The sequence below is a fragment of the Photorhabdus sp. S10-54 genome (assembly GCF_963878145.1).
Taxonomy (GTDB): Bacteria; Pseudomonadota; Gammaproteobacteria; order Enterobacterales; family Enterobacteriaceae; genus Photorhabdus; species Photorhabdus kayaii.
In genome coordinates this window covers 57,672-115,342 of sequence record NZ_CAWNXG010000001.1, presented here as the reverse complement: position 1 = coordinate 115,342, position 57,671 = coordinate 57,672, and the positions used below count along the sequence as shown (strand labels likewise).

52 protein-coding genes and 2 tRNA genes (2 of these 54 cut by a window edge) are annotated in these 57,671 nt (G+C 41.3%); 29 read left to right on the top strand and 25 right to left on the bottom strand.

Going from position 1 to position 57,671, the window contains the following annotated elements; translation table 11 throughout:
- Together AACQ83_RS00575 and gstA are read left to right on the top strand one after the other, a co-directional pair.
- On the top strand, window positions 1-518 hold the 3' portion of the coding sequence (locus AACQ83_RS00575) for a hypothetical protein (protein ID WP_112875789.1). It extends 241 nt beyond the left edge of the window; the window shows 518 of its 759 coding nt (coding positions 242-759); the start codon falls outside the window, past its left edge; the stop codon is at window positions 516-518.
- 511 nt (window positions 519-1,029) lie between these two features.
- Complete coding sequence (gstA, locus tag AACQ83_RS00570) at window positions 1,030-1,635, top strand: glutathione transferase GstA (protein ID WP_112875788.1); 606 nt, start codon at window positions 1,030-1,032, stop codon at window positions 1,633-1,635.
- A gap of 46 nt (window positions 1,636-1,681) precedes the next feature.
- Here gstA and pdxY read toward each other — a convergent pair whose 3' ends face one another.
- Window positions 1,682-2,545 (bottom strand): pyridoxal kinase PdxY, encoded by an 864-nt coding sequence (gene pdxY, locus AACQ83_RS00565; RefSeq protein ID WP_112875787.1) that lies wholly within the window; start codon window positions 2,543-2,545, stop codon window positions 1,682-1,684.
- A 1-nt stretch (window position 2,546) separates the two neighbouring features.
- On the opposite strand from pdxY, the gene AACQ83_RS00560 reads away from it, so the two are divergent.
- On the top strand, window positions 2,547-2,744 hold the full coding sequence (locus AACQ83_RS00560; RefSeq protein ID WP_112875786.1) for a hypothetical protein: 198 nt from the start codon (window positions 2,547-2,549) through the stop codon (window positions 2,742-2,744).
- A 26-nt stretch (window positions 2,745-2,770) separates the two neighbouring features.
- Here the strand turns inward: AACQ83_RS00560 and tyrS are convergent, their stop codons facing one another.
- The 3 genes from tyrS to anmK form a co-directional block, all read right to left on the bottom strand.
- Window positions 2,771-4,045 (bottom strand): tyrosine--tRNA ligase, encoded by a 1,275-nt coding sequence (tyrS, locus tag AACQ83_RS00555; protein WP_112875785.1) that lies wholly within the window; start codon window positions 4,043-4,045, stop codon window positions 2,771-2,773.
- Window positions 4,046-4,164: 119 nt separating this feature from the next.
- Entirely contained in the window at window positions 4,165-4,818 is a 654-nt protein-coding gene (gene pdxH, locus AACQ83_RS00550) for a pyridoxamine 5'-phosphate oxidase (protein ID WP_112875784.1), read from the bottom strand.
- Between the two features lie 49 nt (window positions 4,819-4,867).
- Complete coding sequence (gene anmK, locus AACQ83_RS00545; RefSeq protein WP_112875904.1) at window positions 4,868-5,980, bottom strand: anhydro-N-acetylmuramic acid kinase; 1,113 nt, start codon at window positions 5,978-5,980, stop codon at window positions 4,868-4,870.
- Between the two features lie 347 nt (window positions 5,981-6,327).
- Between anmK and AACQ83_RS00540 the strand changes: the two genes are divergently transcribed.
- Entirely contained in the window at window positions 6,328-6,798 is a 471-nt protein-coding gene (locus AACQ83_RS00540) for an outer membrane lipoprotein (RefSeq protein WP_112875783.1), read from the top strand.
- An 84-nt stretch (window positions 6,799-6,882) separates the two neighbouring features.
- Here the strand turns inward: AACQ83_RS00540 and slyA are convergent, their stop codons facing one another.
- Both slyA and AACQ83_RS00530 read right to left on the bottom strand, forming a co-directional pair.
- Complete coding sequence (slyA, locus tag AACQ83_RS00535; protein ID WP_112875782.1) at window positions 6,883-7,314, bottom strand: transcriptional regulator SlyA; 432 nt, start codon at window positions 7,312-7,314, stop codon at window positions 6,883-6,885.
- 556 nt (window positions 7,315-7,870) lie between these two features.
- The gene (locus tag AACQ83_RS00530; RefSeq protein ID WP_112875781.1) at window positions 7,871-8,110 is read right to left on the bottom strand and encodes a DUF1289 domain-containing protein; all 240 of its coding nucleotides are present in this window, start codon (window positions 8,108-8,110) and stop codon (window positions 7,871-7,873) included.
- Window positions 8,111-8,282: 172 nt separating this feature from the next.
- On the opposite strand from AACQ83_RS00530, the gene gloA reads away from it, so the two are divergent.
- Window positions 8,283-8,696: a lactoylglutathione lyase gene (gene gloA / locus AACQ83_RS00525; protein ID WP_112875780.1), complete on the top strand. Its 414-nt coding sequence runs from the start codon at window positions 8,283-8,285 to the stop codon at window positions 8,694-8,696.
- Window positions 8,696-9,349, top strand: coding sequence for a ribonuclease T (rnt, locus tag AACQ83_RS00520; protein ID WP_112875779.1), 654 nt, complete (start codon window positions 8,696-8,698; stop codon window positions 9,347-9,349). The genes gloA and rnt overlap by 1 nt, the downstream gene beginning before the upstream one ends.
- Window positions 9,350-9,576: 227 nt before the next feature.
- Here the strand turns inward: rnt and AACQ83_RS00515 are convergent, their stop codons facing one another.
- Window positions 9,577-9,927, bottom strand: a complete 351-nt coding sequence (locus AACQ83_RS00515) for a Grx4 family monothiol glutaredoxin (protein WP_112875778.1) — start codon at window positions 9,925-9,927, stop codon at window positions 9,577-9,579.
- Window positions 9,928-10,082: 155 nt separating this feature from the next.
- On the opposite strand from AACQ83_RS00515, the gene AACQ83_RS00510 reads away from it, so the two are divergent.
- Together AACQ83_RS00510 and purR are read left to right on the top strand one after the other, a co-directional pair.
- Window positions 10,083-10,358, top strand: coding sequence for a hypothetical protein (locus AACQ83_RS00510; RefSeq protein ID WP_112875777.1), 276 nt, complete (start codon window positions 10,083-10,085; stop codon window positions 10,356-10,358).
- A 185-nt stretch (window positions 10,359-10,543) separates the two neighbouring features.
- A complete protein-coding gene (gene purR / locus AACQ83_RS00505) occupies window positions 10,544-11,569 on the top strand; it encodes an HTH-type transcriptional repressor PurR (RefSeq protein ID WP_112875776.1) in 1,026 nt (341 codons plus the stop codon).
- 6 nt (window positions 11,570-11,575) lie between these two features.
- Here the strand turns inward: purR and punR are convergent, their stop codons facing one another.
- Window positions 11,576-12,484, bottom strand: a complete 909-nt coding sequence (gene punR / locus AACQ83_RS00500; RefSeq protein WP_112875775.1) for a DNA-binding transcriptional activator PunR — start codon at window positions 12,482-12,484, stop codon at window positions 11,576-11,578.
- A gap of 147 nt (window positions 12,485-12,631) precedes the next feature.
- Between punR and punC the strand changes: the two genes are divergently transcribed.
- Together punC and cfa are read left to right on the top strand one after the other, a co-directional pair.
- Window positions 12,632-13,828 carry a purine nucleoside transporter PunC gene (gene punC, locus AACQ83_RS00495; protein ID WP_112875774.1) on the top strand — a complete coding sequence of 399 codons (1,197 nt, stop codon included), beginning with the start codon at window positions 12,632-12,634 and terminating at the stop codon, window positions 13,826-13,828.
- A 296-nt stretch (window positions 13,829-14,124) separates the two neighbouring features.
- Window positions 14,125-15,276: a cyclopropane fatty acyl phospholipid synthase gene (gene cfa, locus AACQ83_RS00490; RefSeq protein WP_112875773.1), complete on the top strand. Its 1,152-nt coding sequence runs from the start codon at window positions 14,125-14,127 to the stop codon at window positions 15,274-15,276.
- Between the two features lie 249 nt (window positions 15,277-15,525).
- Here the strand turns inward: cfa and AACQ83_RS00485 are convergent, their stop codons facing one another.
- Both AACQ83_RS00485 and AACQ83_RS00480 read right to left on the bottom strand, forming a co-directional pair.
- The gene (locus AACQ83_RS00485) at window positions 15,526-16,503 is read right to left on the bottom strand and encodes a leucyl aminopeptidase (RefSeq protein WP_112875772.1); all 978 of its coding nucleotides are present in this window, start codon (window positions 16,501-16,503) and stop codon (window positions 15,526-15,528) included.
- Window positions 16,504-17,035: 532 nt separating this feature from the next.
- Window positions 17,036-17,713: a riboflavin synthase subunit alpha gene (locus AACQ83_RS00480; protein WP_112875771.1), complete on the bottom strand. Its 678-nt coding sequence runs from the start codon at window positions 17,711-17,713 to the stop codon at window positions 17,036-17,038.
- 225 nt (window positions 17,714-17,938) lie between these two features.
- On the opposite strand from AACQ83_RS00480, the gene AACQ83_RS00475 reads away from it, so the two are divergent.
- The 4 genes from AACQ83_RS00475 (at window position 17,939) to pykF (ending at window position 21,664) form a co-directional block, all read left to right on the top strand.
- Entirely contained in the window at window positions 17,939-19,312 is a 1,374-nt protein-coding gene (locus AACQ83_RS00475; RefSeq protein WP_112875770.1) for an MATE family efflux transporter, read from the top strand.
- Between the two features lie 171 nt (window positions 19,313-19,483).
- Window positions 19,484-19,560 (top strand) — tRNA-Val (locus AACQ83_RS00470).
- A gap of 29 nt (window positions 19,561-19,589) precedes the next feature.
- Window positions 19,590-19,666, top strand: a tRNA-Val gene (locus tag AACQ83_RS00465).
- 588 nt (window positions 19,667-20,254) lie between these two features.
- Window positions 20,255-21,664 (top strand): pyruvate kinase PykF, encoded by a 1,410-nt coding sequence (gene pykF / locus AACQ83_RS00460; RefSeq protein WP_112875769.1) that lies wholly within the window; start codon window positions 20,255-20,257, stop codon window positions 21,662-21,664.
- A 282-nt stretch (window positions 21,665-21,946) separates the two neighbouring features.
- Here the strand turns inward: pykF and AACQ83_RS00455 are convergent, their stop codons facing one another.
- Entirely contained in the window at window positions 21,947-22,798 is an 852-nt protein-coding gene (locus AACQ83_RS00455; RefSeq protein WP_112875768.1) for an enoyl-CoA hydratase-related protein, read from the bottom strand.
- Window positions 22,799-23,238: 440 nt separating this feature from the next.
- On the opposite strand from AACQ83_RS00455, the gene AACQ83_RS00450 reads away from it, so the two are divergent.
- Window positions 23,239-23,475: a major outer membrane lipoprotein gene (locus AACQ83_RS00450; protein WP_036805405.1), complete on the top strand. Its 237-nt coding sequence runs from the start codon at window positions 23,239-23,241 to the stop codon at window positions 23,473-23,475.
- Window positions 23,476-23,584: 109 nt separating this feature from the next.
- On the opposite strand, the gene AACQ83_RS00445 is transcribed toward AACQ83_RS00450, so the two are convergent.
- From AACQ83_RS00445 to sufA, 7 genes are all read right to left on the bottom strand, one after another.
- Window positions 23,585-24,661: a L,D-transpeptidase family protein gene (locus AACQ83_RS00445; protein WP_112875767.1), complete on the bottom strand. Its 1,077-nt coding sequence runs from the start codon at window positions 24,659-24,661 to the stop codon at window positions 23,585-23,587.
- Window positions 24,662-24,900: 239 nt separating this feature from the next.
- The gene (sufE, locus tag AACQ83_RS00440; protein WP_112875766.1) at window positions 24,901-25,317 is read right to left on the bottom strand and encodes a cysteine desulfuration protein SufE; all 417 of its coding nucleotides are present in this window, start codon (window positions 25,315-25,317) and stop codon (window positions 24,901-24,903) included.
- Between the two features lie 37 nt (window positions 25,318-25,354).
- The gene (gene sufS, locus AACQ83_RS00435; protein WP_112875765.1) at window positions 25,355-26,593 is read right to left on the bottom strand and encodes a cysteine desulfurase SufS; all 1,239 of its coding nucleotides are present in this window, start codon (window positions 26,591-26,593) and stop codon (window positions 25,355-25,357) included.
- Window positions 26,590-27,903, bottom strand: coding sequence for a Fe-S cluster assembly protein SufD (gene sufD, locus AACQ83_RS00430; protein WP_112875764.1), 1,314 nt, complete (start codon window positions 27,901-27,903; stop codon window positions 26,590-26,592). Before sufD ends, sufS begins: the two co-directional genes overlap by 4 nt.
- Complete coding sequence (gene sufC, locus AACQ83_RS00425) at window positions 27,878-28,624, bottom strand: Fe-S cluster assembly ATPase SufC (protein WP_112875763.1); 747 nt, start codon at window positions 28,622-28,624, stop codon at window positions 27,878-27,880. The genes sufD and sufC overlap by 26 nt, the downstream gene beginning before the upstream one ends.
- 57 nt (window positions 28,625-28,681) lie before the next feature.
- Window positions 28,682-30,178 (bottom strand): Fe-S cluster assembly protein SufB, encoded by a 1,497-nt coding sequence (sufB, locus tag AACQ83_RS00420; RefSeq protein WP_112875762.1) that lies wholly within the window; start codon window positions 30,176-30,178, stop codon window positions 28,682-28,684.
- Window positions 30,179-30,190: 12 nt separating this feature from the next.
- Window positions 30,191-30,559, bottom strand: a complete 369-nt coding sequence (gene sufA, locus AACQ83_RS00415) for a Fe-S cluster assembly scaffold SufA (protein ID WP_112875761.1) — start codon at window positions 30,557-30,559, stop codon at window positions 30,191-30,193.
- A gap of 884 nt (window positions 30,560-31,443) precedes the next feature.
- On the opposite strand from sufA, the gene AACQ83_RS00410 reads away from it, so the two are divergent.
- Window positions 31,444-31,602: a Hok/Gef family protein gene (locus AACQ83_RS00410; RefSeq protein ID WP_112875903.1), complete on the top strand. Its 159-nt coding sequence runs from the start codon at window positions 31,444-31,446 to the stop codon at window positions 31,600-31,602.
- Window positions 31,603-32,027: 425 nt separating this feature from the next.
- On the opposite strand, the gene AACQ83_RS00405 is transcribed toward AACQ83_RS00410, so the two are convergent.
- Both AACQ83_RS00405 and ydiJ read right to left on the bottom strand, forming a co-directional pair.
- The gene (locus tag AACQ83_RS00405) at window positions 32,028-32,444 is read right to left on the bottom strand and encodes a hotdog fold thioesterase (RefSeq protein ID WP_112875760.1); all 417 of its coding nucleotides are present in this window, start codon (window positions 32,442-32,444) and stop codon (window positions 32,028-32,030) included.
- Complete coding sequence (gene ydiJ / locus AACQ83_RS00400) at window positions 32,441-35,500, bottom strand: D-2-hydroxyglutarate dehydrogenase YdiJ (protein WP_112875759.1); 3,060 nt, start codon at window positions 35,498-35,500, stop codon at window positions 32,441-32,443. The genes AACQ83_RS00405 and ydiJ overlap by 4 nt, the downstream gene beginning before the upstream one ends.
- A gap of 223 nt (window positions 35,501-35,723) precedes the next feature.
- Between ydiJ and ydiK the strand changes: the two genes are divergently transcribed.
- The gene (ydiK, locus tag AACQ83_RS00395; protein WP_112875758.1) at window positions 35,724-36,833 is read left to right on the top strand and encodes an AI-2E family transporter YdiK; all 1,110 of its coding nucleotides are present in this window, start codon (window positions 35,724-35,726) and stop codon (window positions 36,831-36,833) included.
- Window positions 36,834-37,276: 443 nt separating this feature from the next.
- On the opposite strand, the gene ppsA is transcribed toward ydiK, so the two are convergent.
- Entirely contained in the window at window positions 37,277-39,655 is a 2,379-nt protein-coding gene (ppsA, locus tag AACQ83_RS00385) for a phosphoenolpyruvate synthase (RefSeq protein ID WP_112875757.1), read from the bottom strand.
- A gap of 340 nt (window positions 39,656-39,995) precedes the next feature.
- Between ppsA and ppsR the strand changes: the two genes are divergently transcribed.
- From ppsR to AACQ83_RS00345, 8 genes are all read left to right on the top strand, one after another.
- The gene (gene ppsR, locus AACQ83_RS00380; RefSeq protein ID WP_112875756.1) at window positions 39,996-40,877 is read left to right on the top strand and encodes a posphoenolpyruvate synthetase regulatory kinase/phosphorylase PpsR; all 882 of its coding nucleotides are present in this window, start codon (window positions 39,996-39,998) and stop codon (window positions 40,875-40,877) included.
- A gap of 141 nt (window positions 40,878-41,018) precedes the next feature.
- Window positions 41,019-42,065 (top strand): 3-deoxy-7-phosphoheptulonate synthase, encoded by a 1,047-nt coding sequence (locus AACQ83_RS00375; RefSeq protein WP_112875755.1) that lies wholly within the window; start codon window positions 41,019-41,021, stop codon window positions 42,063-42,065.
- 172 nt (window positions 42,066-42,237) lie between these two features.
- A complete protein-coding gene (gene hemP, locus AACQ83_RS00370; protein WP_112875754.1) occupies window positions 42,238-42,435 on the top strand; it encodes a hemin uptake protein HemP in 198 nt (65 codons plus the stop codon).
- An 89-nt stretch (window positions 42,436-42,524) separates the two neighbouring features.
- Window positions 42,525-44,546 (top strand): TonB-dependent hemoglobin/transferrin/lactoferrin family receptor, encoded by a 2,022-nt coding sequence (locus AACQ83_RS00365; protein ID WP_112875753.1) that lies wholly within the window; start codon window positions 42,525-42,527, stop codon window positions 44,544-44,546.
- Window positions 44,547-44,576: 30 nt separating this feature from the next.
- Entirely contained in the window at window positions 44,577-45,650 is a 1,074-nt protein-coding gene (locus AACQ83_RS00360) for a hemin-degrading factor (protein ID WP_112875752.1), read from the top strand.
- Entirely contained in the window at window positions 45,647-46,465 is an 819-nt protein-coding gene (locus AACQ83_RS00355; RefSeq protein WP_112875751.1) for a heme/hemin ABC transporter substrate-binding protein, read from the top strand. Before AACQ83_RS00360 ends, AACQ83_RS00355 begins: the two co-directional genes overlap by 4 nt.
- The gene (locus AACQ83_RS00350) at window positions 46,462-47,469 is read left to right on the top strand and encodes a FecCD family ABC transporter permease (RefSeq protein ID WP_112875750.1); all 1,008 of its coding nucleotides are present in this window, start codon (window positions 46,462-46,464) and stop codon (window positions 47,467-47,469) included. Before AACQ83_RS00355 ends, AACQ83_RS00350 begins: the two co-directional genes overlap by 4 nt.
- Window positions 47,469-48,263: a heme ABC transporter ATP-binding protein gene (locus tag AACQ83_RS00345; RefSeq protein ID WP_112875749.1), complete on the top strand. Its 795-nt coding sequence runs from the start codon at window positions 47,469-47,471 to the stop codon at window positions 48,261-48,263. The genes AACQ83_RS00350 and AACQ83_RS00345 overlap by 1 nt, the downstream gene beginning before the upstream one ends.
- A 49-nt stretch (window positions 48,264-48,312) precedes the next feature.
- On the opposite strand, the gene AACQ83_RS00340 is transcribed toward AACQ83_RS00345, so the two are convergent.
- Entirely contained in the window at window positions 48,313-48,927 is a 615-nt protein-coding gene (locus AACQ83_RS00340; RefSeq protein ID WP_112875748.1) for a hypothetical protein, read from the bottom strand.
- Window positions 48,928-49,190: 263 nt separating this feature from the next.
- On the opposite strand from AACQ83_RS00340, the gene AACQ83_RS00335 reads away from it, so the two are divergent.
- On the top strand, window positions 49,191-49,556 hold the full coding sequence (locus tag AACQ83_RS00335) for a helix-turn-helix domain-containing protein (RefSeq protein ID WP_112875747.1): 366 nt from the start codon (window positions 49,191-49,193) through the stop codon (window positions 49,554-49,556).
- 678 nt (window positions 49,557-50,234) lie between these two features.
- On the opposite strand, the gene AACQ83_RS00330 is transcribed toward AACQ83_RS00335, so the two are convergent.
- From AACQ83_RS00330 to AACQ83_RS00320, 3 genes are all read right to left on the bottom strand, one after another.
- Window positions 50,235-50,627 carry a hypothetical protein gene (locus tag AACQ83_RS00330; protein WP_112875746.1) on the bottom strand — a complete coding sequence of 131 codons (393 nt, stop codon included), beginning with the start codon at window positions 50,625-50,627 and terminating at the stop codon, window positions 50,235-50,237.
- A gap of 611 nt (window positions 50,628-51,238) precedes the next feature.
- Window positions 51,239-51,694, bottom strand: a complete 456-nt coding sequence (locus tag AACQ83_RS00325) for a hypothetical protein (RefSeq protein WP_112875745.1) — start codon at window positions 51,692-51,694, stop codon at window positions 51,239-51,241.
- A gap of 172 nt (window positions 51,695-51,866) precedes the next feature.
- Complete coding sequence (locus tag AACQ83_RS00320) at window positions 51,867-52,754, bottom strand: LysR family transcriptional regulator (protein ID WP_112875744.1); 888 nt, start codon at window positions 52,752-52,754, stop codon at window positions 51,867-51,869.
- 408 nt (window positions 52,755-53,162) lie between these two features.
- Between AACQ83_RS00320 and AACQ83_RS00315 the strand changes: the two genes are divergently transcribed.
- The 3 genes from AACQ83_RS00315 to AACQ83_RS00305 all read left to right on the top strand — a co-directional run.
- Window positions 53,163-55,913, top strand: a complete 2,751-nt coding sequence (locus AACQ83_RS00315; RefSeq protein WP_112875743.1) for an amino acid adenylation domain-containing protein — start codon at window positions 53,163-53,165, stop codon at window positions 55,911-55,913.
- A gap of 44 nt (window positions 55,914-55,957) precedes the next feature.
- On the top strand, window positions 55,958-57,157 hold the full coding sequence (locus AACQ83_RS00310; RefSeq protein ID WP_112875742.1) for an MFS transporter: 1,200 nt from the start codon (window positions 55,958-55,960) through the stop codon (window positions 57,155-57,157).
- 108 nt (window positions 57,158-57,265) lie between these two features.
- Window positions 57,266-57,671: the start of a formyltransferase family protein gene (locus AACQ83_RS00305; RefSeq protein WP_158537743.1), read on the top strand. 1,394 nt of this gene lie beyond the right edge of the window; 406 of the gene's 1,800 nt are visible here — the first part of the coding sequence; the start codon lies at window positions 57,266-57,268; its stop codon lies beyond the right edge, outside the window.

Below are 57,671 nucleotides of genomic sequence, written 5' to 3'. Positions count from 1 at the left end.
CACTTAGCAGTGGATATTTAGGTCATGGTTATATTGCCAGGGTCGATCATGCATTGAAAGAAATTGAATCAGATTTTAGTAAGCTAAACGATTTCATCTCAAAATTACCACAACTCTTTGAAATGTCTCAAATTAATTTTGAAAGCAAGAAAAACTTCGCAGAAAAAACACATATAAAAATACAACAATTATTAAAGAGTATTCCCGATGGAGAAGATAAAAAACAAATATATAAACTCTCTTTATTGATGGAAGAAATCACTTTAAATATATCAGATGTTTCATTTAGCCTTAGAAATATAAATAATTCAGTCAATAAACTTAATGGACAAATCAGAGCAATTAATAATATTTACAATGAGTTAGTCGAAAACTTTAATAAAGAGAATAAAAAAGATATTTTTACAAGAAACTATAGGCAATGCATGATCTATTTTAGTGATTTTACAAATAAATTCAATTTATTTTCCTATGATTACAAATCATTTAGAAAAAATAATATATTAATTATGTTATAATCAATATAAAATGAATTTTTGCAACTATCAATAATCTCTATTATTTATTCCGTATAATATCATCAGTTGTAAAATATGCTATATAACACAAAATACGGGGCAGTTTTGGACAAGTAATTTCATCCAGAACTCTCCTTAAATTTCTCTATTAATGCAACCAATTTACCCCAAAATAACGATAAAAAACCAGATAACCACTCATATAATCAAGTGCATAAGAAAGCACTAATCACGATATGATCAGACCATCGGATATCTATTCAATCATTAATTTGCTATAACATATTTCCATATGCCGTGGTAGTATGTATCAAGGCTATGACAATGCCTTACTGAGTTCCTTTGTCCTATTATATCTATACCCTATGGATTTCAAGATGCATCGCGACGGCAAGGGAGCGAATCCCCGGGAGCATAGCAAACTATGTGACCGGTGTGAGCGAGTGCAGCCAACAAAGAAGCAACTTGAAAGATAACGGGTATATTACCGAAAATTTTTAAGGAGCTATACATGAAACTTTATTACCAACCTGGAGCTTGTTCTCTATCACCCCACATCATACTTCGTGAAGCAGGACTTGATTTCAGCGTGATTAAAGTTGATCTGAAAACTAAAAAAACGGAGAACGGCGACGATTTTTTCGCAATCAACCCAAAAGGCCAGATACCAACTCTCCTGCTAGATAACAATGAGATCCTCACCGAAGGAGCTGTTATTGTCCAATATATTGCCGACCAGAAACCGGACAAAAAATTAATTGCACCAGCCGGAACAATGGAACGATATCATCAACTTGAATGGCTTAGCCATATTTCCAGTGAAATCCATAAAGGATTCTCACCCCTGTTCATGCCAGGAACACCAGAAAATTATCGTCCTGTTGCTATTAATAATCTACTTAGAAGATTCAAGTATATAGATGAAGTATTAGCAAAACAGCCATACATTGCCGGGGAGCATTTTACTGTTGCTGACGCTTACTTATTCACGCTCAGTAACTGGGCACCTTTAGTGCGATTGGATCTATCTGATCTGGTTCATCTTAAAGCTTATCAAGAGAGGATTGCAGAACGTCCAAATGTTCGTGATGCCCTGAAAGCTGAAGGGTTAATTTAAAAATAAAAAACCGTTCCACGCAATGTCCGTGGAACGGTTAAATATCTTAATCCAATTGTGTCGCACAGAATTTATGACCAGGCGCCACCATTCTGTCCTGAGCAGCCACAATTTGTAATTCGTATTCGCCCATATCTTTGGTTGTTACCATCACTTCATAAACCGCAGCAGCGACATGTTCGAGGGCAGTTTGTAAAGGCTCGCCTTTTAATAGATTAACCAATAACAAGCCGCTGGTTAAATCACCCACACCAACTGGCTGGCGTTCGCCAAAATCCACCAAAGGCCGACTTACATGCCAGCTATGTTCTTTAGTCACTAATAGCATTTCAAAACGATCAGTCCGATAACCAGCTCGACTAAGGTGTTTAACCAGTACAATATCCGGCCCTTTATCACATAGTGTTCGAGCAGCCACAACAGCCTGTTCTACATTAGTCACTTTCTGCATACTAAGTGTTTCAAGCTCCAGCAAATTTGGCGCAATGATATCACTTACAGGAAGTGCATCTTTACACAAAAATTCAGCCACCCCAGGCACAACAATACAACCTTTTTCTGGGTGCCCCATAACGGGATCACAGAAATACCAAGCATCAGGATTCACCGCTTTTACCCGTTTTACTATATCGATAATATGGCCCCCTTGCTCCGCTGAACCGATATATCCACTCAGTACTGCATGACAAGATTTGAGCTGTTCAATTTCTTCTATGCCCTGAACGATTTCTGTAAGATGGTTAGCTGGCATAATACACCCTTTCCATTGAGCATATTGGGTGTGATTTGAAAACTGTACTGTATTCAACGGCCATACGTTTACCCCCATCCGACGCATAGGGAATTCCGCAGCACTGTTGCCAGCGTGACCAAAAACAACATGAGATTGAATTGAAAGGATATTTTTCACAATGACGGCCTATATTTTTATTCTGGCTTCTGTTTATAAGATTAAAGTCATAGTAAGAGAAAGGGCAACATTATCATTGCCCCATCATATACCCGTCATCTTTCAAGTTGCCTCTTTATTGGCTGCACTCGCTCACACCGGTCACATAGTTATCTATGCTCCCGGGGATTCGCTCCCTTGCCGTCTCGATGCATCTTGAAATACATAGGGTATATATAATATGAGTTATTTCCAGCAGATCAAACAATCGTGTTTTTTACCACGACGCAGCAGGGTGTAACGATCAAACAGACGGTTACTGTCAGTAAACAGATATTCAGGTTCAGATTGTTTTTCACCATTAATTGCGACAGCGTTGGAACTGATCATCGTACGCGCCTGACCACGAGAAGGTACCAACCCGGCATTAACCAAAGCTTGTTGCAAATCTGCGCCTTTTTCCAACTCAATTACCGGCATACCATCCTGCGCCAATTGAGCAAAATCCGCTTCGGTCAAATCAGCAGCAGCTCCAGAGAATAAACTTTCTGTAATCCGTTTAGCGGCTGCTAACCCCTCTTCACCATGCACCATACCGGTAACTTGTTCTGCCAACACGTACTGAGCACGAGGAGCTTTACCGCTATTTTTATCTTCTTCTTCCAAAGCATCAATATCTTCAAGATTCATAAAGGTAAAGAATTTCAGGAAGCGATAAACATCAGCATCCGCAGTGTTAATCCAGAATTGATAGAATTTGTATGGACTGGTTTTCTTCGGATCTAACCAAACAGCGCCACCTTCTGTCTTACCAAATTTAGTGCCATCAGATTTCGTGATCAATGGAACGGTCATGCCAAATACTTGTTTCTGGTTGATACGACGCGTTAGATCAATACCAGAAGTAATATTCCCCCACTGGTCAGAACCACCAATCTGTAACTCAACACCATGTACTTCATTCAGGCGAGCAAAATCATAGGATTGCAGTAGATTATAAGAAAACTCAGTGAAAGAGATACCCACATCATCACGGTTCAAACGCTGTTTAACCGCCTCTTTGTTAATCATCTGATTAACTGAGAAATGTTTGCCGATATCACGCAGGAAAGTCAGAACATCCATGTTGCCAAACCAATCATAATTATTGGCTGTTTTAGCGCTATTTTCGCCACAATCAAAATCGAGGAAAGGTGAAACTTGTCTACGAATTTTCTCCACCCACTCTTTAACGGTAGCTTCAGTATTCAATTTACGTTCAGTGGCTTTGAAACTTGGATCACCAATCAAACCCGTCGCTCCACCAACTAACGCCACGGGTTTATGCCCGGCTAGCTGGAATCGTTTTAAACACAGCAAGGGAACCAGATGCCCCAAATGCAAGCTGTCAGCGGTCGGATCGAAACCACAATAGAGGGAGACAGGGCCCTGCGCCAGTCTCTCCGCTAACGCATTCTCATCCGTCACCTGGGCAATGAGGCCCCGCTCTTGCAGTTGTTTTATCAGGTTATTGCTAGACATTAATGACTCCATTAATTTGTGTATTTTGTCTGTTGTATAAATCGCGATTTAAAAAGAGTGCGGCATAGGATAAAACGCCAATACTATAAGTGCTAGTATTAAAAATGATAATCCACGATTTATGGTGCAAGCCTGTCAACATGCCAGCTATCGCCTTGCCGTTGATAAATAAACCGATCATGGAGCCGGTTTGCACCACCTTGCCAAAATTCAACAGAATCAAAGGTCACTTTGAATCCCCCCCAAAAGCTAGGCAAAGGCACCTCACCATTCAAGAATTTCTGTTTCAATTCAAGGAACTTCCCTTCTAAAACACCGCGTGCGGAAATACGGGAAGATTGTTGTGATGCCCATGCAGCAATCTGGCTATCTCTAGGACGGCTATGGAAATATTTCACCACCTCAACAGGAGAAAGACGTTCCGCTTTACCAAGAAAAGAGACTTGCCTTTCCAAAGGATACCAAGGGAAATGGAGGCTGATTTTATTATTGTGCGCCAAATGTTTCGCTTTCCGGCTACCTAAATTTGTATAAAAAATCAGACTATTTGTATCAAAATGCTTCAATAACACAATACGTTGATACGGTTGACCATTCTCATCGACCGTCGCTATAGACATTGCTGTGGGATCACTCAACTTAGCGTCACATGCTTGATTAAGCCAACGCTCAAAAAGTTCGATGGGCTCTTCAGTCAAATCCTTACGTCTTAACCCACCACGAATATATTCACGGCGTAATTCTGCAACATCAAATTCATTATGTTCTGACATTAACGTAGCTCTGTTTATGACTCACTAAATACCCAATAGCTTATCATTGTTATTGATTAATAACAGGATAAATCGCTCCTAAAATAGTTTCAGTACTCGCACCGGTAACAGAGGGTAAATTCCCTGGCACACCTGACATTGTACGGAATGCTAACCAAGCAAATGCCAGTGCTTCCATATCATCACCGCTTAGGCCATATTTATCTGTCGGGCAAACCTCCGTCCCCGGTAATAAGGCAGAAAGTCGACTCATTATCTGCGGGTTACGTGCGCCACCACCACAAACCAACAGACGTTCACATCCACCACTCAACATAATTTGCTGTGATACAGACGCTGCTGTCAGCTCGGCCAGCGTTGCCTGAACATCGACAGGAGATATGTCAGGAAAGTTAACTAATTGCGCCTCCAACCAACTCATATTGAAATACTCCCGACCTGTGCTTTTAGGGGCTGGTCGTGAAAAATAGTGATCAGAAAGCATTTGTCCGAGCAATTTGTTATTAACAACACCTTCTCGTGCCCATTGCGCATCTTTATCATAAGGTTTTTTCTGATGACGCCATACCCAACTATCCATCAGCATATTACCCGGACCTGTGTCATACCCTTTGACAGGTGATCCAGGTAATAGCGTCGTTATATTGGCAATACCACCGATATTGAGAATTATCCTTCGTTCTGTCGAATGGCCTAATACGGCGAAATGAAAAACTGGAACTAATGGCGCTCCCTGCCCACCATATGCCATATCCCTCCGACGAAAATCGCCAACCACAGTTATCCCAGTCAAAGCTGCAATACGGTTATTGTCGCCAAGTTGCATAGTGAAAGGCGTATGACTATCTGGCTCATGCCAAACGGTTTGCCCATGACATCCCACAGCAGTAATATCACTTGTAGTTAACCCTGTTTTAATCAGTAAACCTTGTACAGCTTCAGCGAATAAAGAACCAAGTTCATAATCCAACCGACCGATTGCCGATAATGTCGTTTGCTGCCCTTGACAGACTGCGAGAATTTTCTGTTTTAATTCGTATGGGAATGGATGCGAATAACTGGCTTGCTGAGCAACAACTTTATCATTGATTGCGGCAAGCACCACATCAACGCCATCCAGACTTGTACCCGACATTACACCAATATAACGACCTGACTTCATAACCATTTAATTTGCCTTCCTGCTTAGAATCTGTCTTGATAAAATCAGAAACCATGCCAATAACTATAAAGCGCAGTGGTTTTGGCTGTATATGACTAATAGACAAACGAAGGAATAAAACCTGAGTTTTGGAAACAACTTCACAAAAAATGCTGAATTTTTCATTAATAGCTATTTCTTTTAAAAATCTCTATTGACGTTTAATATATGTTTAGCACTAGATTGCTAATGTACTGATATTCTATTTGAATAAACTTTTTATTACTTATTGCCAATGCCGGTTGTTAGCCTGATTGCCCAGTGAGCTATCAGATTTCCGCAGTCAGGCATCGAAATTAGGAGTTACTATGTTTAAGCACTTTTTAGTTAGCGCGGTTGCCGTTGCTTCATTATCAGGCTGTGTCAACACCGATTCTCTTTCTGGTGATACCTACACTGCTGGACAAGCTAAGCAGGTCCAAACTGTCTCTTACGGCACAGTTGTTTCTGTTCGTCCTATCAATATTCAGGCGAGCAGCAATGAGAATGTATTAGGCGCGATTGGTGGTGCAGTTCTAGGAGGCCTTGTTGGTAATACTATTGGTGGTGGCAGCGGCAACACATTAGCAACTGCCACAGGTGCGATTGCCGGTGGTGTCGCGGGCCAAAATGTTCAGGGAGCTCTTAACACAACTAAAGGTGTAGAACTCGAAATTCGTCGTGACAGTGGTGAAAGCATCATTGTTGTTCAAAAACAAGGCAAAACACTCTTTCATAAAGGCCAACGTGTAAGAATCGCAGGCCAAGGTAGTAATATTACTGTTTCACCTCGACAATAAGATATAGATAAGAAAACCGTGACTTCATTTTAGTAAGTCGCGGTCTTCTTTCATCCGGTTAGCATTTCATGGATATCGTCATTACTATCTATTTTGTAATTGGATAATATTTTGCTCTAACTTCTGAACTAAAGTGGAAAGAAAAGCAAGTTCCTCGCGTGAAATACCTCCCAGAATCTCATTTCTTGTGGATTCAATAACACCATCTAACTCCCTAATAACCGATGCAGAATCTTCAGTTAGCTTGATTCTCTTTGCACGACGATCATTGGCACAAGTATGCCGGGTGATAAGTTTTTTTTCCTCAAGCTGATCTAATGTCCTGACTAAAGATGGTTGCTCGATACCGATAGCTTTCGCCAACTGTATCTGAGATTGCTCCTGAGGTAACCGGCTAATATTGTATAACGTTACCCAATGAGTCTGAGTTAATTCTAACGGCTTTAAACGATAGTCAATTAAAGCACGCCAAATACGAACTAACCGTGCCAGATCTGATCCCAATGTAGATTCCAATTGTCCCTCCTTAAATAACTAGCCTACTAAACATAACAGCCAAATTTTTCTAAATCAGGCTAACTAGCCTTAAAAAAGTATATATAACTTCTGTATAATCACAGTAAATTCTTAGTAACTAACTAATTCAGGTAACTATAACCAAGAATAACTAAACTTAATTTAAACTCAGAACAAACAATCAACATACAATATTTTTACCATAAAAACTATCAGAACTACGAATACAAACAAACAGAAACCAATAAATATCATTCAATACTTTATTCAAAGTACTATAAGAATAGCTGTCATCTAAATGCTAAGCTATCTATTTTTACATTAATGTTGTTTTTATTTTACATTTATCACACAATCAAGCTTAAAATTCCATTTAAAACATAAAGTTATGAAAACATCAAATAAGCTCACTTAGCCTTTCCGTTAATCAAGAAATAAAAAAATAACAAACAAAATACTTAAAATTATAGTAGAACATTTATAACTTTGCCAAAAATATAACCCTATATAAGTAAATCATTGAATTGTTAATCCCAATAACCTCAAAAATCGATAATTAAAACAGTGATGGCTGCTCAGGTGGTTCTTCATCTATCTGATTTTGTGCTCTCAATGCACGTAAATATCTTTGCCGGCACAGTCGCAATACTTCACGCTTTTGCCCATCTGACATTTTCATCCAATTAAATCTTTCTTCCCGGCTACGATAACACCCCAGACAAAAACCCCGCTCATTCGCCTGACAAATTCCTCGACAAGGACTGGGAATAGCAAAAAACTCTAGTTGCTCAGCCATCACATCCCGTTTCCTATACAATTCACATACTATATTTAATTATAAACCTAGATAAGAATAAATTATAATTATGGACAAATTGAACTGTAACCGTAAGACACGTTATAGTTAGTGGTTTTTGTGCGATCTACCGCACAAAAATATTGGTAAAACCATTAAATTAGAGGTAATTATGCGTTTACTCCATACCATGATCCGTGTTGGTGACCTACAACGCTCCATTAATTTTTACACTGAAGTGTTAGGAATGCGCCTGTTGCGCACCAGTGAAAACACCGAATATAAATACTCACTCGCCTTCGTTGGCTACGCTGATGAAAGCGAAGGAGCAGTAATCGAGTTGACCTATAATTGGGGAGTTGACCATTACGAAATGGGAAATGCCTTTGGTCACATCGCATTAGGTGTTGATAATGTCGCAACCACTTGCGAATCTATTCGCAAAGCAGGTGGTAACATTACCCGTGAAGCGGGTCCTGTAAAAGGCGGAACAACCATTATTGCTTTCGTTGAAGATCCAGATGGCTACAAAATTGAACTTATTGAAAACAAAAATGCCAGCAACGCTCTGGGTAACTCAATCTGATGTCTGACAAAAAAGAGCCAAACGTCCTTAGTGGACGTTTTAGAGGTTATTACCCTGTTGTTATTGATGTTGAAACTGGCGGTTTTAATGCCAAAACAGATGCATTACTTGAAATTGCCGCCGTTACACTGGAGATGGATGGTGAAGGTTGGCTAACGCCTGGCGAATCACTTCACTTCCATATTGAGCCATTTGAAGGAGCCAATCTTGAACCAGCAGCCCTAGAATTCACCGGCATTGATCCATTAAATCCGCTACGTGGGGCAGTGAGCGAATATGAAGCTCTACACGCTATTTTTAAAATGGTTCGTAAAGGGATAAAAAATAATCATTGTAATCGGGCAATTATCGTTGCTCACAATGCTAACTTCGATCACAGCTTTGTTATGGCTGCCGCGGAACGCACTGGACTAAAACGAAATCCGTTTCATCCGTTTGCAACTTTTGACACCGCTGCTTTAGGTGGTCTGGTGTTAGGACAAACAATCTTAGCAAAAGCCTGCATCACAGCCGGCATCCCATTCGATAATAATCAGGCTCACAGTGCTTTATATGATACTGATCGTACCGCTGAATTATTCTGTGAAATGGTCAACCGTTGGAAACAACTTGGTGGCTGGCCATTAGCAACAACCGCAGAAAAAACTGGATAAATAGCCGAATGGCTAGATTAATATAATCAAATCTAAACAATAATACCCCCCATATATCAACATATGGGGGGATAGCATAATAATCTATACCCGTCATCTTTCAAGTTGCCTCTTTGTTGGCTGCACTCGCTCACCACGGTCACATAGTTACCTATGCTCCCGGGGATTCACTCCCTTGCCGTCGCGATGCATCTTGAAATCCATAGGGTATATAAGTAATTAAAAAATTACTCTGTCGCGTTTTCGTCCTGAGAACGATATTTATCAGCAGTTTCTTTGATTAATGTTTGTAACTCACCACGCTGATACATTTCAATGATAATATCGCATCCACCTATCAACTCACCTTCCACCCAAAGCTGAGGAAAAGTTGGCCAATTAGCATATTTTGGCAATTCTGCACGAATATCTGGATTTTGCAAAATATCTACGTAAGCAAAACGTTCACCACACGCAGATAAAGCCTGAACCGCCTGCGCAGAAAAGCCACAATTTGGCAATTTAGGAGAACCTTTCATATACAATAAAATCGGGTTTTCTTTAATTTGGCGCTCAATCTTCTCTATAGTAGTCGTCATTTTTATTTCCTTTAAACCAACAGTCTGTTGATAACCAACATCGTCACAATATTGCGGAGAATACCATTTTCTCTCACTAATATGTATCCTGATCTCTTCGTATCCTGACACAGATGACATGATTTTCACGGTTATTTATTGTAGAGGTTGTTAAGATGACAGACACAATAGCGGCAGAAAAACAAAGAGCAGATAAAGAGACTATCTGCCCAATTTCCTTTCAACGTAAAGCCCAATTTTTAAATCATCTAACCCGTTCAAAACATCAGGCAAAGATCAAGCAAAGAGCGGCAAAAATGGCAATCATCACCAACGTGCTGACAGCAGTAAATAAACCAAGCTTCAAATCGGTATTCATAGAGCCTCCTCAGAATAAAAAGTTTATAACGACAAAAACCAGTCTATTGAGATGGTTAATTGCCCTTACATAAGGAAAAGTATAAATAGCGATTACCACACATTTTATAACACTGATTATTGCTTTCACTTTTGAGCCAGATCAGACAAAATCCAGGATTTATCGCTAACTTATTGCTAGTCCTTCTATGTAAAGGGCTAGCAAGCGATTAACAAAGCGTTTTAAATTTAGACCAAAAGGTCAGGAGTCTTTCACCTCATGGCAACGATCAAAGATGTGGCTAAGCACGCTGGCGTCTCAACCACCACCGTATCCCATGTTATTAATAAAACCCGCTTCGTCGCTGAAGATACTAAAGCTGCTGTTTGGACTGCTATTAAGGCACTGAATTATTCACCCAGTGCCGTTGCCCGCAGTCTGAAAGTTAACCACACAAAATCGATCGGATTACTGGCAACGTCCAGTGAAGCCCCCTATTTTGCTGAAGTCATTGAGGCTGTTGAAAACAGTTGTTATAGCAAAGGCTATACGCTGATTTTATGTAACTCACACAATAACATTGATAAACAGAAAGCCTATCTAGCCATGCTGGCACAAAAACGTGTGGATGGACTGCTAATTATGTGTTCAGAATACCCGGAACAGTTGTTGGGAATGTTGGAAGATTATCGCAATATTCCAATGGTCGTCATGGATTGGGGACAGGCCAGAAGTGATTTCACCGATACTATTATTGATAATGCATTCCACGGCGGTTATCTAGCTGGTCGTTATCTTATCGAACGTGGTCATCGTGATATTGGCGCGATCCCCGGCCCTCTGGCACGAAATACCGGTGGTGGTCGTCATCAAGGATTCTTAAAGGCGTTAAAAGAAGCCAACATTCCGATCAGAGAAGAATGGGTTATTCAGGGGGATTTTGAACCAGAATCGGGCTATAAAGCCATGCATCAAATCTTGAATCAAAAACAGCGCCCGACTGCGGTTTTCTGCGGCGGAGATGTTATGGCTATGGGGGCGATTTGTGCTGCTGATGAATTAGGATTACGCGTCCCACAGGATATTTCTGTCATCGGTTATGACAATATACGCAACGCTCGTTATTTCTCTCCGGCATTGACCACCATTCATCAACCAAAAGAACGACTGGGGCAGATGGCCTTTTCCATGTTACTGGACAGAATAATCAATAAACGTGAAGATGCACAAACTATTGAAGTACATCCACGTTTGGTTGAGCGACGTTCTGTCGTGGATGGTCCATTTATCGACTATCGTCGTTAATTCGTTTTATTCATCTTGAAGCCATTCAGCATTAAGAGTTTCACTATCGCCAAGATAGTCAAGCAGCCAACTTAATGCTGGAGAATGGCTGTTTTGAACCCATGCCAAACAACATGGACTGTCTGGTAAAGGCTGTTCCAGTTCCAGCACGGTTAGTTTATTCTGCCGAATAAGCGGCATTGCCCTATGCTTAGGCACCATTCCTACACATAACCCTTCGTTTAGACAAGACAGACCGGACTCCCAATCAGGAACCACCAACCGGCGCTGATTATCCAGATTCCAAGTGTCACGCTTCGGTAAATTACGGGATGTATCTTCAAGACACAAACTTGGATAAGGCCGCATTTGATCATCAGATAACGGACCCGGCAACTGGGTTAGCGCATGGTCAGCGCTAACCACACATAACCAGGGCATAAACCCCATATCTCGGAAACTATACCTTTCTCCGACTGGAGCCGCCCGGGTTGCACCAATTGCAACATCAACTTGACTATTCACCAGCGCATCCCACACACCATTAAACACTTCCTGATGAATAAAAAGTTCTATATCAGGAAAATGGTGGTAGAAATCAAGAATAAGCTGGCAACTACGTTCTGGTTTGACAACGAGATCAATAGCAATACTAAATTGCCCTCTCCAGCCGTTTGCAACTTGTTGACACTGGTGACGAGTATCAATCATTTTTTTGATAACAGAGCGAGCTTCTTTGATAAAAATAGCGCCTGCCTCAGTTAATTCTACATCCCGATGACGACGCTCAAACAACGAAACAGCAAGCCACTCTTCCAGTTGTCTTACGGTATAACTGATCGCAGAAGGGACACGGTGAAGCTCCGATGCAGCGGCACTAAAACTGCCTGTTCTGGCAACCGCATCCACAACTTCAAGTGAATATTCTGACCACATAATTTTACCTTTCAATTTTTTTCACAGCACTATGCAAATATTACCATTTCACAAGTAAAAATCACGACATATAGAATATGTGTCAATATTGTTATCTATCCATCACTGCAAATTATTTCAATCATGACATTCAAAGAGAGTAATCAAATGAAAAACTCAAGTCAGTTCATGTTCTACCTTGCAGGCTTGAGTATGCTAGGTTATCTGGCCATTGATATGTATCTGCCAGCATTCGGCACTATGCAACAAGAATTAGATACATCGGCAGAAGCAATCAGTGCCAGCCTAAGCATCTTTCTTGCAGGTTTCGCCTTCGCTCAACTTTTGTGGGGACCTCTTTCAGATCGCTTTGGCAGAAAGCCGATTATCATCACCGGACTATCCCTGTTTTCTATTGGCTGTCTGGGGATGATGTGGGTAACAGACGCTACCCAACTTTTAGTTTTGCGTTTTATCCAAGCCATAGGTGTTTGTTCAGCCGCAGTCTCATGGCAAGCATTAGTTATTGATCGTTATGAGGCCAATCGTACCAAACGTGTTTTTGCAACGATTATGCCTCTGGTTGCGCTCTCCCCTGCCCTGGCGCCCTTGATGGGAGCTTGGCTGTTACAACATGGCGGCTGGCGCATGATTTTCCTAGTCTTACTGACAATTACATTATTACTGTTGTTTTTTACTCTGTTCTTGCAAGAAAATCGCAAAAACCGTGAAACTCAAGCGCAAACAAATAATGTCTCTTTCCTTACGCTATTAAAATCACCGCTATTTAGTGGCAATGTTCTGATATTTGCATCATGCAGCGCCGGCTTTTTTGCTTGGTTAACAGGCTCACCTTCGATTCTCGGTGAGATGGGATATACCCCAGATGACATCGGTCTGAGTTATATCCCTCAAACACTGGCCTTTATCGTTGGAGGTTATGGATGCCGCAGTATTTTAGCCAAAATAAAAAGTGATATTATTTTCCCTTATCTGTTAATTGGCTATGCTGTCAGTATGATTGTGCTCTATTTAATTGCAAAATTTAGCGAGCCAACTCTATTCACCATTTTGGTACCTTTTTGCTTTATGGCTGCAATGAATGGTGCGTTATACCCAATTGCAGTAGCAAACGCTTTATCCGCTTATCCACAAGACAGTGGGAAAGCTACTGCATTACAAAACACGCTTCAATTAGGGCTCTGTTTTATTGCCAGCCTAATTGTATCAGCATTTATCATCAATCCTCTCATATCCACAACAACTGTCATGGTTTCTACCGTTGTTCCAATGACATTAGGATATTTTATGCAGTGGAAAAAAAACGCTGATCGCCACATTCACATAATTGAACAAAATTCTTGATATTAATCAAATTATTATCTCAATAAAGGCTGCTAATTACCAATTAATCGCAGCCTTTATTTATTAATTGATAAAACAATTTTACGCTTTTATACTCAAGATGTTCCCTATTATAAATAACCTGGAATTTGAGGTTTTCAGGAGCAATGACTGCCCCCATTAAACTCATGGATTAGTCATCTTTAAGGTTTTTTACTTTGATTCTTTGTTATTTTTTGCATTTTGCGTCTTAGCATCCTGCTTTGCTAGCTAAAACGAGCTCCTCAATATTCCATCACCCTAACGTTGGAGAGTATATGAGTTCACCCTGTATTGAAAACCCGAAAACAGCCATTAACTCCTGGCAGAGAATTACCAATGAGATGCTAGAAGAAACCGGTATTCAAATTAATGGTCACAATCCTTATGATATCCAGATAAAAAACCCTAATTTCTATAAAAGAGTTTTACAACAAGGTTCGATGGGATTAGGTGAAAGTTATATGGATGGCTGGTGGGATTGTGAGCGGTTGGATATTTTCTTTTATCGCGTTTTACTCGCTGGATTAGAAAATAAAATGCCTAATAATTTCAAAGACACGCTGAGAATCGCAATAACCCGCTTACGTAATCTGCAAACGCCAAAACGGTCATGGATTGTCGGTCATCAACATTATGATTTAGGAAATGATCTTTTTACCCGTATGCTTGACCCTTATATGCAATATTCCTGCGGATACTGGAAACAAGCTAAAACACTGGAACAAGCTCAGCTTGATAAGTTGAAACTCATCTGCGAGAAATTAGCACTCTCTCCAGGTATGACTCTGCTGGATATTGGCTGTGGTTGGGGTGGGCTATCGGCTTATGCGGCTAAAAATTATGGTGTTTCCGTAACAGGTATCACTGTTTCAGCCGAACAACAGAAATATGCACAGAAACAATGTAAGAATCTAGATGTAAAGATCATTTTGAAAGACTATCGGGATTTACATGAACAGTTCGACAAAATTGTTTCTGTCGGTATGTTTGAACACGTTGGACCTAAAAATTATGCAACTTACTTCGACGTTGTTCAAAGAAACCTAAAACCTGATGGCTTATTCCTGCTACATACTATTGGTTCCAACAAAGCTAAAGTCAGTGCTGACCCGTGGATCAGCAAATATATTTTTCCTAATGGCTGCCTGCCTTCTATTGAGCAAATAGCCCACACCAGCAAAAGCCGTTTTGTTATGGAAGATTGGCATAACTTTGGCGCAGATTATGACCGCACATTGATGACCTGGCATGAAAGATTTATTGCCTGCTGGCCTGAAATAGAAAATAACTATAGTCCAACATTTAAACGCATGTTTAGCTATTATCTGAATGCCTGTGCAGGTGCATTTCGTGCTCGCGATATCCAATTGTGGCAGATCATATTCAGTCTAAAAGGTATTGAAGGCGGGTTACGAGTAGCCCGATAATTAACCAAAAGCTACAGGTTTCCACTGTAGCTTTTATACCCGTTATCTTTCAAGTTGCCTCTTTGTTGGCTGCACTCGCTCACCCCGGTCACATAGTTTGCTATGCTCCCGGGGATTCTCTCCCTTGCCGTCGCGATGCATCTTGAAATCCATTGGGTATAGTCAATGTAACAAACATATCCATGTTTAACTCTAAATATTAAAAGGGAAATTCCTATGCTAACTTTAAAAAGATCGCTCTGTTTTTCACTAACGGAAATCATTCACATAACCATTATCAAAGAAGACTGTTTGATCAAATGCTATTTTTCCACCAGAAAATATCAAATCTAAATGATGACTCCCTTTTACACCACCACCCAAACCAAGATGTAAACCAGGATGTCGTTCTTCAAAACCAGCATTTCTGCCATAAAGCGCTTTCACACCCATGTTAGTCCCAATACCAAACTCTTCAACAATTCGGTTTCCGTGATTATGGTTTAGGTATAAATTAAAATCCCGACTAAATTCATCATTTTCGCAATCAAACCCAATAATTTCACCCTCTTTTATATTTATAGTCATCATATCATTGACAACCCCATACTTTATGGCAAAGGGGGCCGTACTCAAAAAAGTACCACTAAAGCTGACACTACCGTTAAGGCTCTTTATATGGCTTGCTATTTCCCCAGGAATAACATCAATATTTCCACTGCCATCAATGGAAGTCCACTTATGGTCTTTTTCTAAATAACCTACAATCGAGTTCCCTTTATTATCTGTATATTGAATCTTCTGTGATCGACTTGATAATTCAATAAGTTTTTTGTTCCTTTCTGTTATTGATGCTGGTGGCTCGCTGAATGCTTCAATGAAATGCGGGCCATAATCTTTAAACAATACAGATTTCTTCCATGATTCAGTAATAAAGCTTCTTATTTTGGTTAGATATTCTGGCCCTTGTGGAGATGCATTCTTTAATGTTGATGATGCGTAAAGAAAAATAAACAAATCACAATCAGATATTTTTTGTTTTACATCGTTCGGTGATGTTTTTTCTAAAAAAGCAAAATCAGACTTTACATCGAAACTCTTCTTATGCACATGCATCTTTTGCGCAATATCGCTATGCTCAGTATCAGATCCGATAAATATTTTTATACATTCATCATTTCTTACTTTACCCGAAATCGCAGGATGATATGATAAACAACGATACATATTCTCAAGACTTTTATCCATGAGGACAATCCTGTTTATTTTTAAGTAAGGGGCGATTCCCCTTACTTATCTATTTATTATACCCGTTATCTTTCAAGTTGCCTCTTTGTTGGCTGCACTCGCTCACCCCGGTCACATAGTTACCTATGCTCCCGGGGATTCACTCCCTTGCCGTCGCGATGCATCTTGAAATCCATTGGGTATATAAAGAACCTTAATTATAAAAAACCGTTAAGGCCAAAGTGCGGTACCAAAAGGTACAACAGCTTGTGCATTCATCATTTCAACAGCATCATCGTGTGTAGGTTCTTCAAGCCATTCATCTAACTCAATCGGGTTTTCCATAAAAAAGTAGCCTCTAAAAATATCATCACGGGGATTAACCTGCACTTTACGAGAAAGGGCATTAACACAATAATAACAATATTAATTATATTAGTTAACATAATATACAAAACACTGCAACACAAATCACAAAAAGGAGCATCGATGGGTTCAATGCTCCCTTTTAGCACACGGTTAATTCTGTTCGAAAGCGACAATCGGAGTCCGCCTATCGCTCCTCATTTATTGCGCATTCTTCCATGAATGTCTCCGGTTGCTGAGAGACAACCTGTTCCCGCTCTTTCTGAGCAAGAACACGCTCCACAGTATCAACAATCGCTTGAGTTTGTGAATCAATCTCAATATTAACCCTCTGACCAAGACGTTTCTTACCTAATGTCGTACGTTCCAGTGTTTCAGGAATAAGGTGAACACAAAAACGATTATTAACCACATCGCCAATTGTCAGGCTAATTCCGTCGATGCCGATAAATCCTTTATGCAAGATATATTTCATTAATTGCTTATCATGGATACGGAACCATATTTGATGATTATTTTCTGAAGTGAAAATTTTAGCTATCTCAGCAACCGTGATGATATGACCGGACATCAAATGTCCACCAATTTCATCCCCAAATTTAGCCGCCCGCTCCAGGTTCACATAATCCCCTGGCTGTAAATCACCAAGATTAGTCAGACGTAGAGTCTCTTTCATCAAGTCGAAACTAATCTCATCGCCTTCTATTTTGGTTACCGTCAGACAACAACCGTTATTGGCAACTGACGCCCCTGTTTCAATACCTGGCAATAATTCAGCCGGGAATTTAACAACATGAGTCCGAAAATTACTTTTTTCATCAATAGCAACCAAGGGTGCTTTTCCCTGAACGATGCCCGTAAACATAGAAGAACCTCTTAATGACTGTGTATAATTATTAATTAGTTTATATCAAGTTGTCATTGATAAATACCACCTGATCATTTGAATATAAACTCAGCATTATTATTGCAATATAGTATTAAATAGATACAATACTCCGGTTAGTAAGCGGTTGATTTTTCGAAAATCGTTTCTTATATACAGATGTCTTTCTTAATATTTTCTACTTTAATAAAAAAGGTGTAATGCGTGCAGAAGTATTTAAAAGAAGCGCGTAGTTTGCTCGCTCTTGGGATTCCCGTCATTATTGCTCAATTTTCACAAACTGCAATGGGGGTTGTGGACACCGTTATGGCGGGTAGCGTCAGTGCAACAGATATGTCCGCGGTTGCTGTTGGCACCTCGATCTGGCTGCCCGTTATCTTATTTGGTTACGGCTTACTATTAGCTTTAACACCCATTATTGCGCAAATGAACGGTTCTGGTCGCAGGAATCTCATTGCTAACCAAACTCAGCAAGGATTCTGGCTGGCGATTTTTCTCTCCATTATCATTATTGCTATTCTATACAACAGCAAGTTCCTGATTGACAGGCAACACAATATAGATCCACTTTTGGCAGAAAAAGCGGTTGGATTTATCCACGCAATAATGTGGGGTGCGCCGGGCTATCTGTTTTATCAGGTACTGCGTAATCAATGTGAAGGTTTATCGAAAACCAAACCAGGCATGGTAATTAGTTTTTTAGGATTATTGATTAATATTCCGATTAACTACATATTCATTTATGGTAAATTTGGCGCGCCCGCTTTAGGTGGTGTCGGCTGTGGTGTTGCTACCGCCAGCGTTTACTGGGTCATGTTCCTACTAATGCGTTGGTATGTGAAACGTGCATCATCACAAAGGGATATCCGCCCTAAACATCGCTTCGCCGCACCAGAATGGCATATTTTGAAACGCATTTCAGCTCTCGGCTTACCTATTGCGATGGCAGTATTTTTCGAAATTACATTATTTGCCATAGTGGCATTACTGATCTCTCCTTTAGGCGTTACTGCTGTTGCAGGGCACCAAATTGCACAAAATTTTAGTTCATTAATGTTTATGTTCCCAATATCTTTGGCCGCAGCAACCACTATCCGCGTTGGCTATAATTTGGGGAAAAAATCTATCGAGAATGCCCGGATATCAGCCTATACCGGAATTATGGTTGGTTTGGTATTTGCTTGTTTAACCGCAACTTTTTCTATCATTCTGCGAGAGCCGATCGCCTTGATGTATAACGACAATCCTGAAGTTATCACCATGGCATCACATCTGATGCTATTTGCCGCGCTTTACCAATTATCTGATGCCATACAAGTGGTAGGGGCTGGTGTTTTACGTGGATATAAAGATACGCGTTCTATCTTTTATATCACTTTTATCGCTTTCTGGATTCTGGGGCTACCAAGCGGTTATATCTTGGGATTAACCGACTATATTGTACCCGCTATGGGGCCACAAGGGTTCTGGATCGGCTTTATTATTGGCCTGACTGCATCAGCAGTAATGATATTTGCCCGTATTTCATGGACACAAAAACAACCAGATGAGGTAATTTTACAACATTCAACCCGCTAATTTACTTTACTATAAAGCCGGGGATGAATACTTAACTGTTGGAATAAACGACAAACTCACTGTGACAGATGCAAATACGAACAGTTGAACAATAATTTGTATTATTCCCCTTGCCAGAAGGCTAGCTCACCGTTAATATTCGTCCCCGTTGTCACCAATGCAATTTAGATTGCGTCCGTAGCTCAGTTGGTTAGAGCACCACCTTGACATGGTGGGGGTCGGTGGTTCGAGTCCACTCGGACGCACCAATTGCGTAGTGATTACATCGGTTTACAGTGCGTCCGTAGCTCAGTTGGTTAGAGCACCACCTTGACATGGTGGGGGTCGGTGGTTCGAGTCCACTCGGACGCACCAAGTCTACAGATGGATCTTCTTGTTTTTATTATCTCTTTTCTTGGTTTTGCTTAATTTATTTCCCACGTCAAAATACACTGTTGTTTGTTTACAGACAGTTTGAGCAATGCGCGATAACTCTTCTCTGTTAAGATCTGCATCATTTTTCCTGTTTACCGTTATAATTAATTCATATATACCCTATGGATTTCAAGATGCATCGCGACGGCAAGGGAGTGAATCCCCGGGAGCATAGCAAACTATGTGACCGGGGTGAGCGAGTGCAGCCAACAAAGAGGCAACTTGAAAGATGACGGGTATAATCATTTTTTGATTCATTTCACAGAAATAAGTCTCTATAATACGGCGCAATTTAGAGTTGAATGGTTTCAGCTTATTGATTTGCCGAACACGGAAAAGTTACAGATTATCGTATGTATAAGCTCGCATAATTACATGTGCCTAACCTCACACGAAAAACACCGCATGTCTTCCCCGCCACTTGTTCTTAATGATGTTGCGCAACGTTCAACACCACATGGTATCTGCGCAAACCATAAAGTTGGCGATTCACTATTTTATCCAATTAAAACCTGTAGATAGATTGTCATGAAAAAAACTAAAATTGTTTGTACTATCGGACCAAAAACAGAATCCGAAGAAAAACTAGCCGAACTGTTGAATGCTGGCATGAATGTTATGCGCCTCAACTTTTCACACGGAGACTATGAAGAGCACGGCCAGCGTATTCAAAATATCCGTTCAGTTATGACTAAGATAGGTAAACAAGCCGCTATTTTGCTGGATACTAAAGGCCCTGAAATCCGAACTATGAAACTGGAAGGCGGTAACGATGTCTCTCTAACCGCAGGTCAGACCTTCACTTTTACTACTGACACTTCCGTTATCGGTAATAAAGACCGTGTTGCTGTCACTTACAATGGCTTCCCTGCGGATCTGGCTCCCGGTAATACCGTGCTAGTTGATGACGGCTTGATCGGCATGACAGTTAAAGAGGTCACTAAGTCAGAGGTCATTTGCCAAGTTTTGAATAACGGTGACTTGGGGGAAAATAAAGGTGTTAATCTGCCAGGTATTTCCATCAGCCTGCCTGCCCTGGCTGAAAAAGATAAGCAAGATTTGATCTTTGGTTGCCAACAAGGTGTTGATTTCGTCGCCGCTTCTTTTATCCGCAAACGCTCCGATGTTCTGAAAATCCGTGAACATCTGAAAGCGCACGGCGGTGAAAATATTCAAATCATCTCTAAGATTGAAAATCAAGAAGGTCTGAACAATTTTGATGAAATTCTGGAAGTTTCTGACGGGATCATGGTTGCTCGTGGTGATCTGGGCGTTGAAATTCCAGTTGAAGAAGTGATCTTCGCCCAGAAGAAGATGATTCAAAAATGTAATATCGCTCGCAAAGTTGTTATCACTGCAACTCAAATGCTCGATTCCATGATTAAAAACCCGCGCCCTACCCGTGCGGAAGCTGGTGACGTCGCTAACGCTATTTTGGATGGTACTGATGCGGTTATGCTTTCTGGTGAAAGTGCAAAAGGCAAATATCCAATAGAAGCAGTGACTATCATGGCAACGATTTGTGAACGTACAGACCGCGTTATGCCAAGCCGTATCGAAGCCGTCCATTGCCGTAACCTGCGCGTAACCGAAGCGGTGTGTCGTGGCGCTGTTGAAACAGCAGAAAAACTGGAAGCCCCTCTGATTGTGGTCGCAACCTATGGCGGTAAGTCTGCCAAATCCATTCGTAAGTACTTCCCTGGAGCCCCTATTTTGGCATTAACCACTAATGAAGTGACTGCCCACCAATTACTACTTGTTAAGGGTGTTTTTACCCAAATTGTTAAAGAAATCGCCTCTACCGATGATTTCTACCGCATTGGTAAAGAAGCGGCGTTAGCAAGTGGCCTGGCGAAGAAAGGTGAAATCGTGGTTATGGTATCTGGCGCCCTAGTTCCAAGCGGCACAACCAATACATCGTCTGTTCACGTACTTTAATTTAATAGGTCGCTTTATTTCTGAAACACCATAAATATAGCGGTGTTTCAGGATATTGAATATCTGATTTTCTCCGCCAATATGTCGCAATACCAAATTACTTTCCCAATCATCATACTCACAGATTTCTTTTCATTTTATGCTAGTTAATATTAATAATAATGCCATTCTCTGTTTTCTCGTGGTCAAAAAACGGCTTAACTCTCAACAATGATAATATTTTCCAGCACTACATCATTTGTGGAGAACCCTCTTTACATATCATCAACATCTTTGCCTTGATCATGGCTCATCGAAAGCTTTACCGACTTCGCTTAAGTTCTGGAACTCGCCTTTTGTTCCCGTCGTTTTCGCTTGGATCGAGCACAGGATATCTTGACGACTAAAAATCGAAGCTTGCAAAAGTGCTGTTTGTTGCAACGATTCATAGACACCATGATCACGGCTATAAAGCATAGCCCGTTTAACCCCGTTAATAGCCACTGGAGGCCGATCAGCAATACGCCGAGCAGTCGCGAGAGCGCCTTCGATTAGTGTTTCCGTAGAAGGGAACACCTTTACCACCAGCCCCAAATCATGAGCCTGAACCGCGCTCAGCGTATCCCCAGTCAGAGCAAGATAGCGAGCCACACCACCAGGGATCAAATGTTGCAAACGTTGAAGAATACCTAAGTCAGCCATCATACCAATATTGGTTTCTTCTATACGAAACTTCGCATTTTCAGCAGCAAAACAAAAATCGCACGCAGCAATTAAATCAAAACCTGCACCAAGACAAGCGCCTTGTACTGCGGCAATAATGGGGAATCGTGCATGCTCCAATACGCTTATCGCCTCTTGCATTTGCAATAAGCTGAACTGCATCGCTTCCCGCTCATTAGGATTAGTCGTATTAGCCTCTTTGCTAGAGGCAAAGATTTGCAAGTCAAGCCCACCACAAAATGTGTTTCCCTGTGCAGAAATCACCATTGCCCGCACTTTACCTGAACGACTGAGTTGCTCTACTGTTTCAGGAAATCGTTTCCAAAACCCAAGCGCCAAACTATTTGCCTTTTCAGGACGACTGAGTTGTAAATGGGCGACTCCGTTGTCAATGCTGATGTTAAAATATTCGTTAGATTGATCAGTTAACATAACAAACTCCTCTTACCAGTTTGAATTTGAGCCTAGGATTCAACCTGAACATTGTCAAGTTATTCATCTACAATAAGATTCAGTTAACAAATTTGTTTTAAGAGAAACCCTAAATTTATGTATAAAAAATGGCTTCATTAAATAGATGTCCCGATGGTTCAATAGATGCAAGATGTCCAAAATGTTGTATTTTTTATTTATAAGAATTTTTAACTAAAATTATTTCGAAGAATATCATTCCCTCACGGAATAGGCTTTTTTTGATTAAAATGTTACTCAACGGTTTTGTTTTTTTACATTTAGATGAAAATTATCTGCTCACTAAAGAGAAAAATTGAAATAATTGGTTTTCATGATAAAAATTTATTCTCTTTCTAAAAAACTTTGTGTAATACTTACATGGCTACTTGGAGATTAACTTAAATCTAGAGGGTATTATAATGAATCGTACTAAAATTGTACTGGGTGCAGTAGTTCTGGCTTCTACTCTGTTGGCTGGTTGTTCAAGCACTGCTAAGGTTGACCAACTGACTTCTGATATTCAGACTCTGAATGCAAAAGTTGATCAACTGAGCAATGACGTGAACGCAGTACGTACTGACATTCAAGCCGCTAAAGACGATGCAGCTCGTGCGAATCAGCGTCTGGATAATCAAGTTCGTTCCTACAAAAAATAATTTTTTGTAATTATGTACAAAAATGGCGCACAGTCCATCTGTGCGCCATTTTTTATCATCGGATTCTGTTAGATAAATATTTGCAGGCTTCTTTGTCCGCAATAAAATATTAATTTTCCCGATAGATTGGCCCAGGTTGATATAACGGTGGTAATTTAAACGGTTCAGATACATCTTTATTCACCGCTTGTTCTACACCTTTAACATCATCATCTTCCACCTGTACGATATTCTCTTCTCGCAACTCCTGTTGTGTTTCAGACTCTATGCCTTTACTTACCAGCACCGGCATACCAGAACGACGTACCATCGCTTGTTCAACAATATTCTTATCTGTCTTGCTATTATCAATGAACTTGTTCAAATCGGCTGAGCGGACAATAGGTAATGTCTGTGGATCATCATCCTCTTTTTTAGACAATGGCTGATGTACTTCAATATAACGCTTACCATTTGGTTCTACAGAATACTTAACCGCCTCATTGATAATCTGTACTCGCGTTCCACGGGGCACTGTGTTGAACAACGTTTCAATATCATCAGGACGTAAACGGATACAACCGGAACTCACCCGCATACCGATACCAAAATCAGCATTTGTGCCGTGGATCAAGTATTCTCCGCGCCCAGCAGCTAAGCGCAACGCAAATGCGCCCATTGGGTTTTCCGGACCAGCAGGAACAACCGCAGGTAAGATAACCCCCTGTTCAGCATAATGTTTACGGATATTCTTAGTCGGCGTCCAAGTTGGATCTTTAATTAGCTGACTAACAGATGTTGTCATCACTGGCGTATTACGACCGAGTTGCCCAATACCAATAGGATAAACGATGACTTTGTTTTTCTCTTTAGGGAAATAGTAGAGTCTGAGTTCTGCTAGGTTAATCACAATCCCCTGCCTCGGTGTATCAGGCAACAACATTTGTGATGGAATAATCAGTTCAGAACCCTGAGCAGGCAAATAAGGGTCGGTACCTGGATTAGCTTCCAGCATTGCCAGTAAACCAATTTCATATTCGGCAGCAATGGCCTCTAAAGAACGTCCATCATCGGGTACGACCAATGTCGTATTTTCGCCAATTAAACGGCTATTGGCCGCCGCTGGCAAAATATATTCTGTGGCGCTAACGGTGTTAGCTAACCCACTTAACAATAACACGCCAATAAACGTTAAAACTCGTTTCATGCTTGCTTCCTGGAATGACTTCTGAATGTTATCGAATAAATTTAAGTATATACCCTATGGATTTCAAGATGCATCGCGACGGCAAGGGAGCGAATCCCCGGGAGCATAGCGAACTATGTGACCGGGGTGAGCGAGTGCAGCCAACAAAGAGGCAACTTGAAAGATAACGGGTATAAAAGGTTGAAGCCTTATTGGCCGTATATATTATCAGTAGCTATAGAAACGCGTAAGACTGGTATTTAAACCATTTTACTTGCCCTGTTTCGGATAGCACATATCATCGCATGTAACCCCTGCGTGCGTGAGAGAGTCAGATGTTGCTCCAAAGATAATTTGCCAAAATATTCAGTTACATCCAAATCCAGAATCTCCTGGGGTGTTTTATCCTGAAACAAGATAAAGACAATCGCAACCAACCCTTTAACAATAGCGGCATCACTATCACCAATAAATTCCACTTTATTTTGGTGATTTGTTCTTAGCAGTATCCACACCTGACTCTGGCAACCTGCGATTAAATTCTCAGGTTGGCGTTGTTCATCAGTAAGAGGAGGCAACCTCGCCCCCAATTCAATCATATAGAGATATCTTTCTTCCCAATTCTGGCAACGGGAAAAATTACGTAACAACTTATTTGTGTCGGGCCAACTTGCCATGACTTTTTCCTTATCACTCTTTTGATCTATAACTAGTTCAACCCAGTAACAATTCTATTCTCTGCAATGCAACAACAAGCGCATCAATATCTTCTTGCGTAGTATAAATCGCCAATGAGGCCCTACACATGCTGGAAACGTGATAATGTTCCATCAAAGGAAGGGCACAATGATGCCCGGTACGGATCGCTATTCCATATTGATCAAGGAAACTTCCCACATCATAAGCATGATGTCGGCCAAGGTTGAAAGCAATAACCCCCTGACGTTGCTCAGGACCATACCATTTCAGGGTTCTGACCTCTTTCAGCCGTGCCATTGCATAATCCATCAGTGCCTGTTCATGTTGCTGAATTTCATCCAGCCCAAGTGAAGTGACATAATCGACAGCAGCACCAAGCCCAATAATTCCCGTAATATTTGGGGTTCCCGCTTCAAATCGCCACGGTGGTTCCGCATAGGTTATCCCCTTTTGCAGGCTAACCTGTTTTATCATCGCGCCACCCCCTTCCCAAGGTGGCATAGCATCCAGCAGGGATTTACGCCCATAAAGCACACCAATGCCTGTTGGGCCATATAATTTGTGACTGGAAAAAACATAGAAATCGCAGTCCAGATCCTGCACATCAACTTGCTGATGCATAATGGCCTGAGCACCATCGACTAGAATATGCAACCGACTCCCCTGCTCATTAGCTAGTTTTCTTGCCTGTTTTATGATTTGACGTACAGGATTCACTGTACCAAGCACATTAGAGAGGTGAGTAAAAGAGAGTAATTTAGTCCGTGAATCAATCAAAGAGGCTAAGACGACTTGATCCAACTCGCCATTCTCATTCAATGGCCATACTCTAATTTCAAACCCAATCTGTTCTGCCAGCATATACCACGGAACAATATTGGCGTGATGTTCCATTTCAGTAATAACAATATTATCGCCATTATTGATAAACTTGCGGCCATAACTGTTAGCAATCAGGTTAATCCCTTCTGTCGTACCTTTAACGAAGACAATCTCTTCATGACTTTGAGCATGAATAAATTGCGCCATCTGGTAGCGCACATTTTCAACCATCCGAGTAGCCGCAGAGCTCAGGGTATGAATTCCCCGGTGAACTGCCGCATACTGGTGCAAATAAAATTCACTTTCTCGTTCAATAACCGAAACCGGCTTCTGAGTGCTGGCAGCACTATCAAGATAAACCAATGGATGCCCATTAACCCGTTGAGTTAACACCGGGAAATCTTGCCGCACCTTTTTTACAGAAAAAGTCATCTTTCCACTCTCTCTAAACGGTGCTTAATATGTTTCATAACAACGGCCTTCAGGGATTCATCTTCAATAGATTCAGTTAGCTCAGCAGCAAAAGCAAATACCATCATATGCTCTACATCACGTCGTTCGATACCGCGTGATTGCAGATAAAACAGTTGTTCTTCATCTATCCGACCAACGGTTGCACCATGACTGCATTTCACATCATCAGCGTAAATTTCCAGTTGGGGTTTGGTATCCACTTCTGCCTGTTTGCCCAACAACAAATTGTTATTGGTCATTTGTCCGTCAGTTTTCAATGCATGAGGAGCCACTTTAATCATGCCGTTAAATACCGCTTTGCTCTGCTCCATCACAATGGTTTTATGCAACTGACGGCTTTCACAATGCCCCTTATTATGTTCCAAATAAGTACGAGTATCGGCGACCTCTTTTCCTTGCGGCAACAGTAAGCTGTTCAACGACAGATTGGCCCCTTCGCCATTCAACTTAACACTGGTATTGTGTCGGCCAAGCCCTGAGCCTAATAAAAAGCTGGTGCTTTTTACTTGAGCATCACGACCAATCACAATATCGTTATGGGCAAAGTGATAGCTTGCACTGTTCTCAACCCCCAGTTTTATATGGGCGAAATGGGCATTATCCCCCACTTCCGCAGTTAATCGGCTTCCTGTCATATGAGGTTGTTGTCTATCAATACTGACGAAATGTTCAATCACGCTGGCACTCGCATTCGTGCCTACGGCAATGTGGTAGCGGTAATGACTACTATTCAATGCTTCACTACTGTGACCACTGGTTATATTCAGCAGGTACAGCGGCTTTTCTGCCACTTGCCCAGCCTTTAACGTAATAACCAAAGGTTGTTGAGCCAAACTCTCTGTCAAATGCAGAAAAATCTCACCCTGTATCGGTGCCGGAAGCCCACTTTTGTTATCCAGTAAACTGAGCTGATATGGCCCAAATTCACAGGAACTCAGTAAAGGTGAAAAACAACCATCCACCATAACGACACGCCAACAATCCATTGGAATCGCCAGTTGTTCGCATTGTGCTACTGTCAATTCCCAAGTTTTGCTGCTGTATTGCTGATTTAACAATTTATCCAACGGCGTATAACGCCAATCTTCATGTCTGAATTGAGGAAAACCGGTTTTAATGGCTTTCTGCCAATGCAAACTGGCATGAGATGAATCCTCACCATGACGGCTGTGGTACAAATCAGCAAAACGTGCTAATGCTTGCTGATTACGTTCTGCAACCTGCCGCACCTTTTCAGCTTTTTCACTGTTGGTCAATAAGCCAGCCATAACCTTGCTCCTCCAACTTTTTCGCCAGACTGAAATCACCGGATTTAATTATTCTTCCCTGATAAAGCACATGCACAAAATCAGGTTTCACATAATCCAAAATACGTTGGTAATGGGTCACAATAATGAATGAACGATTTGGATCACGTAGAGAATTCACACCATTAGCCACAATTTTCAATGCATCAATATCCAGCCCTGAATCTGTCTCATCCAGAATACAGAGTGTCGGTTCCAGCGCGGCCATTTGCAGAATATCATTACGCTTTTTCTCACCACCGGAAAAGCCGACATTGACTGAACGTGTCAGCAAATCCGGCGGCATATCCAACAATTCAATTTTTTCTTCGATAAAATCGGCAAAATCAAAGCGATCCAGCGGCTCCTGATAGCGATATTGGCGAACAGCGTTCACTGCGGTTTGCAGGAAAAATTGATTACTGACACCCGGAATTTCTACCGGATATTGAAACGCCAGGAAAATCCCCTCGCCGGCTCGCTCTTCTGGCTCAAATCCAAGTAAATCTTTGCCTTTAAAGGTGATTTCACCATCATCGATTTCATACTCTTCACGGCCAGCTAACGTTGCTGATAATGTACTTTTACCGGAACCATTTGGCCCCATAATGGCATGAATTTCACCCGGTTTAACTTCAAGATTTAATCCTTTTAAGATTTCATTACCTTCAACACTGACTCGTAAATTTTTAATACTTAACATATTACATGCCTTCGAACGACTTAACGTTCTGTCATAAAAAAGGGAAACCGAGAAAATTCATCCGACGCTGTGTTCAAGGCTGATCGCCAGCAATTTTTGTGCTTCAACAGCAAATTCCAGGGGAAGTTCAGAGAACACATCCTTACAGAATCCATTAACAATCATGGAAATCGCATCATCTTCACTGATGCCACGTTGCAAGCAATAGAACAATTGATCTTCACCAATGCGGGAGGTTGTCGCTTCATGCTCCAGTTGCGCCGTATTGTTCTGTACTTCTACATAAGGGAATGTATGCGCGCCACATTCAGTACCAATCAACATGGAGTCACATTGGGTATAGTTACGAGCGTTTTCTGCTCCCGGTAATATTTTAACCAGCCCACGATAACTGTTCTGACTACGACCGGCAGAAATGCCCTTTGAAATAATGGTCGATTTGGTATTACGGCCAATGTGGATCATCTTGGTACCGGTATCTGCCTGTTGAGTACCGTTAGTCAGCGCAACGGAGAAAAACTCTCCAATCGAGTTATCCCCTTTCAGGATCACACTGGGATATTTCCAGGTAATTGCGGAACCTGTTTCCGATTGAGTCCAAGACATTTTGGCATTTTCGCCTTCACATAATGCTCTTTTAGTGACAAAGTTGAGAATCCCCCCGGCACTATCACCACCGGAAAACCAGTTTTGTACCGTGGAATATTTTACTTCGGCATCTTTATGGATAATCACTTCGACAACAGCGGCATGAAGCTGATAGCTATCACGCACCGGTGCAGAGCATCCTTCTATATAGCTGACATAACTGCCTTCATCAGCAATCAGGATAGTGCGCTCAAATTGTCCCGTTTTCGCAGCGTTGATACGGAAATAGGTGGACAGTTCCATTGGGCATCGAACGCCTTTTGGCACATAAACAAAAGTACCATCAGAAGCCACCACGGCATTCAACGCGGCAAAAAAGTTATCATGGCTTGCAACCACACTGCCGAGGTATTTACGGACCAATCCGGGATATTCCTGTATCGCTTCACTAAATGAGCAGAAAATAATCCCTTCTTTCGCTAACTTATCCCGATAGGTCGTTGAAACAGAAACGGAGTCAAAAATAGCATCTACCGCAACAGCTTCACCTTCCCGGACAGGAACACCCAACTTATCAAATGCTTCTTCAATTTCTGCGGTTAAATAGCTATTAGCTTGCTCCGCTCCTGTCCCTTGAACAGCACCAGATTGTGAATTGCAACTATCACCACAAGCACCGCATGAAGGTGCTGAATAGTAACTGTAGTCTTGGTAATCAAGATTGGGATAATGGGCTTTCAACCAATGAGGCTCTTCCATTCCTAGCCAATGGCGATAAGCCTCCAGCCGAAATTCAAGCATCCATACGGGCTCATTGCGTTTTGCGGAAATGGCCCGCACAACCTCTTCACTCAAACCTTTAGCTAACTCATCCGTCGCTACCTGAGTAAAGAAGCCTTCTTTATAACGATGATCGCTAAGCCAAGTCTGCACATCATCACTGATTTCTACATTGCTCTGAGACATATATTGGTACACTTATATACCAAAGCTTTCACCACACCCACAGGCATGTTGTGCTTTTGGATTATTGAATTTAAATATCTGATTTAAACCTTCACGAACAAAATCCACTTCAGTACCATCAATAAATGGCATGGCTTTCAGAGGAACATATAGACATGCACCTTCATCTTCATACCTTAGATCATCAGGTGCCGGATCGTTAACCATCTCAAACACATAGCCAAAGCCGGCACATCCCGATTGCTTAACCCCCAGATATAATCCTTTGCTTTGTGGGTTTTGCTGCATCAACTTTAGGATCTGCTCTGCAGCTCTCGCGGTGATGGTGATTCCTTGCCATGCAGTTTCATTCAGAGAAAAGGTTTCAACACTATTTGTCATAGTTGACCTCACATTTGTTCTATGGTCATTTTTGCCGCCGTTATCGGAGGACTCTACTTCCCGTATAATGGTAATGATAACCTTTATCACTTCAACCATTTGTTTTAAGAGGATATACCTTAATCAGATCGAATTTTATACAAATGCGATGATTTATGTTCATTTCATATGAAGGTATATCTTTAATTTACTGTTTTATCTATAAATTATTAGTTTGATCAATTGTGCTATTTTGTACTTATTGGCGTAAGACAAAAGCACAAAAAGTTCATCAAAAGCACTATTAATGCGAGCTTTCAGAGACACAGGAGAATGGCTCCATCCCCAGTATAAAAATAAAAGCCAGTCAGACAAAACTGATATAGTTAACCGAAAGTACAGAATGAAGGTTGCCATTATGATGATAATATATGCAAATAGAATTTCTGTTTAATTGAGGCAATTAATTAAACGCATTAAGAAACAATTTTATCTATACCCGTTATCTTTCAAGTTGCCTCTTTGTTGGCTGCACTCACTTACCCCGGTCACATAGTTACCTATGCTCCCGGGGATTCGCTCCCTTACCGTCGCGATGCATCTTGAAATCCATAGGATATATATATTCCACTTCCAACATTCCTTTATTTTTTATTAATAGCTATACTGACTGGTTAATTTAATTCAAAGGTATTACTTGACTATAATAAATATTTTCAAGATGTTGCATCTTATATCAATAAAAGTATACTGCCTCCGGGTGCTTGAGACTTTCTGTCTTGAGCATTATATTCCAGGCAGGAAGAGAAAAGCCCCATCCGACTATAAATCGAAATGAGGCTACTCCTAATGCTGAACAACATAAGGCTAGCCTCTTACCTGACAAAAAGCAAGGAGAGAAGGTGATGAAGCCGCAAAAAATCGCAATATTTAGTTTGATCATTATTTGTGTGACATTACTCCTGTTCACATGGATAACAAGGGGTTCACTCTGTAAGCTCCATGTCAAACGAGGTAATACAGAGGTTGCGGCAATTATGGCTTACGAATCCAGCAACAGGTAAGGCAACCTCAGGCGGGAGGTTTTTACTCCCGCCCTTTTAGATGTTGTTATGGCTTTAGTTCTCAGGCACCCTTTATATTTCAGTGGAATTAGACATTAATTAAAACTACTGAAATTTTAGCATTAATTGATATATACTGGCGTTTACAGATTTAAATAAAAATTTTCAATTAGATTTTTTCCTATCCCAATATTAATTCTTTTAATATCATTCACCACTTCTATTCCATTAGACATTTAAACTTATAGAACATATACAATCAACTCAAATAACCCATAATATTATAAAAATATCGATAAGCTCTATAAATATATATACTTCTTAAAGGTTATCGCAACTCAAGTAAATTATCTTAAAAAATAACTTTTTCACTTAAATAGTAGGTTATTTCACATAATAACCTACTTCTACTTTTGTTTTATATTTTATCCAGGCAAAACTGATGTGGTTAACCGAGAGGTACAGCACAAATGTTGCCGCTCATCAAAAATATCAATTCTCCACACCTGGTGATTGCGGCCAATATGAATAGGTTTACATACGCCTTTCACTTCACCACCACGAACCGAGCGAATATGATTAGCATTGATTTCCAGCCCAACAACTTTTTTCTCACCTTCGGAACAGAGATACCCAGCTAAAGAACCGAGTGATTCTGCCAGCACAACAGATGCCCCGCCATGCAATAAACCAAATGGCTGACGCGTGCGATAATCAACCGGCATTGTGCCTTCAATATAGTCATCACCGATATGCGTGATTTTTATGCCCAGATGGCCCATCATACATTGGCTATTTACTTGATTCAGGCTATCCAGTCCAATATCACGTTTCCAAATCATGGGATTATCTCCAATAAAGCTTGCAACGGATGCTTAAGTACTTGCCCTTCTATCCTCTTAACCTGACTGCGGCAGGAATAACCGGAACTTAGACAGCGCTCCAATGGGAATTTCTGTAAGGCAGGTTGCCAGGATAACTTATAGATACCAATAGAGTGTTCTATGTTTTTGTTTTCATGACCATAGGTTCCGGCCATGCCACAGCAGCCTACACTGATATTATCCAGCTTGCTACCCAACCGATGGAAAATTTTTTCCCACTGTTGACTACTGCCCGGTAGCATAGTCACTTCGGTACAATGTCCAAATAGATACCATTTATCACCGGATCTTTCTTCATGGCCACTTTTCTCTGGTAAGGTATTAATCAACCATTCATGAACAAGCTGAACCTCAAACTTCCCACGCTGTTCTCCCAAAATTTCTTTATATTCGTCCCGGTAGCACAGTACCAGCGCTGGATCGATACCGACCATAGGAATACCCAACTCAGCAACCCGGTTCAGAAAATCTGACGTCTTTTTGGCCGTTTTAGCAAAACGGGATAAGAAGCCTTTGATATGTTGTGCTTTACCGTTTGGAGAAAATGGCAGCAATACGGGTTTATATCCCAATTTTTCTACCAAATAGGCAAAATCAGCCACAACTTTTGCATCGTAATAACTCGTGAACGGGTCCTGAACGATCAACACGTGTTCGTTACGATGAACTTGTTCCATTTTTTCAAGCTGTTCCAGTGTGGTCGAAAGTGCATAATGACCCGCCAGTTGTTGGTGCAGCGTCGGGCTGGATAACAAGGGTAAATCCACCATGCCGATAGTCCGGCAACTCAATTCTTGCATCCACGATTGTTTCAGGAAGAAATTAAAGACCCGAGGGACCTTAGCCATTAATGGCGTACTGCTTTCCGCACTCGCCACGATATGATCACGTAAAGGGCGAAAATAGCGGCCATGATATAACTCAAGAAAACGCGCACGAAATGACGGAACATCAATTTTAATCGGGCACTGTGTTGAGCAAGCTTTGCATGCCAGACAACCCGACATTGCCTCTTTCACTTCGTGAGAAAAGTCATACTCACCACGCCATGCCTGCCAGCTATTGCGAGTCTTCTCAATCAACCCACGCAAACTTGGTCGTTTTTGCTCTAATCCTTGTTTCAGTAGCGTCGGCTCCACCCCCTGTTCCGTCAAAAGGCGCAGCCATTCACGCACCAGTGTTGCGCGTCCTTTCGGCGAATGGATACGTTGCTGACTCACTTTCATTGATGGACACATCGGGCTTTTGGCATCGAAATTAAAACAGAGCCCATTCCCATTACACTCCATAGCGCCACGGAATGTATTCTTGACATTTACCGGAATTATCCGGTCATAAGTTCCTCGCTTAACAGCATCGACCTTCATCATAGGAGCATCAATCCCCATCGGCGGACAAATTTTACCCGGATTCAAGCGATTATCCGGGTCAAAAGCAGCCTTAATCCGGCGTAATTCTTCATACAAGATGCTACCGAAAAATGCCGGGCTGTATTCAGCACGAAATCCTTTACCATGCTCTCCCCACAGCAAACCACCATAACGTGCCGTAAGACTGACAATTGCATCAGAAATCTGTTTCATCAGTATTTCCTGCTGAGGATCACACATATCCAACGCTGGCCGAACATGCAGCACCCCCGCATCCACATGACCAAACATACCATAATTGAGATGATGGCTATCCAATAGTTGCCGGAATTCCGCAATATAATCAGCAAGATGCTGTGGCGGCACACACGTATCTTCCACAAAAGGAATGGGTTTCGCCGCACCTTTACTGTTACCCAACAAGCCAACCGCTTTCTTGCGCATGGCATAAATACGCTCAATATCAGCTAACTCTCGGCAAATTTGATAACCAATAACCCCAGCTTGCTTGCTATCCATCAGTTCATCAAGGCGCTGACAAAGTGTTTCTACTTGCCGGTCTATCAAAGGTTGATCATCGCCACTGAATTCAACAATATTCAACCCCTGCATATCTTTGTTCGGAACATCAGTGATCAATTCCTTAACTGAATGCCAGACGATATCCTCACGCGCCAAATTCAGCACCTTGGAATCCACGGTTTCAACCGATAATGCCTTTGCCTCCACCATAAAAAGGGCATTACGCAGTGCAGAATCAAATGAATCATATTTCACATTCACCAATCGCCTAACTTTTGGCAGCGGAGTAATATCCAAAACCGCTTCGGTAATAAAAACTAGCGTTCCTTCTGAACCGGTTAAGATACGACCTAAGTCAAATTTCCGCATATCGTCACTGAAAACATGGCGCAAATCATAACCGGTCAGAAAGCGATTAAGTTTGGGGAATTTTTCAACGATAAGTTCACGTTGTTCACGGCAACGACTAAGCACCGTGTTATAAATGCGACCGGTAACAGAATCCTCTTGCGCAATCGATTCCGCCTGGACTATATCCATAGCGCGGGTGTCAAGTAATTCCCCCCCTAATAGAACTGCCCGTAGGCTAAGAACATGATCAGAAGTTTTACCATAGACTAATGAGCCCTGACCGGATGCGTCAGTATTAATCATACCGCCCAATGTTGCACGGTTACTGGTTGAAAGCTCCGGTGAAAAGAAATAACCATATGGACGCAAATATTGATTCAGTTGGTCTTTAATCACACCCGCTTCAACTCTGACCCAACCTTGCTCCGGGTTAATCTCAAGAATGCGATTCATATAACGGGACATATCCACCACAATGCCGTCATTAAGCGCCTGGCCGTTTGTGCCTGTACCGCCACCGCGTGGAGTAAATGTCAAATTCTGATATTCTTTTTCACCTGCGACACGAGCCAGTAAAACCACATCGGCACTGGATCGAGGGAAAACGACAGCCTGTGGTAAGAGTTGATAGATACTGTTATCTGTCGCCATTGTCAGACGATCGGCATAACTACTGGCAACATCTCCGGTAAATCCTTGTTCCTTTAATGTATCCAAGAACTTCTGTGCGACCTCACTGACGTGCGGTGCTTGTGATATGCGTGGGATCATTATCGTTTTGACCCTTTTAAAATGAGTGTCCACATTGCTTTATTTATACTATCTTTGAATCAATGCCTTAATCAGCCGTAACCATTTACCACCGTTAACTGATTTGTCTGAGAAGGCAAGCGTTTACCTTATCATAATATTCACCTATTTTGAGTAACCTGTAGATAACATCCTATTTATTCATTATCTTTAGCGCCACTAAATCCCTGAGAGAAATTAACTTATGGACAAATCTCAACCGCATTACGACCTCCCCAAACTATTATTTACTTTAATTTTCCTATCATTGTTAATCGTTACCAGTTTTTGGGTGATAAAACCTTTTATCTTTGGTTTTGTCTGGGCAGGCATGGTTGTCATCGCCACCTGGCCATTATTAGAAAAACTACAGAACAGTTTGTGGGGTAAGCGCTGGATTGCTGTCTCCATCATGACGCTACTGTTAATCCTATTATTTGTGATCCCTATCGCATTACTGGTTAGTAGTTTATTGGAAAACAGCGCGCCATTAATCCAATGGGCTAAATCCCCCTCTCATTTTCAGATACCGACAATGACCTGGCTGAATAACATCCCTCTGGTTGGCGATAAACTATACAGCGGTTGGAACTCACTCATTACTGATGGTGGAAATGTTCTGATAGCTAAAGTCCAGCCTTATGTTGGAGAAGCAGCAACCTGGTTCTTTACTCAAGCAGCAAATGCCGGGCGTTTCGTATTCCATCTCGGTTTGATGGTGCTATTCAGCGTGCTCTTATATCTAAAAGGAGAACAGGTGACGATGAGCATTCGCCATTTTGCCATTCGCTTGGCAAATAAACGCGGAGATGCCGCCATCCTGTTAGCAGCACAATCCATCCGTGCCGTAGCGCTTGGAGTGGTGGTTACCGCATTGGTTCAAGCCATTATCGGTGGTCTTGGCTTGGCTGTTTCAGGCATTCCTTATGCTACATTACTGACAGTACTCATGTTTGTCTGTTGTGTCGCTCAACTCGGCCCATTACTGATTTTAGTTCCCGCTGTTGCCTGGCTTTATTGGACAGGTGATACAACCTGGGGAACCGTGCTACTGGTCTGGAGCGGTATCGTAACGACAATGGATGGGTTTCTTCGCCCATTTTTAATCCGTCTGGGCGCAGATTTACCTATGGTGCTAATATTAATAGGCGTTATTGGTGGAATACTCTCATTTGGCATGATTGGCTTATTTATCGGCCCCGTTGTATTAGCAGTTGCTTATCGTTTATTAATCGCATGGATGAATGAAGTCCCAGAACCTAAAAATGATTTAGCCGAAACTGAAAAATATCTGGAACAGAAATTTTCAGAATAAATTTGTATGATAATTAATTCTGACTTATATAGCGAAAGAGAGTTAGCTCTTTCGCTAAATCATAATCTCAATAAAACTTATCATTCTTCTGAGGTGCTGATTTATTAAATATCATTATTGTAAAGTAATTGTTAAAAAATCGTTAAATTTGGCTCATTATAGCCGTAAATAATACGTAAATTAGGACAATTCTTAATGAATAAACTATTTAACTAAATTAATATAAGTGGGCTATGAACGAGACGTTTATTTCTCCTTTTGATGGTTCTACTTGTTAGAAACACCTATATTGCTGTGTGTAGTCCTTGCCTATCACGCCCATGATAGGCTTTTTTTTTGCTATTTTTATACTTTCCCTTAGAACGATAATTAACGACTCTAGTTGTTAAAAAACCCGCCATTATTTTGACGGGCCTTTAGTTTCAATTGAGTATTATTCTCAATTAACTCACTTTCGCTAATCCTAACCAAGTTTTTACAACGGTATCTGGATTTAATGACAGGCTATCAATCCCTTCTTCCATCAACCAATGAGCAAAATCCTGATGGTCTGAAGGCCCCTGACCACAAATTCCCACATACTTGTTTTGACGCTTAGCCGCTTGAATAGCCAATGAGAGCAGCGCTTTGACCGCATCATTACGTTCATCAAATAGTTCAGATACCACCCCAGAATCCCGATCCAAACCAAGAGTCAGTTGAGTCATATCATTAGAACCAATAGAGAAGCCATCAAAATGTTCAAGGAACTGTTCTGCCAGAATTGCGTTGGACGGAATCTCGCACATCATAATGACTTTCAATCCGTTTTCACCGCGCTTCAACCCTTGGGATGCCAATTCAGCAATCACTGCTTCAGCCTGCGCTACCGTACGAACGAACGGGATCATAATTTCAACGTTGGTCAACTCCATATCATTACGTACACGTTTAACGGCTTCGCACTCCAATGCAAAACAGCGACGGAAACTGTCAGAAACATAACGCCCTGCACCACGGAAACCTAGCATAGGGTTCTCTTCATCAGGTTCATAAATGTCACCACCAACCAGATTGGCATATTCATTGGATTTAAAATCAGACAAACGGACAATAACCCGTTTCGGCCAGAATGCAGCCGCCAGAGTGGCAATCCCCTCCGTCAAGCGCCCAACATAGAACTCAACCGGGTTGTCATAACCTGCCATCAGCGATTTTATCTCTTGCTGCAACTCAGGAGTTTGCTGATCAAACTCCAGTAATGCTCGGGGATGTACACCAATCATCCGATTGATAATAAATTCCAAACGAGCAAGACCTACACCATCATTCGGCAAACGGGCAAAATCAAATGCACGATCTGGATTGCCGACGTTTAGCATAATTTTTACATCAAGCTCTGGTAACTGATCGACTTGAGAACTTTGTACAGTAAAATTCAGTTGATTTTGATAAACAAAACCCGTATCACCTTCCGCACAGGACACTGTCACCGACTGATTCTCTTTCAAACGTTCCGTTGCATCACCACATCCAACAACTGCGGGAATGCCCAATTCACGGGCAATAATCGCTGCATGACAGGTCCGGCCACCGCGGTTAGTCACAATCGCAGCAGCTTTTTTCATAATAGGCTCCCAATCCGGATCGGTCATATCAGTAACCAGAACATCACCCGGTTGGATGCGATCCATTTCATTCAAGTTGTGAATAACTTTTACTCGACCTGCACCAATACGATGGCCTATGGCACGTCCTTCCACCAATACCTGACCTTGTTCATTCAGTTGGTAACGTTCCATAACCTGCTGATTTGAGCGGACAGTCTCAGGACGCGCCTGAACAATGTATAACTTGCCGTTATGACCATCTTTAGCCCATTCAATATCCATTGGTCGGCCATAATGTTTTTCAATTAGTAACGCCTGACGCGCCAATGCCTCAACTTCTTCATCAGCTAAAGAGAAACGATTGCGTTGTGATGCTGGTACATCTTCGATGCGTACCTGCTTGCCATGTTCTTTATTGTCAGCATAGATCATATGCAGTTTTTTAGAACCCAGATTACGTCGCACAATTGCTGGTTTACCCTTATTCAGGGTTGATTTATGAACATAGAACTCATCCGGATTCACAGCGCCCTGAACAACCATCTCACCCAATCCGTAAGCAGAGGTAATAAAAACAACCTGATCAAACCCTGATTCAGTATCAATAGTGAACATCACACCGGAAGAGGCGAGATCAGAACGCACCATACGTTGTACACCCGCTGATAATGCAACCCCCCGATGGTCATATCCCTGATGGACACGATAGGAAATAGCGCGATCATTAAACAATGAAGCAAACACATGTTTGATGGCAACCATCACAGTATCAATGCCTTGCACGTTTAGAAAGGTTTCCTGCTGCCCGGCAAAAGAGGCGTCAGGCATATCCTCAGCCGTTGCCGAAGAACGTACAGCAAAAGAGGCTTCAGGCTCTCCTTCAGACAACTGTTGATAAGCATCCTGAATATCTTTTTCTAGTTGTGGCGTAAATGGTGTATCAATCACCCATTGGCGAATTTGTGCACCGGCTTTAGCCAGTTGATTGACATCATCAACATCCGTTTCATCCAGCAAGTCATAAATACGCTGATTGACACCACTTTGTTCCAAGAAATCATTAAATGCCTGTGCTGTCGTGGCGAAACCATTCGGGACAGAAACCCCCAACTCTGACAGGTGAGTGATCATTTCTCCCAGGGAGGCGTTTTTACCACCAACCCGGTCAATATCATGCATACCTAATTGGTTATACCAAAGCACATTACGCGGAGTGAGGTCATTATTGGGCATTAAAACAATCCTTTTAGCATTCGTGAGAGATACCCGTTATCTTTCAAGTTGCCTCTTTGTTGGCTGCACTCACTCACCCCAGTCACATCGTTATCTATGCTCCCGGGGATTCGCTCCCTTACCGTCGCGATGCATCTTGAAATCCATAGGGTATACAAATCGGAAAATTGGCACTGCATAGCGCAGTCATAAATAGACTAACACAATGTTTTCGCACACATAGAAAGGTGAATCGATCAACCCAACACATTATTTTTTTCTTAGGTATACTTTGCAGAAAATCGAAACTCGGTTTCATTTAACTAAACGATTGGAAAGATAAAAGGTCACTATAAATATCATGGCAAAATTCAGATTAGAAACATCAGCGAAACGTAATGGTCGTAATAGTGTTGAAAGTGTTGAACGCACTGTCTTTTTTATTTCAGATGGCACGGCAATTACCGCAGAAGTATTGGGCCATGCTGTCTTATCACAATTTCCCATCAAAATAACTTCTTATACTCTTCCTTTTGTTGCCAGTGAAACCCGCGCAGAAGAAATAAAGCAACAAATAAATCAGATATATCAGGATACGCGTATAAGACCTTTAGTTTTCTATTCTATTATCTCTTCTGGAGTGAAAAATATTATTACCAGCAGCGAAGGATTTTGTCAGGACATTGTACAAACACTGGTAGCGCCATTACAGCAAGAAACCGGGTTGGAACCCAAACCCGAACTTAATCGCACTCACGGCCTGACTGAGAAGAATCTCAGCCAGTACGATGCACGTATAGCTGCTATTGATTATGCCCTGGCACATGATGATGGTATCTCTTTACGTAATCTTGACCAGGCACAGGTTATCCTATTGGGCGTATCCCGCTGTGGGAAAACACCCACTAGCCTCTATTTAGCCATGCAATTTGGTATTCAGGCTGCAAATTATCCTTTTACTGCGGATGATATGGACAATTTACAATTACCTGCGACATTAAAACAATTTCAACATAAGTTATTCGGTTTAACTATAAGCCCTGAACGGCTGGCAGCGATTAGGGAAGAACGTCGAGAAAATAGCCGTTATGCATCATTGAGGCAATGTAGAATAGAAATTTCCGAAGTTGAAGCTTTATTCCGTAAGAATAAGATTAATTATCTTAACACCACCAATTATTCTGTTGAAGAAATCTCAACCAAAATAATCGATATGATGAAGCTAAACCGCCGAATGTTTTAAAAATATATCAATAGGAATAATGGAAAAAAATTTATCATATGATTAATTATATCATTTGTTTAACTTAGTCGTTTTCGTTTATTGTAATTTCAATTACCTATAGATATGCCTGCTAATGTGAAACGAACTTCGAGAAAATATATGTACAAAACAGATGGTTTAAGGACTCACCGTGTCGACAGTTTGGTAACACCTCAAACTCTTGCAATTCAATTTCCCGTATCCGAAAAAATCGTCAACAATGTGACAGCGTCACGGAAACGTATTGCCGATATTCTTTGCGGGAACGATCCACGGCTTATGGTAATCATCGGTCCTTGCTCTATTCATGATATTGATGCCGCTTTAGATTATGCTCAGCGACTGAACAGATTGCGTGAAAAATACCAGCACAGACTGGAAATTATTATGCGCACCTATTTTGAGAAACCACGCACAGTGGTGGGCTGGAAAGGTTTAATTTCAGATCCCTATCTCGACGGTTCTTGCCAGGTAAATCGGGGCATTACTTTGGCCCGGAAATTATTGGTTGACGTCAATGAGTTGGGTTTACCTACGGCAACCGAGTTTCTGGATATGGTGACCGGCCAATATATTGCCGATCTGATCAGTTGGGGCGCGATCGGAGCCAGAACAACAGAAAGCCAGATTCACCGAGAAATGGCATCCGCCCTCTCCTGTCCAGTTGGCTTTAAAAATGGAACGGATGGCAACATCCGTATCGCCATAGATGCAATCCGTGCAGCCAGTGCCTGTCACACATTTCTCTCGCCAGATAAGCACGGCCAGATGACCATCTATCAAACCGAAGGCAACCCATACGGCCACATTATTATGCGTGGAGGCAAACAACCTAATTACAGTGCTAAAGATATTGCTACAGCTTGTACTCAACTACGTGAATTTAATTTACCAGAACATTTAGTTATCGATTTCAGTCATGGTAATTGTCAAAAAATTCATAAACGCCAACTGACTATAGCAAAAGAGGTGGGCCACCAGATTCAAGAGGGTTCTACCGCTATTGTCGGTGTGATGGTTGAAAGTTTTCTGGTTGAAGGCACCCAGCAAGTCATTCAGGGGCAACCGCTAAATTACGGTCAATCGATCACAGATCCTTGTCTAAACTGGCAAGATACAGAACAGCTTATTGACATTCTCGCCGAAGCAGTAAGTTACCGTTTCTAAATCCTTATTCCGAGTTAGCCTTTTTCATTCATAAGAGGCTAACTGACAACACATTAATTAAATTTCATTAATATGTTGCTCCTGACCACCAAAAATATTGCTTGAAGTCACCTCTTTATATAACGATAATAATTCTCACTATGATAATAGTTAGTATTCGCAAAGTGGTTTTATGACTAAAATATGTCACCAACATTCTTGTATTACACTTGAAAAACAATGCAACACCTATCCTGCTGAAATTGTAGAAATTGGCTACATTGACAGTAAACAACTATTAGGTGAGCTAGGAATTACCAGAATTCGTCACCAAGGAGAATTCTACCAATTGCGCCAAACTAAAGCCGGTAAGCTGATACTAACTAAATAAAATAATAACTCAGCCAGCCACCCGGATCGCGTATCGGGGCAGCCAGCTATATCCATAACTCATAAAATATTATTATGGAGATTCGCCTGATGTCTCAATCTGCAAGATCAACACTCAAACTATCAGCATTAAGCTTGGCAATTATCAGTAGTATTCCGGCTGCTTATGCGGCAACAAAATCGCTCGATGCCGACAGTGATAAATCATCCCGCGAGGTGATAACTGTTTATGCAACAGGTAATGAAAGGGATAGTTTCGACGCTCCCATGATGGTAACTGTGATAAAGAGTAAGTCACCACAAAGTCAGACAGCCGGTAATGCTAACGACCTCATCAAAAAAATACCCGGTATTAATATAGCCGGTACAAACCGTGCTAATGGGCAAGATGTTAGTCTGCGTGGTTATGGTCCAAAAGGTGTTTTGACGTTGATTGACGGTATTCGCCAAGGTACCGATACCGGTCATATCAATGGCACGTTCCTGGACCCAGCACTCATTAAACAAGTCGAAGTTGTACGCGGCCCTTCCGCCCTACTCTACGGCAGTGGTGCCTTAGGCGGTGTGATCGCTTATCAAACTGTCGATGCCGCAAATCTTCTGCAAGCTGGTCAAGATCACGGATTCCGCGTTTTTGCCCGCGGTGCAACGGGTGACCATAGTATGGGCTTTGGTGGTGCAACGTTCGCGAAATCAGAATCCCTGGATGGTGTATTTGCCTTCAGTACCCGTGATTCAGGTAACATCCGTCACGGTGGTGGTGTGGTTGCCGATAATGACGAATTTATCAGTAACCTGATGGCAAAAGGCAGTTGGAAAATTGATGACAACCAGTCCTTAAGCAGCCAATTACGCTATTACCGTAATGAGGCTAATCAGCCTAAAAATCCGCAATCTCTTACTAGTAAAAATAATAAACCTAAATCATGGACTGATCGCACGACAACTCAACGTGACGCCCAACTCAGCTACCAATTAAATCCAGCAGAATATGATTGGTTAAATGCCAAAACTGACCTTTATTATTCCGATATCACTATTGATGCCCGTACTAAAGAGAAGGGTTTCGAAGGCCGTAAACAGAAAACCTATGGCGTAAAATTGGAAAACCGCTCCCGCCTGTGGACAGACAGCCCTCTGGCACATCAATTTACTTACGGTGGTGAAACTTACAAACAGAGACAGACCCCAAAAGGTAACACTGATAGCTTCCCTGATGCTGATATACGCTTTTATTCCGGTTGGTTGCAAGATGAGATAACGCTGCGCGACCTGCCAGTCTCTATTGTCGTCGGTACTCGCTATGACAACTATAAAGGAACGAATTCTAAATATAAGGACGTCAGCGCTGATAAATGGTCTTCCAAAGGAGCTATTAGTATTACACCAACTGACTGGTCGATGCTGTTTACCTCTTATTCTCAAGCTTTCCGTGCACCGACGATGGGGGAAATGTACAGTGATTCTATGCACTATCCTGGAAACTTCTGGACCCCTAATCCAAATCTCCGTCCAGAAAGCAACGAAACGTGGGAATCTGGTTTTGGATTACGTTTCAATGATCTACTAGCAGATAACGACGAGCTGAAATTTAAAGCGAGTTACTTTGATACTAAAGCCAAAGATTATATTAAGTCAGATGTAGTCAACCGAGGAAGGAACACAACATCTGTTAATATATCTAGCGCCAAGATTTGGGGATGGGATGCTTCCATAAACTATGAATCCAATCTGTTCTCTTGGGAACTGGCTTACAACCGCACAGAAGGTAAAGATGAAAAAAGCGGTGGATCTCTTGATAACCTCAGCCCAGATACTATCACCAGCATACTGGAAATCCCTATTGCACAAACCGGTTTCTCTGTCGGCTGGGTAGGTCAATTCACCAAGCATACTGACTTCAAAGGTAAAGATGCTAGAGGTAGAGATCCTAAACAACAGGCAGGCTATGGCGTTAATGATTTCTATGTCAGCTATCAAGGTGAAGGAATGCTCAAAGGTGTGACTACTACAGCAGTTTTAGGCAATGCTTTTGATAAAGAATACTACTCACCACAGGGAACACCGCAGGATGGCCGCAATGCCAAACTGTTAGTCAGTTACCAGTGGTAATTAAATACATGTATTTCAAGGAGTTAAATTGTGAATTATTCACTTTATGAACGTTATCTACAAGCCAAATCCGATAACAAAGCCAAATATGCCCGTGATCTGGCAGCCTATCTGAATGTCAGTGAAGGTGAATTATTACATAGCCGTGTTGGTATCGATGCCAAACGCCTTAATGTTGACGCCCCAACTTTACTGGAAGAGTTAGCTGTTGTTGGTGAAATTAAGGCGATCACCCGCAATGATTTTGCTGTTCATGAACAAATTGGCCGGTATGAAAATACCCATTTCAGCAGCCACGCTGGGCTGGTCCTGAACCCTCGTGAACTCGACTTGAGGATATTCTTTGGACATTGGAGTAGTATATTTTATCTGGTTGAACCCGCAAAAAATGGTGTGCGCCACAGCATTCAATTTTTTGATCATCAGGGTGACGCATTGCATAAAGTTTATGCAACAGGTAATACTGATATAACAGCCTGGGAAGCACTGATAGAAAAATATCAGGCAGAAGACAACCCCACACTGGTCATCAAACCTATAGAAGAAATCACCTATTCAACTCTAACAAATGAATTGAAAGCACAGCTTGATAAAGAATGGCGAGCAATGACTAACGTTCATCAATTCTTCACGTTACTTAAAAACCATAATCTGAGCCGTCAACAAGTTTTCAATGCGGTACAGGATGATCTGGCTTACAAGGTGGGAAATTCTGCACTGAATGAACTTATCAACGCCGCTTATAACGATCAGAATGAGATCATGATCTTCGTCAGTAATCATGGTTGCGTACAAATTTTCACCGGAAAGCTGGAACGTCTGATGCCACATCAGGAAGAAAACTCAGATCAGAAATGGATTAATATCTTTAACCGCAATTTCACACTACATTTAATAGAGAGTGCTATTGCTGAAAGCTGGGTAACCCGTAAACCAACAGAGGATGGTTTTGTCACCAGCCTGGAGTTATTTGATGCTAATGGCAATCAGATTGCTCAACTGTTTGGTCAGCGTACAGAAGGCACTCCTGAACAAACTCAGTGGCGTGAGCAAGTGGCTGCTCTGCCAAAACTGCAATCAATACAGGAAGAGCGTGTAGCATGAAACAATGGCTTCTGACATTTGTCCTTACGGTATCGTTCAGTGCTTTTTCCACTGAACGGATCGTCACTATCGGTGGCGATGTATCTGAAATTGTTTTTGCACTTGGTGAAGGTGAAAAAGTTGTCGCCAGAGACAGCACCAGCCAGAAACCAACCGAATTGCTTGCCTTACCCGATGTCGGCTATATGAGAATGCTTAACCCTGAAGGCATTCTCTCTATGAATCCGACACTGGTGCTAACCAGTGAGTTGGCAAAACCTTCACTGGCACTTAAGCAGCTCCAGGATTCTGGTGTAGAAGTGATTCAGATAACCGGAAAAGCAGCGTTAGAAGCCGTTCCTGAAAAAATTAAGACCGTCGCTAAGGCGGTCAATCAGACTGAACGCGGTGCACAACTGATTCAACAATATCAAAAAGCACTGGCAGAAATACCAACAACTACCTTGCCGACTCGTATTCTGTTTGTGATGAGTCACGGAGGTATCATGCCAATGGCTGCCGGCCAAAAAACCGCAGCGGACAAAATGATTCGCGCTGTTGGTGCCACTAATGCCATGCAAGGTTTCAACAATTACCGCCCACTTTCCCAGGAAGGTGTTATTGCCAGCGCACCAGATCTGTTATTAGTGACGGAAGATGGTATTAAATCAATGGGCGGTTTGGATAAAATCTGGCAATTACCCGGATTGAAACACACCCCTGCCGGTCAAAAACAACGGGTTTTAATTGTAGATGATATGGGGCTACTCGGTTTTGGCCTCGAAACCCCCTCAGTGATGAAACAACTCAGACAGGCGGCGGAGAAGACTCAATGAGCCGTATGAAGTCTCCGGGTTTGGGCTTGGCGTTTCTTTGTTTGTTACTGTCCGGGTTGGCTATTGGTTCTGCCAATATTGGCGCATTATCATTATCTTTCAAGACATTATGGGAATCTTCCATTAGTGATCCCCAGTGGCAAATCTGGCTGAATATCAGATTACCAAGGGTGCTATTAGCCATACTGGTTGGCTGTGCTTTAGCGACTTCCGGGGCTGTAATGCAAGGGTTATTTCGCAATCCACTCGCTGATCCTGGCCTACTAGGTATTAGCAGTGGAGCCGCATTGATGGTTGCAATGGCAATTGTTCTGCCAGTTAGCCTGCCATCTGTCATCGCTGTGTATGGACATATTATCGCCGCTTTTATTGGCAGCCTGTTAATTTCATTACTGATTTTTTCACTCAATAAATATAATTACGGAAATCTGGCCCGCTTATTACTCGCCGGGATTGCTATCAATGCCCTTTGTATGTCTGCTATTGGTGTCCTGAGCTATATCAGTGACGATCAACAGCTACGACAATTCTCTTTATGGATGATGGGTTCACTCAGCCAGATAGAGTGGCCGACGTTGGCAATTACAGCTTCTTTAATTATTCCCGCTATTATCCTAACATTCAGTCAGGCCCGTAAACTGAATCTGCTGCAATTAGGAGATGAAGAGGCCCACTATCTTGGTATAAATGTCCAACGCACTAAATTCCAGTTATTACTACTCAGCGCCCTGCTTATTGGCAGTGCTGTTGCATTAAGTGGTGTTATTGGATTTGTTGGACTAGTTGTCCCACATTTGATCAGAATGAGATTTGGTGGTGATCATAATTGGCTACTTCCCGGTGCTGCTTTAGGCGGAGCTTCTCTTCTGCTTACCGCAGATACACTGGCAAGAACATTAGTCTCACCAGCAGAAATACCCGTTGGCCTAATTACTGGTTTAATCGGCGGCCCATATTTTCTATGGTTGATACTCAAACAACCAGGGCCGGGGAGCCGCACATAATGGATGCCATAAAAAATAATATTTCTCTGCAAGCACAGAATTTAAGCTATTCAATTGGCAACCAGAAAATTATTGATAATGTTTCGCTCTCGGTAAATAAAGGCGAGATTGTCGCCATCATTGGGCCAAATGGCGCTGGGAAATCCACATTATTGCGACTATTAACGGGATATATAAAACCTGAACATGGGCAATGTTATTTACATGGAATACCCATTGAGCAATGGCCTGCGGAACAATTAGCGCGCACTCGTGCCGTCATGCGTCAACATAGCTCACTCTCCTTCCCTTTCAGTGTGGAAGAAGTGATCGCTATGGGGCGCTCTCCTCATGGTATTCATCATAAACAGACAGCAATTGATACCGTTATTGAACAAACGGATTGCCAGGAATTACGTCACCGTGACTACCGGCAACTCTCTGGTGGTGAGCAGCAAAGAGTACAACTCGCTCGTGTCCTTGCCCAACTTTGGCATCCAACACCGACAGAGTGTTGCTTGTTTCTTGATGAACCAACATCGGCCTTGGATCTCTACCACCAGCAACATACTTTACGCCTGCTTTACCGACTGACACGGAAACAGCCTATGGCTATGTGCTGTGTTCTACATGATTTGAATCTTGCTGCTCTCTATGCAGATAAAATCTTTCTATTACATAAAGGGAAGTTAGTCGCTGCGGGTACACCAGAAGAAGTACTAAATGATCACACTCTGAGAAAATGGTATCAAGCAGATCTTGGCATTACCCGCCATCCTGAGACTCAACAGCCTCAGATTTATTTGAGGCAATAACAGTAAATTTGACAGGCAAATTATTTCAGCCAATTGCCTGTCTTACTCTTTACTTACGAAACTTTATTGCATCAGGCAGATACCAGAAAGTTGAAATCAAGCACAAGCAATAACCCAGAAGTTCACATCCTTCCTCAACCATATTTTTTGCTGTTCGATCAAAATGTTCAAGCATCAAACCTTTCCATAATTCTCCCATACCAAACAAACGGGAAAAAACGAGTACACACAAAATACCTGCAACCATCATGCTGTAACTTTGATGGCGCGTAAAATGAACAAGCCCAGCCAACGTATCCCTACCTTTATAAGCAGAGTAAAAAATACAAATTAGCGCTAACGGAATAGCAATCCACGCCCAGGCACCATGAAATATTTCATCAAATATAGCATCCAGCTCTCTTATCAATAAACAAGCAAAAAAACCTGATATCAAAACTAATGCAGGACGTAATTGACTATTCTTTTTCGCTTCCAGCAGAAATACAGCAGAAATAACAAACAGTATACTTTCCTGAGCAATTTCAGTTAATGAGTTCTCCTTCACTGCATTCTGCAAATAGATAACATCAATAAAGAGTAAGCCTATGATCATGGCTAAAATCAGAGCATAAAGAACAAAAAATGCCAACTTTTTAGTTAAAAAAGCCAAGTCCGATTGCATTACAACCTCCATTAAATTAAATGACGAACGATGATACTGTTTTGAATAAATTAGTGAAGATCATTTGATGCTACTTATTATTAAAACAAAGGAAATTTGCATAAATGATAATAATTATCAATTATAAATAGCATTTTTTGCCTATAGATATCCCGGATTTATTTTAAAATACACTCATTAATAACTATAGTTATTATCCTTATAGAAATAACTAACGAAATCTAATATTTTAGCAACTAGCCCACTATCAGTGGGAGGTGAAAATGTCAGAAAGTGTAGTGAATGATATTGTCAGATGGCTCGAAACTCAGCTCCAACGTAACGAAGGTATAAAAATAGCGACCATTGCTGACAGAAGCGGTTATTCAAAGTGGCATCTACAAAGAGTGTTTAAAGAAGTGAAAGGCTATACCTTGGGTGAATATGTTCGTAAGCGGCGTTTACACGAAGCAGCAAGATCTCTGCGTGAAGAAAACCTACCAATCCTTGATATCGCCTTACAGTATGGTTTCAGTTCTCAGGCAACATTTACCCGGATCTTCAAAAAGCACTTTAATACCACGCCTGCCAGATTCAGAGAAAATGGCAATCTCCCTGAATTAAAGTACTTCTTAGGTCATAAGCAATAATCGATTTCTTAATAACCTTACTGATAGTATTCCCTAATGGTCAATATTTTATTGACCATTTAACTCTTATACTATTTGAATTCACTAACACTATAATAGATCAAAAAACCAAATAAGGATTTTCAAGATAACTATTGGCTAGTCCCGTTTTATTCACTAGAAATGAAGAACAATTACCACATATACCAGCATAAGTGATTTCGGATAATAACTTTATTAAATGACAATAAAATCCATTCGATTTTATAATCCACGATAAATAAACTGATTAATATAATTAAAAAACAAAAATATTTTCATACAAATCATAACTATAATATACAGTATTCTTTATTCAATCAACAAGATCATTTTCACTGTCAACAAGCAGGTAAAAAACACTAAAAAAACCGATCATAAATATTAAAACACTGTTCCTAAAATTTAGGGTATGTTCAATTGTTAAAAAGTAAAAACCCTGAAGACTGAACGTCAGGGTTTCTATTTATAATTAATTCCAATTCACTATTTACCCCAATAGACGTTATTTTGCAAAAATCTTAAACACTACCCAAATTTAAAATGGAAAATAAAATAACATAATGGGATAAGCTTTTAATACCTTTAACGTAAATAATAGTGAATAATATTTTCTATAAGAATTCTCATTCCTATCATTCCTAATTTTTACCGTCCTTATCATCCCCCGGTTCTGCCTCCCGTTCCACCTCCTGAATTACCTCCTGAATTACCTCCTGAATTACCTCCTGAACTACCTGAATTACCTCCTGTTCCCTTAATTAATACGCCATTGATATATCCATGGTTATTATATTCATATCCGGTAGTTCTAATAGTGACTTTTTTTGAATTAAGATGTGCAAGAATCAAAGTTATTAAACTACCATTCCCTTGATAACCACCAGCAGAGTTATCCAGAAGAAAATCCCGTGAAGTACCTTTATCATCAACAATGACAACATGAACATTGTTTCTAGCTATTTCTGGAGCAATTTGAATAGAGGATATAGTTACATCAGAAATCGATATATTAGGGGCAACTATATCATTAGAATTGTTTTGATCAATCATAATATATTATTCCTTATAAGATTAAATTCACACCAAGTTATAAATATGGAAATTTATATTAAACCGGAGAACTCAACTAATTTACTGAACATCCATATTCAACCATCATAATCCATAAAATTATAAAAAATTAAAACACTTTCTAACTTTAAAAATAGTGTAGAACCAATAGTACGTCAATAAAATACCAAAGAAAATCAAAACTAAAAAAAATAAACATTCAACACTAATTTATAATAACAAATTAAATTACCGTATGTTTTTTTATTTTTAATCTAGTGCTAACATAACTCATATATTGTGTTATTTACACTAAATATACAGTAAAGAAAAAACCCTCCTAATAGTAGTGGTTAGTAATTATATAATCAACAGAAAATGCAAGATAAAAATATAACGGACAGATAATCAAAAATTTACAGAGTCATAGCAGTAGAGCGAGATCCTACTATGCATATACTTAACTGAACATCAATTCACTAAGCAGAATTAGTCATGAGATGTTCACTTCAAAGCAAAGTAATATCTGCGATTATATGGCCGATACAATAGATAACGGGGGAACTCTGTTTCGCATTGAAATCCGATCGGCCATTAAAAATCACTGTTCACTACTTCATAGTAAATTCAACTGACCATGCGTAGGTAAGATAATTAGTATAGGTGATGGTTGCATTACAAACAGCCCCACTACCGGACGTTGCTCCTTTATTCCATTTCGGAATTTTAACGCCATTAACATATGTGTTCACAAAAGTAGTCATAAATTCGCAGGTTTTAAAACCTATCTTATATCGCACCATCGCGTAGTTTGCGTCAGGTGAAATTGGGCTTTGAACCTGATAACTATTAACTTCTCCTGGCCCTACGCTTGAACTAGGTTTAGGTGTTGCATTCACGTATGTACCGGATTCATTATTAGTAATGATGGTATAAACAGCATCCGCGCTACCAGAAACACCAAGATGCTTAAATGTCACTGTTACGGGCGGACCTGCATAAGCAACACCTGCGGCAGTTAGGGAAGCAGTTGCAAACAGGGCCAACAACGACTTGCGTACTAACATGTTAGATACTCTCCTTTATGTTGTTTAAAATGGCTTACTGCGTTTTAATACAACTTTCTCTTCTATCTTTTTCTTCTATAACGTTATTGGAGCGCACGATATATGCGCCAATCCCATAAAGTAAATTTTCACTTTACGTATCTATAATACTAGACCACTTTGCAGAACTTATTTAAAAAGGTAAGAGGTTCTCCGCCATAAAATCTACAAATACTCTGACCTTAGGGGATAAATGACGGCTTGATGGCCAAAGTATACGAAAAATTGTGGAACTTTCGTTATATTTATCCAAAACAGTGACCAAAGAGCCTTCTTTCAACTGTCGGTAAACGGCGATATTCGGCACACAAGCTATCCCAAGACCATGCTCGGCAAAACAGACTTGCGGTTCTAAACTATCCGTCACCATATTGCACGGTAAGTTAAGCTCAATTTTTTTACCATCACGATTCAAAGGCCATACGTTTAATTTCCCATTTGTTGGAAAACGATATAATAAGCACTGATGGCTAACAAGATCTTCGGGTTCTTCTGGAAAACCTGCGGCCGCAAAATAGGCAGGAGAGCCGACAATAACCTGACGGTAAGAACCTAGCATCCTAGACATTAATCTGGAATCACGTGGATCACCGGTTCGGAGTACAGCATCAAATCCCTCTTCAATAACATCCACTATTCGATCGGAGCAACTTATATCAAGTTTAATCTCTGGATAAAGGCGATTAAAAGCAGCAAATTTCGGCATAAACAGCATACCCACTGACGGTAGGCTAATCTTTAACTTTCCACTTGGCATTTTCTGCATCTGAGACAGTTCAGTTTCAGCAGCCTCAACCTCATCAAGAATTCGCTTGCACCGTTCAAAGAATAGTGTCCCTTCAGGCGTTAATGTGACGGTTCGCGTAGATCGATGGAAAAGGCGTATTCCCAGACGCTCTTCTAACCGAACAATAGCCTTACTAACCGCCGACGAAGAGATGCCAAGTTGTTGACCTGCAACTGTGAAGCTACGGGCATCAGCAGCCCGAACGAACACGTTCAATGACCCTAAACTATCCATATTTCCCCCATTGCTGACAGATTGGTCATAAGTGTTTTGAACATCATCCTACTGTTCACTGGTCTATGGTAGCAAGTAGTATAGGCGTTAGGAGAAATTATCTTATATCTACATATTTATTAATAAAAAAATAGATAACTCAGGTTTGCTAAATACAAGAATCATCAAGTCGATAAAGATAATTTATCCCAAGTATTTAATAAATAAACGTCAGAGTGGAAAAAGAACAAACATGATAGTTAATAATATTGAATAGCCCCTTCTTAAAGGAAGGATTTATAAGACCAGGAAATGATTTTTCTAAGTTGGAATATTTTAATTTTATTCCACAGAAATATCAGATAGTTAAAGAAGAAGCCGATACGCTCTCCTTTTGGCTTCTCTCCTTAAATAAAGGTATAAAATAAGATGCAATCAACTCTCCCAATAATCAAATGGCGCAATATATTAAAAACAGGACAGTATCGAAAATATGATATCTCCAGCGCTCAACCGGCAAATGAAAATTGGACAACGTTAAATAACATTAAGTTACCAGCGAGTTTTCAACGAAAAGAGTGCCTACCGGGATTACTCTTTTCACACGTCAGATCAACTCCCTGGGCTACAGCAATCATTCACGGTGAAGAGCGACTCAGTTATTTGGAAATGGCAATTGGCAGTGTACATCTGGCCTGCTATCTGCAAAACCTGGGATGTTTAGCGGGTGATTGCGTCGGTATATTTGTTGAACCGTCGATTGAGCAGATGATCGGAGTTTGGGGAACTCTTTTTGCCGGTGGTGCGTATCTGCCATTGTCTCATGATTATCCAGAGGAACGACTTCGTTACATGATCCACGATAGCAATCTGAAAATGATATTTACCCAAGAAAAATTAAAGGAAAAATTAGTCAGGTTGGTTGCAGAAAATATCCATATCGTGACTCTTGAAGACGTAGAGAAATCATTAGAATCCAGTGCCATTACCAGCAACATCCTCTATGACTACCTTAGCCCGGATAGCTTGGCTTATGTCATTTATACCTCTGGAAGTACAGGGAAACCGAAAGGTGTAATGATTGAGCACCGCAGTATCGTTAACCAAATGTGTTGGTTAAATGAAAAATGCGATTTAAACATTGAAAAAACAATTATTCAGAAAACGCCCATCAGCTTTGATGCAGCTCAATGGGAAATATTATCAGTCAGTTGTGGTAGTCGGGTTGTTATTAGCTCATCTGGAACACACAGGAATATTCCCCAACTCATTGACCTGATTATTCGCCACAATGTGACCACGTTACAGTGTGTTCCCACGCTATTACAAGCACTGATCGATAATCACAAATTCCGGGAATGCCATGCCCTTCAGCAAATATTCATCGGAGCAGAGAGCTTATCAAGAAAACTCGCCACTCAATGTATCCATATACTACCAAACTGTCTACTGATTAATATGTATGGCCCGGCGGAATGTACAATTAATGCTTCAGTTTTCCTTGTTAATCACTGCCCAATATCTGACGAAGTTAATTCAGTCCCTATTGGTAAGCCGGTATCCAATACGGAATTTTTTATTCTCGATCACCACTATCAGCTCGCCTCAGAATATGAAATTGGAGAGATTTATATTGCAGGTACTCAAGTCGCAAGAGGATATCTGAATCGTCAGGATCTCACAGAAAAGCACTTTCTTGAAATTGCAATACCACAAAATACGCAAAAAATCCGGCTTTATAGAACCGGAGATCTGGCTTATTGGGATAAAGAGGGTAATGCCCACTTTGCTGGCCGGAAAGATAATCAAATTAAAGTGAGAGGGATGCGGGTCGAATTAGAAGAAATAAAAAATGCAATGGAAGTTATCGATCAAGTGAAACACGCTGCAATTTTGGCGGAAAAAGACCCTCAACACCGTTCGATACAATTAACCGCCTGTATTGAATTAGCCGATGAAACAATACGCCAGCAAGCAAAGTATGACATTACTTCAATTCTGCGGAGTGAACTCAGCAAAACATTACCGGACTATATGTTACCTGACAGATTTTTGTTCCTGGATACCATGCCGCTAACTTCCAGTGGAAAAATCGATTTCGACACATTGCAAGTACTAGTCAGCACAGTATCACACAGTCCACAGGTACTCCCAAGCACCTCGACAGAAACACAGATTGTAAAGATATGGGAAGAAGTACTAACGCGAGAACGCATATCTACCGAAGATGACTTCTTTGCTTTAGGCGGAAATTCTCTGATAGCCGTCCATCTGATACAACGTTTAAATGAAGAATTTGCTTTATCGCTACCTCTCCATACTCTATTTGAGGCTGCAACAGTTAAACAATTGGCAAAAATCGTTGAAGGTGAAGCAACCAGATTATCTTCACGATTGGCCTGTTTACAGGAAAAAGATACTGGATTACCTGTCTTTTGCTGGCCAGGATTGGGTGGATACCCAATGAATTTACACCTGCTGGCTACACAGATATGTACTGATCGATCATTTTATGGCATCCAGGCTTACGGAATTAATGAAGGAGAGGTTCCATACTCCACCATAGCCGAAATGGTGACTCAAGACATAACAGAAATCAAAAAATTACAACCCACTGGCCCATATACGCTATGGGGATATTCTTTTGGCTCTGTATTGGCTTTCGAAGCGGCTTATCAATTAGAACGAGCGGGAGAACGTGTCGAAAAGGTGGTTCTAATCGCGCCAGGGCTCTCGAAGATAAAATATCACGTTAATTCCACGGGAACAGAAAACGGGTCTACTTACCAGAACAGCGAGTTGATATCACTATTATTCTCTGTATTTGCGGGCACTTCTCACAGTTCAGCTTTGAATAAATGCCTGGCTAACATTATCGATGAGCAAAGCTTTGTCTCTGTTGTTCATAAGCACTACCCAAATCTGGACCCTATGTTAATTGCTCGAATTACCAGGATAGTTATTCAAACCTACGGACAGAAATATTCAGCAGCAGAACTGCAAGAACGAATCATCAAGGCGCCAATTACGGTGTTTAATGCACGTGATGATGCCGTTTCTTTTATCGAAGAAGCAACACCATACCTAAAACATCCCCCAGAAAACATCAATCTTAACATTGATCATTTCGAGGTACTTAAGGAATCAGGTGTTAACGAATTAGCTCGATTTTTGAGTTGATTGCTTCTGTAAATAACACAATGAAAATTATTTAAGGGGGTTCCATGATTAAAGAAAAAACTGCCACTCATGCGGGCAGTACCAACTTTCCTCTCGTTGCTCTACTCGCGTTAGCAATGACGGGATTCCTTGCGCTTCTCACAGAAACATTCCCGGCGGGCATTCTATCCCAAATAAGTAACAGCTTGGCCGTTTCCGAAGCATTAGCTGGTCAATTCGTTACACTCTACGCAATTGGCTCACTTGTCGCAGCGATTCCACTGACGACAGCAACACAAGGTTGGCGCCGTCGCCGATTACTCTTGATGGCACTTACGGGTTTATTAGTCTTTAATACGCTCACCGCGTTAACATCTAACTATATAGTGGCACTTGCGGCCAGACTTCTTTCAGGTATGGCAGGCGGCTTAATCTGGGGAATGTTGGTCGGCTATGCGCGACGGATGGTACCTGATCATTTAAAAGGACGTGCATTGGCTGTAGCTGGTGTCGGGGCACCACTGGCACTCTCCCTTGGCGTGCCATTAGGAACATTCATTGGTGGAATTGTTGGCTGGCGTACAACTTTTGGTTTGATGTCTATTCTAACATTGGTCGTCATCGCATGGGTCATGTTGAAAGTCCCTGACTACCCAGGACGTGCTGCCGAAAAACGTATACCAATCAAAAAAGTTATCATTATTCCGGGAGTACGGCCGGTATTAAGCGTTCTTATTTGTTGGGTACTGGCGCACAGTATTCTTTATACCTATGTATTGCCTTTTGTGACACAGGCGGGGCTTACTGCCAGAATTGATCTTGTGTTGCTAGCCTTTGGTATGGCGTCGTTGCTTGGAATATGGATGACAGGGCTGTTAATTGACAAAATGTTACGTTCGTTGGTGCTGATAAGTCTTGCCCTATTTACATTCGCCTCTCTCATACTTGGTGTTATCGGTACTCTTCCTGTCTTTGTTTTTCTTGCCGTGATCTTATGGGGGCTAACCTTCGGCGGTGCCGCCGCCCTACTTCAAACTGCATTGGCCGAATCTGCCGGGGAAGGTGCAGACGTTGCTCAGTCGATTCTTGTTACCTTATGGAATTTAGCCATTGCAGCCGGGGGCATTATTGGCGGGATATTACTTGAAACACTTGGCGCCAGCTCGTTCCCGTGGACCTTACTTGTTCTGTTAGTGCTAGCTTTGTTGATCGTCTGGAATTCAGGCAACTATGGCTTCCCTCATAAAGGAATCAAAGGTAAGTGAGCAATATCGGGGTTTGTCTGTGTTTAAATGCAGTTCAAGGCAATTAAGCCTATGAACTTTACTTACTCTCAAACAAACCCTTCACTCAATAACAATAAAGGGGATAACATGCCCGGCGAATTCACATCTTCAACGCAAGAGAAAAAAAATAGCACCGATAACATACTAACCAATAACACACTAGAAGTTGAAAAGTGCAAAATTGTAAACCACTCCACTGGAGAAACTCGGTCTTGTGTCGTCATCGGTGGTACAACACTTGCGATACGTTGTACCCAACAACTTCAAGCGGCCGGGTACATAATTGTGGCTATTTTTCCCACAGAATCTCTGTTTTCCGAATGGGCAACTTCTCAAAATATACACTGTGTTGAAGCACTAGAAGATCTCCTGACGCTCTCCAAAACTCAGTCAATATGCTGGCTTTTTTCCATAGTCAATCCAGTTATTCTCCCTGCTCTATTAATCAATCAGTTCTCCCGAGGTGCTTTCAACTACCACGACGCTCCTCTGC

What these genes read in the sequence shown, in the direction of transcription:
- AACQ83_RS00350 (WP_112875750.1), top strand. Translation starts at nt 46,462, where the DNA reads ATGAGCCGTATGAAGTCTCCGGGTTTGGGCTTGGCGTTTCTTTGTTTG.
- AACQ83_RS00510 (WP_112875777.1), top strand. Translation starts at nt 10,083, where the DNA reads ATGACAGACACAATAGCGGCAGAAAAACAAAGAGCAGATAAAGAGACT.
- sufD (WP_112875764.1), bottom strand. Translation starts at nt 27,903, where the DNA reads ATGGCTGGCTTATTGACCAACAGTGAAAAAGCTGAAAAGGTGCGGCAG.
- AACQ83_RS00310 (WP_112875742.1), top strand. Translation starts at nt 55,958, where the DNA reads ATGATTAAAGAAAAAACTGCCACTCATGCGGGCAGTACCAACTTTCCT.
- gloA (WP_112875780.1), top strand. Translation starts at nt 8,283, where the DNA reads ATGCGTTTACTCCATACCATGATCCGTGTTGGTGACCTACAACGCTCC.
- rnt (WP_112875779.1), top strand. Translation starts at nt 8,696, where the DNA reads ATGTCTGACAAAAAAGAGCCAAACGTCCTTAGTGGACGTTTTAGAGGT.
- AACQ83_RS00345 (WP_112875749.1), top strand. Translation starts at nt 47,469, where the DNA reads ATGGATGCCATAAAAAATAATATTTCTCTGCAAGCACAGAATTTAAGC.
- AACQ83_RS00365 (WP_112875753.1), top strand. Translation starts at nt 42,525, where the DNA reads ATGTCTCAATCTGCAAGATCAACACTCAAACTATCAGCATTAAGCTTG.
- AACQ83_RS00515 (WP_112875778.1), bottom strand. Translation starts at nt 9,927, where the DNA reads ATGACGACTACTATAGAGAAGATTGAGCGCCAAATTAAAGAAAACCCG.
- AACQ83_RS00405 (WP_112875760.1), bottom strand. Translation starts at nt 32,444, where the DNA reads ATGATTTGGAAACGTGATATTGGACTGGATAGCCTGAATCAAGTAAAT.
- AACQ83_RS00355 (WP_112875751.1), top strand. Translation starts at nt 45,647, where the DNA reads ATGAAACAATGGCTTCTGACATTTGTCCTTACGGTATCGTTCAGTGCT.
- gstA (WP_112875788.1), top strand. Translation starts at nt 1,030, where the DNA reads ATGAAACTTTATTACCAACCTGGAGCTTGTTCTCTATCACCCCACATC.
- pdxH (WP_112875784.1), bottom strand. Translation starts at nt 4,818, where the DNA reads ATGTCAGAACATAATGAATTTGATGTTGCAGAATTACGCCGTGAATAT.
- AACQ83_RS00445 (WP_112875767.1), bottom strand. Translation starts at nt 24,661, where the DNA reads ATGAAACGAGTTTTAACGTTTATTGGCGTGTTATTGTTAAGTGGGTTA.
- AACQ83_RS00485 (WP_112875772.1), bottom strand. Translation starts at nt 16,503, where the DNA reads ATGGATAAAAGTCTTGAGAATATGTATCGTTGTTTATCATATCATCCT.
- ppsA (WP_112875757.1), bottom strand. Translation starts at nt 39,655, where the DNA reads ATGCCCAATAATGACCTCACTCCGCGTAATGTGCTTTGGTATAACCAA.
- AACQ83_RS00480 (WP_112875771.1), bottom strand. Translation starts at nt 17,713, where the DNA reads ATGTTTACGGGCATCGTTCAGGGAAAAGCACCCTTGGTTGCTATTGAT.
- sufA (WP_112875761.1), bottom strand. Translation starts at nt 30,559, where the DNA reads ATGACAAATAGTGTTGAAACCTTTTCTCTGAATGAAACTGCATGGCAA.
- AACQ83_RS00450 (WP_036805405.1), top strand. Translation starts at nt 23,239, where the DNA reads ATGAATCGTACTAAAATTGTACTGGGTGCAGTAGTTCTGGCTTCTACT.
- AACQ83_RS00315 (WP_112875743.1), top strand. Translation starts at nt 53,163, where the DNA reads ATGCAATCAACTCTCCCAATAATCAAATGGCGCAATATATTAAAAACA.
- sufE (WP_112875766.1), bottom strand. Translation starts at nt 25,317, where the DNA reads ATGGCAAGTTGGCCCGACACAAATAAGTTGTTACGTAATTTTTCCCGT.
- AACQ83_RS00330 (WP_112875746.1), bottom strand. Translation starts at nt 50,627, where the DNA reads ATGATTGATCAAAACAATTCTAATGATATAGTTGCCCCTAATATATCG.
- hemP (WP_112875754.1), top strand. Translation starts at nt 42,238, where the DNA reads ATGACTAAAATATGTCACCAACATTCTTGTATTACACTTGAAAAACAA.
- AACQ83_RS00340 (WP_112875748.1), bottom strand. Translation starts at nt 48,927, where the DNA reads ATGCAATCGGACTTGGCTTTTTTAACTAAAAAGTTGGCATTTTTTGTT.
- AACQ83_RS00540 (WP_112875783.1), top strand. Translation starts at nt 6,328, where the DNA reads ATGTTTAAGCACTTTTTAGTTAGCGCGGTTGCCGTTGCTTCATTATCA.
- sufB (WP_112875762.1), bottom strand. Translation starts at nt 30,178, where the DNA reads ATGTCTCAGAGCAATGTAGAAATCAGTGATGATGTGCAGACTTGGCTT.
- tyrS (WP_112875785.1), bottom strand. Translation starts at nt 4,045, where the DNA reads ATGTCTAGCAATAACCTGATAAAACAACTGCAAGAGCGGGGCCTCATT.
- ydiK (WP_112875758.1), top strand. Translation starts at nt 35,724, where the DNA reads ATGGACAAATCTCAACCGCATTACGACCTCCCCAAACTATTATTTACT.
- punR (WP_112875775.1), bottom strand. Translation starts at nt 12,484, where the DNA reads ATGTGGTCAGAATATTCACTTGAAGTTGTGGATGCGGTTGCCAGAACA.
- punC (WP_112875774.1), top strand. Translation starts at nt 12,632, where the DNA reads ATGAAAAACTCAAGTCAGTTCATGTTCTACCTTGCAGGCTTGAGTATG.
- AACQ83_RS00325 (WP_112875745.1), bottom strand. Translation starts at nt 51,694, where the DNA reads ATGTTAGTACGCAAGTCGTTGTTGGCCCTGTTTGCAACTGCTTCCCTA.
- AACQ83_RS00560 (WP_112875786.1), top strand. Translation starts at nt 2,547, where the DNA reads ATGACGGCCTATATTTTTATTCTGGCTTCTGTTTATAAGATTAAAGTC.
- ydiJ (WP_112875759.1), bottom strand. Translation starts at nt 35,500, where the DNA reads ATGATCCCACGCATATCACAAGCACCGCACGTCAGTGAGGTCGCACAG.
- AACQ83_RS00530 (WP_112875781.1), bottom strand. Translation starts at nt 8,110, where the DNA reads ATGGCTGAGCAACTAGAGTTTTTTGCTATTCCCAGTCCTTGTCGAGGA.
- purR (WP_112875776.1), top strand. Translation starts at nt 10,544, where the DNA reads ATGGCAACGATCAAAGATGTGGCTAAGCACGCTGGCGTCTCAACCACC.
- AACQ83_RS00410 (WP_112875903.1), top strand. Translation starts at nt 31,444, where the DNA reads ATGAAGCCGCAAAAAATCGCAATATTTAGTTTGATCATTATTTGTGTG.
- cfa (WP_112875773.1), top strand. Translation starts at nt 14,125, where the DNA reads ATGAGTTCACCCTGTATTGAAAACCCGAAAACAGCCATTAACTCCTGG.
- AACQ83_RS00455 (WP_112875768.1), bottom strand. Translation starts at nt 22,798, where the DNA reads ATGTTAACTGATCAATCTAACGAATATTTTAACATCAGCATTGACAAC.
- ppsR (WP_112875756.1), top strand. Translation starts at nt 39,996, where the DNA reads ATGGCAAAATTCAGATTAGAAACATCAGCGAAACGTAATGGTCGTAAT.
- AACQ83_RS00335 (WP_112875747.1), top strand. Translation starts at nt 49,191, where the DNA reads ATGTCAGAAAGTGTAGTGAATGATATTGTCAGATGGCTCGAAACTCAG.
- anmK (WP_112875904.1), bottom strand. Translation starts at nt 5,980, where the DNA reads ATGAAGTCAGGTCGTTATATTGGTGTAATGTCGGGTACAAGTCTGGAT.
- AACQ83_RS00320 (WP_112875744.1), bottom strand. Translation starts at nt 52,754, where the DNA reads ATGGATAGTTTAGGGTCATTGAACGTGTTCGTTCGGGCTGCTGATGCC.
- pykF (WP_112875769.1), top strand. Translation starts at nt 20,255, where the DNA reads ATGAAAAAAACTAAAATTGTTTGTACTATCGGACCAAAAACAGAATCC.
- AACQ83_RS00375 (WP_112875755.1), top strand. Translation starts at nt 41,019, where the DNA reads ATGTACAAAACAGATGGTTTAAGGACTCACCGTGTCGACAGTTTGGTA.
- sufC (WP_112875763.1), bottom strand. Translation starts at nt 28,624, where the DNA reads ATGTTAAGTATTAAAAATTTACGAGTCAGTGTTGAAGGTAATGAAATC.
- sufS (WP_112875765.1), bottom strand. Translation starts at nt 26,593, where the DNA reads ATGACTTTTTCTGTAAAAAAGGTGCGGCAAGATTTCCCGGTGTTAACT.